Origin of the sequence: Legionella tunisiensis, from assembly GCF_000308315.1 — a bacterium.
GTDB classification, from domain to species: Bacteria; Pseudomonadota; Gammaproteobacteria; order Legionellales; family Legionellaceae; genus Tatlockia; species Tatlockia tunisiensis.
Genome location: NZ_CALJ01000058.1, coordinates 1 through 42276, shown reverse-complemented (window position 1 = coordinate 42276; position 42276 = coordinate 1). Strand labels below are relative to the sequence as shown.

Below are 42276 nucleotides of genomic sequence, written 5' to 3'. Positions count from 1 at the left end.
AATTAAACGTCGTATAACTTCGTATAATGTATGCTATACGAAGTTATTACGTTTGCTGAATGTTGCCGGGATCAGATTGAAAGTTGCTATCAATAGTAACCATCGTCCTTTCCAACCCTTCATTTGCTTGTAATGCTTTCTCAATACGGCTTGCTTCAAAAGAAAGATAATGTTGGATTAATGGAACACTCTGCCAAAAAATGCCTTCTTCTTTTATTTTCTTAAGGAAACAAATCGCGCTGCTTCAGATTTAGGGTGTTTAACAAGCGTTGCTTCAGAAGCTGAAACCCAAACATCCGCTTCGATCAAAAAGAAAACCCAATTACCTTCTTGACCTATTACGGTACTATATTCTTGTATACGACGCGGATCCCTTAACTCAAAACCTAGCGTTTTTCTTAATCCAAACCCAAGTGCATCAAGCTGTGGAGAATAAGGCTCTAGACAATGTTCTTTTGTACTAAGTATCTCGCCATTAGAACTAGTACATTCTGTCATTGCAAACTCACCTTGTTTATTTAAAACAAGCACGGACTGGTAATTAATACGATTCCTTGCCATTCTGTCTATAAGCGAATCAACAGAAAAAATAGTAGTGAACGTTCTGTTACGACTACCTCATTTACAGCAAATCCCAAAATATCACAAAGAGTCTTTGCAACCATTGTGGGCTCTCCAGGAGCATCAACTATTATTTGTAGCTGATTACTTTCCCCGACAATAAGCTTTATGGCATAAGGCTGCATAGTACGTTCATGGAACAGGCGTTTTGTTTTCGCTAGAGCAGCAATTCCCGTCGCGCCACAACCAGTTTTCGGATGTGGCAGCCCGAATTTAGTCGAGTAAGAGAAATTTTGTTGACCGATTAATATTGTTTCAACTTCGCGCTGCAAGAATCGATTTAAAAAGCTATTTACCGTATTTGCTGTATCTAACTTTACAGCAACACTATGATCCCCTTGAATATCTCTAGGAATATTGGGAAATAGTCCTTGAACAGCAATAGATGAAACCCCGTCCATACCCGTATCAAAATTAAACCGAAGAGAAGCTCTCTCCACATCATCCCATTTTACATTACAAGCTTCTGGATTAGTCGTTTCACAAATTATTCTGGTAATTTTATTAAGTCTTAATAGAGCTTGATCTTCTGCCAATAATTGCGCCATCGGCTGTTCACTTATCATGCTTAATTTTCCCTAATAAGCCTAAATGACTCTTAGGCAGACCTTTTCATTATGGGCAAAAAAATCTTACGCTATCTTGTGAGAATTTTTATGCCTTCTCCTAGACTGATTGGTATTCACTTTGTAATTCTATAGGCATTAATTGTTGTACCCGTTCATAAAGCTCAATAATTTCAATGCAGAAACTGTGTAAATCCTGCCCGTCCTCCCAGAGTTCATAATCAACTCCTTTACGAAAGGCTTGGTGGCGTGCCAAATATTTCAACAACTTTCTATCTTCATGAGATAACTCCAGTTCCATATTTGACTCAAGCAATTCCATTAAATTTTTGTGTTGATTATTTTTTTATGCTCATGGAGGAGATAAGCTTTGAATGTTAGTTCAAAAGCTGCATACATGAGTGTTGTAATTACCGTTAACGTATCGCAACTAGAATCTCCATGCATAGTCACTCTGGCATTACCAGGTAATAAATACTCAGCACAGTAAGCATGCTCAGTGGCAATTCTTATTAACTCCAAAGGCGAAAAAATCGTTTATCCATAAAATACCTAAAAATTAGAGGATTATAACTGGCTCTTTACTAATGCGCACCTTCTAATTTTGCAAGGCTTTCGCAATAGACTCCTTGTAAAATACGCAGGTTATGCTTGGGATCTAATGAATTATCACTGCAGGAAATCGTATTCGATACCCGGTTCTCTTGTTGCATGATCGTTTTGCTAGCTATAAAGGCTGTGTATAATTACAACCAATTGTAGTGGACTATGAGCAGTCCTTAATATGTTTTCTCCTTGTTATGATGCACTCTTTTCTCAATAGCTCTTTTAATATTGGTTCTATCCACTTGGCTAATCGTTTAATTCAAGGACCTTTGGCTGGTTTCAGTTGTGCCCCTTTTCGTGAATTATTTTATCAATTTACGCCCCCTGCCTATTGCACAACGGAAATGATTTCTGCCCATGATGTCCTGCATAAACACCAATTGAATTCACGTTATCTTTATCGCTCACCTCTTGAAAAAATACTCAGCTATCAAATAGCGGGCAATGATCCAGGAACGATGGCCGAGGCAGGTTCTTACCTCGCTAGCATGGGTGCTAATTTAATTGACATTAATTGTGGCTGTCCAAAAACAAAAATCCGCAAAAAGGGAGCCGGTAGTGCCTTACTCAATGAACCGCAACAACTGCTTAAGATAGTTTACAGTGTTCGTAAAATGATCAATCTTCCTTTAACAGTTAAACTTCGTATTCAAGGGAATGGTCATGATGCTGATTTGGCTAAGGCGATTGAACAGGCAGGGGCTGATGCGCTCATTATCCATGGCAGACGTTGGAATGATGATTACAGTGTTGACTGCAATTTTGCTCAAATTGCCGAAATTAAACGAGCTGTTTCTATTCCTGTTATCGCTAATGGCGATATTCATGATAAAACCAGTCTAACCAAAGCATTGATCAACAGCGGCTGTGATGCCTATATGATAGCACGTGCTGGAACTGGGAAACCTTGGCTCTATCAAAATCTGCTTGATGAAGTAACGATCCATCCTGATCCTGACATGATAAAAGTTCTTTTTATGCAACATTTGCATAAGCTAGCAAAATTGGAAAATGACTATAAAGCTGTCTTACAAAGCCGGGCTTTATTACGCTATTATTTTAAAGCTCAACTCAGTCCAACAGAATTGCAAACATTTTATAACCTTGAATACCTTGATGATATCGAAAGGGAATTAAAAAACTGCCGTTCTAGAAGTGTTTTACATTAGACTTCAAGCCATAAGTGCCAAGATGGTAGAAATGTGGCATTAAACAATGCTCCGCCCCCCATCCACATTAACGATTTGCCCTGTAATAAAAGGATTAGTCGCAAGAGCTAGTACCATTTGTGCAATATATTCAGGATCTCCATGACGCTTTAAAGGTGTCTTAGCGATAATTTGTTGCTGTGTTTCCATACTTAGCATGTTGTTATCTTCAGGCCAGGCTATAGCGCCTGGAGCAATGGCATTAACGCGTATTTGGGGAGCAAATTCTCGAGCCAAGGCTTTGGTTTGCATTAGCAAAGCAGCTTTACTTTGGCAATAAATAGCATAATCTTTAAGCGGTTTATCGGCATGGATATCAGTAATGTTAACAATGCATCCTTCTTGAGTTGTCAGATGAGGTCGGGCAGCAAGAGATAGCAAGAAAGGTACTTTAACATTGACAGTAAACAAACTATCCCACACGGTTTCATCGAAGGTAGTACAATCACTACGCACAAATAATGAGGCATTATTTACCAATAAATCGAAACGTCCTGCCCAGGCAATGACTGAGGTTATCAACTCGCTTGCGGCATTGGCTGCTGTTAATTCCTTTTGTAAAACATAAGCACTATCGGGACACTGCTGATTTAAATCGTGTGCCAATGCTTTAGCAATCGCCAGTGAATGATTACAATGGATAACGACCTTAAAACCAGCCTGGTGCAATTTTTTGATAATTGCAGCGCCTATTCGCCGTGCCGCACCGGTTACTAAAGCCACTTTAGCAGCTTGTTTGTTGGCTTGATTCAAGGTATGTTCCCCATTTTTATAATTTTTAAGCAATTATGAGCCTACTCACATCCATTCGCAGCCAGATTATACAACAAGGGGATATGCCCTTTGTTGAATTTATGCAGCAGGCGCTGTACGCACCCGATTTTGGCTATTATAGTGCAGGATTACAAAAATTTGGTGCTCAAGGTGACTTTGTTACCGCGCCAGAATTAACGCCTTTGTTTGGCCAAACCCTTGCCAATCAATGTAAACAAATATTGTCGGTAATGACTGATCCGCTTCTTTTTGAATTTGGTGCTGGCTCTGGCCGCCTGTGTATTGATCTCTTAAAGCAACTTGAACGTGATCAATGCTTGCCCCAGGCTTACCATATTCTGGAAGTCAGTAGTCATTTACGCCAACGACAACAGGAGTTAATACAACAGGAAATTCCCCATTTGTTGGAGCGAGTAACATGGCTCAATCGCTGGCCTGAGCAAGCTTTCGATGGGATAGTCATTGCTAATGAAGTACTTGATGCAATGCCTGTTCATCGTTTTTTAAAAACAAAAGATGGTGTACTGGAAAGTTTTGTCACTCTGAATGCACAACAAGAATTGACAGAAATTTTCAAGCCCTGCACAAATAAGCGATTGCTTGCCCATGTGGTGGCGACCTTACCTTCCGAAAATATGCCGTACCAGTCAGAAGCGAATCTATTCATTGATGATTGGATGCAACAATGTTACACCATGTTGACTAAAGGAGCCGTTCTTTTGCTGGATTACGGCTTTCCGCGCCATGAATATTATCATCCTGAGCGCAATCGTGGTACATTGATGTGCCATTATCGCCATCACGCCCACAGCAATCCATTGATTCATGTCGGCGAACAAGATATCACTGCCCATGTCGATTTTACCCACATCGCTGAAGCAGGCCATACAGCGGGCTTTCGCGTTGCCGGTTATACGAACCAAGCCTCTTTTTGCTCGCCAACGGTTTGTTAAGCTTATTGGATGAACTGGCTGAGGACCGTAATCGGATAAAGGCGCAACAGGCAGTGAAGCAGTTACTCCAACCTAGTGAAATGGGCGAACTATTCAAAGTGATTGCCTTGACTAAAAACATTGAATTGACTTTAACCGGTTTTCAATTGCACGATAAACGAGCGAGTTTATGATCATGAAAAAATATTTAACAACTGTTGAGCTACAAAAAGAATCGATGAAATTCTCAGCAGGACATACAACCATTTTTTCCGCAACTGAGCGCGAACCACTGCATGGTCATATGTACACAGTTTATCTCGCCCTAACCACTTGGGTAGAAGAAAATGGGATGACGTTTGACTACCGCTATTACAAGGAACGCATTTATAAATTATGCCGTTACTTAAATCAAACCTTCTTAATGCCACAATTTTCACCTTTCTTGCAATTCTCAGAAGATAATGAACATTACTATTTTACCTTTAATCACAAGAAAATACCGTTTTTAAAAGAAGATGTTACTCTTATGCCGCTAACCAATATTACGGTAGAAGAATTATCCCGTTGGTTCGTTGAAGAATTAATCAAGGATAAGACCGAATTGGATGGCCATCGCATAGAAAAAATTGTTGTTAAAGTTTTTTCAGCTCCCGGACAATCAGCTAGTCACGAGTGGCAGCGCAGCTAGATGGCGGCAACGATCTACAAGGTCTGCGTACCCCATACTAATCGGGATTATTTCGATTATCAGGCGACTACCCTTTCACCTTGCATTGGGGCTCGCGTATGGGTACCTTTTCGTCAAAAGACACGTTTAGGTGTGGTTGTCGGTCAAGGTCCTTCAGCAAAGACTTACGATTCAATTAAATCCATATTGTCAGTCATTGATGAGCAACCCCTGTTAAATGAAACAATGCTCACCTTATGTCAATGGGTAGCTAATTACTATCAAGCCCCTCTATCAGAAGTTATTCCACTGGCTTTACCCAAAAATACCGGTTGGGGCAAAACAGCCAATTACCCCTTGCTGATTATTATCAATTGGCCTTGCCAGCCGAAGAGGCTCATCCATTAATAGCGGACCGCGCACATAAACAGCACGCACTTATTGATTTTTTAAATAATCACACTACTCCTTTAAGTAAAAACTATTAGCACAAGAAGGATTTAATTCGACACAAATTGAGGCGCTTCTAGCAGTTAGGGCAATTATCCTCGTGCAAAAAATCAATTTGCCTTACTCAGGACAAGAAATAATTGATAGCCCGCTTGCCTTAAATGAAGAACAAGCGATTGCGGTACAAACCATTACTCAGCAATTGCATACCTACCATTGCTTTCTGTTACAAGGCGTAACCGGTAGTGGTAAAACAGAGGTCTACCTACAAGTAATTGCCAAGGTATTAGCCGAAAATCGTCAGGTACTGATTTTAGTACCTGAAATTGGATTAACACCACAGCTATTGGCGCGGTTTCAAGCACGATTCAAAGAGCCTATGGCAGTCCTCCATTCCAATCTAAACGAAAGCGAACGGCAATTCGCTTGGCAGCTGGCAAAAGATAACTTAGTCAAGTTGGTAATCGGTACGCGAACCGCTATTTTTACCCCTATGCCCGCTTTAGGTTTAATTATTGTCGATGAGGAGCATGATAGCTCTCTAAAACAAATGGAAGGAGTCCGTTACTCCGCTCGCGACACTGGGCTAATACGGGCTCATTTGGCCAATATTCCTATTATTCTAGGTTCCGCCACACCAAGTCTAGAAAGTATGCATAACTGTGCACAAAAAAATACTCTCTTTTGCGTTTAAATCACAAGGCACTCGACAGTTCTCCACTCCATTATCAACTAATCGATATTCGCAACAAACCCTTACAACACGGACTCGCTACTAGCACGCTCAATATAATTGCCGAGCATCTCAACCAAGGTAATCAAGTATTGGTTTTTATTAATCGACGGGGGTTTGCTCCTGTACTATTATGCCATCAATGTGGCTGGATGGCTGATTGTTCTGCCTGCGACAGTCATCTAACTCTACACCGTCAATCTGGACGCCTTATCTGCCACCATTGTGGAACAACAAAAGCGATTCCACACCATTGCCCCCATTGCCATAGTAAAGAATTACTACCCATCGGAGCCGGCACTCAACGCATTCATGAATATTTAGCCGAGCAATTTCCACGGACCAACCTTCTGCGCATCGATCGCGATGAGATACAAAAAAGATGCGTTGGATAAGCATCTTACAAGTATTCACAAAGGCGAGGCACAATTAATTGTGGGTACACAAATGCTTGCTAAAGGCCATCATTTCCCTCGCCTGACCTTGGTGGTCGTCCTGGACGCCGATGCTGGATTTTATAATCAGGATTTTCGCGCCATCGAACGCCTTGGCCAACTGCTAATCCAAGTCGCCGGACGCGCCGGTCGGGCTCAATACGCAGGTCAGGTACTTATCCAAACACATATACCGCAGCATCCCTTGCTCAATCTCCTTATCCAACAAGGCTACGAATCATTTGCTACCGCTTTATTGGCAGAGCGTCGCCAGGCTGAACTCCCCCCTTATCATTTTCTGGCAGTTATCCGGGCTCAGGATAAGCAGACAGGTAAAATATTAGAATTTCTGCATGCAATCAAAGAGCAATTATTTCATCACAAACTTAAAATTTTAGGCCCAGCACCCGCTCCCTTAGCTCGTAAAGCCGAGCAACATCGTATGCAATTACTGATTAAATCGCCTTCACGTAAACTTTTACAAGCCGCATTGACGGCGCTGAGAGAGTGGTTAACAATAAATAGATTAAGCAATAATATCCGCTGGAATGTGGATATCGACCCTGTGGATTTATCATGACTGACGCTAAAATAGCTGTACATCACAAAACGTTTGCTATTGAATGGGGTGATATGGATGCTTTAGGCCATGTTAATAATGGCCGCTATTTTGATTATTTTCAGCAAGCCCGCATTGAGTGGCTGGACAGCCTAAATCTGGATATGAAGCAGTCAATCGGCCCCGTCGTCATTCATGTCGCCTGCACTTTTCTAAAACCAATTGTTTATCCGGCAACCTTAACGATCAAAAGCAGTGTCCACAACCTTGGTCGTTCCAGTATTATGATGGATCATGATTTATACCAAGGTGAAACCTTGATGACCCAGGGGACGAGTAAAATAGTTTGGGTGGATTATCGCGCCAATAAATCTGTTCCTATACCTGATTCAATACGAAATTTATTTTAGCTATTTAAGGCTAAGAGTCTATGTTTATTAACTGCGAAACGACAGACTTTACTCATCTTTTATTTAGGACTATTCATGGCCAATATAGAGCAACCTCATCTGATCTCACACAAGGTGGCAGAGGAAACTCTCGCTATTGTAGTTGATAAAATCGCAACCCGAATTAAACAGGAAGGCGATAAACCTTATATTACTGTAACAGAACAACTTGACCTGCTTAACCAATTAGCGGAATTTGATTTTGGCCGTTTTTTATTACAAAACCAAGGGATTAATGGTTACTGGACTCATTACATGCTCTATCATCCCCAAATTGGGCGTAAAAGTGGTAAAAACAACTGTGGCCAACCATTTACGGAATTAGAAGCGTTTATTCTCGATCGTTCTCCTCTAATGCTTGCAACACAAGAGCGTTGTGAAATTTTCTTACAAAAAATCAGAAAGAAGTTCACAATGGGGCAAAACTTGCCTGCATCCCCTGTGGAATGATGGGTGAACTTTTATACCTCAATTTAGGGTCTGTAGATAATATTGAACTCGTCGGGATTGATTATGACTCTGCTACTTTAAAAGATGCCGCTGAATTGGCAGAAAAACGGGGATTAAGCCAGTTAGTGAAACTTTATCAACAAGATGCCTGGGAATTGGATGTTCACGATGAATTCGACCTAATTTCCAGTAATGGTTTAACTATTTATGAACCTGATGATGAAAAAGTTTTAGAATTGTTCCGGCTTTTTTACCAAGCTTTGAAATCAGGTGGAAAATTAGTGACTAGTTTTCTCACTCCACCCCCAACCCTTACCGAGCAATGTGAATGGGATTTATCAGTGATTAACCAAAAGGACTTATTGTTACAGAAAATTCTTTTCGCTGACATTATCGCTTCGAAGTTCCAGTGTTACCGTTCCACTGCTCTGACAAAAAACAGTTAACTAGCCTAGGTTATACCGATATTGAATTTCTCTATGATAAGGCAAAACTGTTTCCAACCGTTGTAGCTTATAAAAATTAGCCTGGTTTATGCAATAATGGCCATAAAGCGATGCAACAAACCGCTTCATGGTCAAGACAATTAACGCTCGTCGCAAACACTATAATAGCCATGACGGTAGGGATTACTGCGTGATCTAAAAACATAATTGCGGCAATGCTGGCCACGATCATCTACATAACGTTTATCTAAACGGAAAGCAAAATCGCCAAAATTCATGTCTTGCTGCCATTCCTGAGCTTGACGCGCTCTATCATTAGCTTCCATTTTATTTAAATATTTACTTAATTTACTGGCATGTCCCAGCGTTAAACACAATGCAGCGATCAGGAGAACAACTAGTTTCTTCACAATTACAGATCCAAATAAAAACCAAGAAGAATAATATTAAACCACATTATCGGCGAATAAACAAAATTGTCCGTGCCTAGCATGAAAGCAAGGCTAAGTGTCCAATAAAATCTATATTAGTATTCGTAAGAACCGCGGCCCGCCCCTTAAACAGCAATAGGGGCTTTGATTGCAGGGTGTGATTGATAATTGCGAAATTCAAAATCAGCGAACTGATAATCAAAAAGTGAAGGGGCTTTTTGTTTAATAATGAGTTGAGGTAACGGTAAAGGAGCTCGCTCTAACTGAATGCGTGCTTGCTCGAGATGATTTAAATACAAATGACAATCCCCACCAGTCCAAATAAACTCGCCTACGTTCAGACTGCATTGCTCTGCTACCATGTGAGTCAGTAAAGAATACGAAGCAATATTAAAAGGTACCCCTAAAAAACATCCGCCGAGCGCTGGTACAGTTGGCAAGAAAGGCGATTATCTGCAACATAAAATTGAAATAAGGCATGGCAAGGCATCAAAGCCATCTTGTCCAACTCACCAACATTCCAGGCACTCACAAGTAGGCGGCGAGAATCAGGATTCGTCTTGATTTGACTAACTACTTCCGTCAATTGATCGATAGAGCGACCATCTGGCGTAGGCCAAGAGCGCCATTGGTGACCATAAATAGGACCTAAATCCCCCTTGCTATCTGCCCACTCGTCCCAAATGGTTACACCGTTCTCATTCAGATAAGCAATATTGGTTTCACCACGTAAAAACCAGAGCAACTCATGAATAATACTGCGTGTGTGTAATTTTTTGTGGTTAGCAAAGGAAAACCGTCAGCAAGATTAAAACGCATCTGATAGCCAAACACAGAGAGGGTCCCTGTCCCGGTTCTATCAGCCTTTTTTGTCCCATGCTCTAAAATATGTTGGAGAAATTGCAAATATGTCTTCATCGTTTAGCCCACCGCAATAACCATAAACCTGCCACTAACATTGGGATAGAGAGTAATTGTCCCATTGTTAACCAATTAAAGGCAATAAAACCTATATGCGCATCAGGCTGACGAAAACACTCCGCAATTAAACGGCAGATAGCATAACCGATCAAAAAACATTGCTGATACACAACCCTTTGGTCTTGGCTTGGCAGCATACCACCAAAGAAAGATAAATAAAGCAATTCCTTCCAAACCAAACTCATACAATTGAGAAGGGTGACGAGGTTGTCCATCCGAATTCGGAAAAACTATAGCCCAAGGCACATCGGTAACGCGTCCCCACAGCTCTCCATTAATAAAATTACCAATTCGCCCAGCAGCAAGCCCCAGAGGGACTAAAGGGGCAAGAAAATCAGTTATTTCAACAAAAGGTTTTTTAATTTTACGAGCAAATAGCAGCATTGCTACAGCTACACCGAGTAAACCGCCATGAAAAGACATCCCCCCTTCCCATAATTTCAGTAGCTCCCAGGGCTTAGTAAATAAATGTTGCGTATTGTAAAACAACATATAACCCAGTCTACCGCCAATAATGACTCCCAAAGCAGCATAAAAATTAAATCGCCAATTTGCTCCGAAGTCCATTCCAAGTGGTAATGTTTCACTCGCCAATGGGCTAAAAGCCAAGCAATCAAGAACCCGGCCAAATACATCAAACCATACCAGTGTACCTTAATAGGACCCAAAGAAAATGCAACAGGATCAATAGCAGGAAAGGGCAGCATAAATACCTCTGAAAAAATCCTTTTAAATTAATAAATCGATAGCTGTTAAAAATAGAATAACAATAAACCCATATTTCAATTGTTCGATCGGCAAAATATAAGTTAATTTTGCCCCAATAGGAGCAAAAATACTGCTTGGAATAGCCACACACAATACCGCTGGCCAATAAACATACCCTGTTGTATAGGGAGGTAAGCCAATCTCATTCAAACCAGTCAGTATAAAAGTAATTGTACCAAGTACTGCAACAGTCAACGTACACAAAGCAGATACTGGCGTAATTTTTGGCATTTCTACCCCGCAATAGCTGAGATAGGGAATAATTACCGTACCGCCTCCTACCCCTAATAATCCAGATTTACACCCTATTAAGAAACTTATCAAATTGTTAATCCAAGGACGAGGAAATTGTTGTGGACGAACTATATGCATACCCGATAACATCTTGAACGCAACAAACAACAAAAATAATCCAAACAATATTTGCAGCCAATGCGTTGGCAATTGATCAGCAAGTATCGCACCACTGACTGCACCAATAACAATGCCCGGCCACAAACGATTATAAATACTCCACAAAATTCCGCCCTGACGATAGTGAGCGCGTACGGAAGACTGTGAAGTAAACAACATAATGGCCAAGGAAGTACCGGCGGCAATGTGCATAGTCAAATTAGAAGGGAAAGCGGGATTATGTTGAAAAATAAAAAGCAATGAGGGTACTACAATGATGCCCCCTCCTATGCCCATAATGCCCGACATGAGACCAGCAAAAGCACCTGCTAGAGCATATATACTGCCATTTGCAGCTATTTCCGATAAAATCACGACCGTCCTGCCCTGATTAAGCCACCCAAACCCTCGTCCTCCAACGCTTTTTGCAAATACAATCTAATTTCAGCTGGGTGTTCAAGCTCTAATACATCAGCCAGCACTTTTCGCGCTTGAGCCAGAGAAATATTACGAATTACCCATTTCACACGTGGCAAGCTTGTTGAATTCATACTTAAGGTATCAAACCCCATTGCTAGCAATAGGATCACAGCGAGGGGATCACTGGCCATCTCACCACAAATACTTACTTCAATACCCGAGGCATGACCACCTTCTACCACTTTCATTAAAGTACGTAGCATAGCCGGATGAAAACCATCATAAAGCCCTGCTACGCGCGCGTTATTGCGGTCAACGGCCAGTAAATATTGCGTTAAATCATTACTACCCACTGAGAGAAAATCAACCCGCCTTGCTAATTCTCGAGCAAGATAAACTGCCGCTGGAACCTCAACCATCACACCCAATTTTGGTCTTTCAATACGGCAACCCTCTTCTAACAATTCTTCATAGGCCTGTCCAACCAAATAGGCAGCCTCTTCTACCTCACTTAACGTAGTCACCATAGGTAACATAATGCGCAGATTATTTAGCTCCTCACTGGCACGCATCATTGCGCGTACCTGCATTAAGAAAACATCTGGATGATCGAGAGTGACACGTATGCCCCGCCAGCCCAAATAAGGATTATCTTCTTCTACTGGAAAATAAGGCAGTACTTTATCACCACCAATATCCAGCGTACGCATGGTCACAAATCGTGGCGCGAATGCCTTAAGAATCTGGCGATAAATAATGTATTGTTCATCTTCCGATGGGAAACGATCACGACTCATGAATGGGACTTCAGAACGATAAAGTCCAACCCCTTCTGCGCCTACACTCATTGATAATCCTGCATCCATGGCAAGTCCAGTATTCACTTGCAAGGATACCCGGTAATTATCCAGTGTTTCTGCCGGCTTATCCCGCAAACTCACCAAGCTTTGATTTAATTCTTGCTCTTCTTGCGCCAGCTTTTTAAATTCTGCCAGAACAGTTTTCGAGGGCGACACATAAACATGACCATAATACCCGTCAACAACAACAGCACGACGCGATAAATGTTCAATTTTAAGCCCACGAACTCCCATGACTGTCGGTACACCTAAAGCACGCGCTAGAATAGCAACGTGGGAATTATTCGCTCCTTTTGCAGATACAACACCAGCCAGATGCCCTTCCGGCACTTCAGCTAACGCTGCAGCAGTGATTTCCTCCCCAATCAGGATAGTCCGGCGTGGGTAGATTATTTCTTCCCGCTGTGACCACTGCAGTTCGGCAAGTACCCGTCGACCTAAATCACGAAAATCGGAGGCGCGTTCACGAAGATAGTCATCCTCCATACTTTCAAACAGTTGTACATGTTTTTTGATAACAGCGGACAAAGCTGCCTGTGCACTGAGATGCTCTTCACGGATAACATGTTCAACTTCAGCACCTAAACTATCCTTATCAAGGATGCGCAAATACACATCAAATAAAGCATGTTCATCCTCATCAACACTTGCCTTCATACGCTTGCTTAAGCGTTGCATATCCTCGCGAGCCATTTGTAATGCATGAAAGAAGGTCGTGATCTCCGCATCAAGATCTTCAACGGTGCGACGCGGAACTGCGTCAATATCAGCGGGAGGATAGACAATAACGGCTGTGCCAATACCGACACCAGGCACAGAACCTACCCCGGTTAAAGCCGTAGGGGCCAAATCAACTTTATCGGTTCCTAACGGTTTTGGCTGGGTTAATTGCGCTAACTCGCCAGTTGCTTCAGCATGAGCAATAATACCACCAAGCTGCGCTGCTAAAGTAATTAAAAAAGCTTCTTCAGCATCATCAAAACAACGTTGCTCTATTTGTTGTACAGTTAACACACCATACAATTTACGATGTTGAATGATCGGCACGCCTAGAAAAGCATTCAGATGCTCTTCGCCAAGAAGGCTATGTTGATAAAAATCGGGATGCGAGGGTGCATTTTCAATATTAATCGGTTCTTCGCGGCGCCCCACTAAGCCAATCAAGCCACTGTCTAATCCAACACGCACTCTTGATTCTGCTTGCCTGTTTAAACCTTCGGTAGCGATCAATACATATTCGGCGTGCTTATTATCAATAAGGAAAACGGAAACAGCATCAGCATTAACTGCTTTGCGCACTCGTTGCACCAGGATTGTCAATGCATCTGTTAATTGATTGGCTGTGGTTACATCCTGTACGATTCGTTTTAATATTTTTAGCATTTATCGACTATGATTACCTCGCTTACGGCGTGCACCAAATGGAGTGCGACGTTTCCTTAACAAGTGCTCCAATTCTTTCATGGCCTGAGCATAGACTTGTCTTTTGAAGAAAATAACCTGCTCTTGTGGTTCGTGATAATCAATCCAGCGCCAGCTATCAAACTCAGGCGAATCACTTAAATCCAGTCGAACCTTCTGCTCAGAAGCAACCAATCTTAACAAATACCATTTTTGCTTTTGGCCAATCACCAAAGGCTCTTTGCCATGACGAAGATATTGTTTAGGCAGACGGTATTTGAGCCAGCGTTTAGTTGAACCTAATACTTCAATATCTTCTCTATCCAAGCCTATTTCTTCTCGCAATTCACGATACATAGCCTCTAACGAGTTCTCACCTGTGGCAAGTCCCCCTTGCGGAAATTGCCAGGCATCATGACCATAGCGTCTACCCCAAAACACCCGGCCAGATCCATTGACCAGAATGATCCCAACATTCAGCCGATACCCGGCTCGATCGATAACCATGTTGCCACTGCTTACACTAAACCGTTAATACCTTGATTTTTCCACAAAGTACAAGAGCTTGGCAAATAAATCTGCGAGTATAAGATTCATTTCCAATGACTCTCACTCGCAGATGAAAGATAACTCGCTCTCATTCAATCCTTGTGGATGTAATTTCTACAAAGCTGTCATGAGCTTGTCAAGACTACAGCTAAAACAAGGAAACATTCCATAATGCTCCGGATGGCAGGTATAATTGCTAATAAACTCTCAGATTAGGTATGCGCCCCTTATGAAAAAACGCATTTTGATTCTTAATACCGGCGGAACAATCAGCTCGGTAAAAACCAACCATGGTTACGAACCGGCCACGGGATATGTGCAATCAGCCCTAGCTAAAATTCCTGCTTTAAATCATGCTGAAATGCCAGATTACACTATTAAGGAATATCAACCACTGCTTGACTCATCCAACATGACAGTGACTGATTGGAATCGCATTGCAACCGATATTGCCAATGAATATTCGACGTTTGACGGCTTTGTAATTTTCCATGGTACAGACACCATGGCTTACACAGCGTCTGCCTTATCGTTTATGCTGGAAAATCTGGGTAAACCGGTCATTGTTACTGGCTCACAAATTCCTTTATCTGAGGTTCGTAATGATGCGTTGGACAATGTAATTACCTCTTTGTGGCTTTGCGCGCATCAACCCATTAATGAAGTATGTATTTACTTCAATCAGCATTTGCTACGTGGTAACCGAGCACAAAAAATTAGCGCGCAACGCTTTAATGCCTTTGATTCACCCAATGCCCCACATTTAGCTACGATTGGAATCAGTATTCAATTACATCAAGAGCGCCTGCTCTCCGCACCGACCAACCCTTTTTGTTTGCAAACAATAAGTCCACAATTTATTGCCAACTTTCGATTATTCCCCGGTTTTGCCACTAAAGTATTGGAATTTATTTTACAGCAACCACTAAAAGGACTGGTCCTGGAAACCTATGGTGCAGGAAATGCGCAAAACAATGATCCGCAATTTTTGGCTCTTTTACAAAATGCCTGTGAACGAGGCATTATCATCGTCAATTGCAGTCAATGTCAGCATGGGCGAGTAGAAATGAACCAATATGCTACAGGGTATACTTTGAAGCAAGCAGGTCTTATCAGCGGCCATGACATGACGCCAGAAGCCGCCCATTGTAAATTGCTTTATTTATTCAGTAAAAATTTGAGTAATCAGGACGTCAAAGCATTGATGGAAACCAATTTATGCGGGGAACTAACTCCTTGAAATGCACTTTTATACCCCTATATTACTCAAAGCGTGTACCTACATAGTATGAGTCAATGATAGGCGGGTTAATCTCCGCTTCTACAGCCTCAGCGCACTCTTGCAAATAACCTGGACCCGGCTTAAAAGTAGGTAGCTCAATGCTAAATGAAGTAAAGAATATTACACTGACTGGGAGATTAATTTTCGGGCCAAAGCGGGCACATAAAGAGACATTATCTTCTTTCAACGTCTTTAAAGATAACCCTACACTCTTCTTTCTCGCCGCCGGATAATCGACAGGCTTTTTTCAATTACTTCAATTGGCATTTCTACATCTTCGATATCTTCATCACGCTGCTGCTCCTCCAGTATCTTCCTCACTCTTTCCGCCTCGCGACGATCAATTTCCTCATAGTGATTAAGCTCTCCTATATTTTCTTCACATTGTTTTAAATTGGCTATAAGAAGTTTTTCTTTTTCTTCTGCCAATTTGTAGCAAGAGGAAATTTGCGGATTTTGTAATAACTTGCTAAGAAGAGTCTTGTTGCCTGCATCCTCGACTTTCTGCGCCAGATACCTTATTGTTTGATAACGATAAGCATTCAACGGGGTATGATCATCGGGAATATCAAGAAGCTTTACACCTTCTTTCTCTGCGGCTTCAAGTTTTTTGTATATATCATCCAGTAAGGTGATCACCGCTTGCAGGGCAGGGCCCGACGTACCTTCATCATAACCCTTTTCACTACTTGCTAACTTCGCTGACTCTTTACATGCAGTAATGAGTCCTTTCAGAATTTCTAATGTAGCCTCATCATTCTCCCCATCACTAACAGCATGAAGTTCGGATAATAAATCATCGTCAAGATCTTGCTTCGTAGCAGATAACTCTTTGTCACGACCAAAAAAGCCTAAGCTTAAAAGACTAATTACCTGGTTAGTCAGACCTGAATCGGTGCTAACAGAATCATTCCTAATTTGCTTAATTCTTCTGGCGAGGATAATTTTTGCGACCTGAAGAAAAATGGTCATGGCACTACTCCTTTGCTCATATTTTTTTATCATATCTATTAATTATTCTATTCGCAACATACATACAAACTGTTTAATTCAGTAGCCATCCTGAATAATGTTGTTCCAAAAAAGGAAATCGTAGGTCTATGTCACTACAAATTATTATTTTAGCCGCCGGTCAAGGTAAGCGGATGTATTCCAGTACCCCAAAAGTATTGCACAAGATTGCTGGAAAACCGATGCTCGTACGTGTAGTAGAGACAGCAGAACAACTCAATCCAGATGCTATTCATGTCGTTTATGGTCATGGTGGTGAGCAAATAAAAGCAGCGCTTCTCAATCTCCCTGTCAATTGGGTATTACAAAACGAGCAACTTGGAACTGGGCATGCCGTGATGCAAGCGCTGCCTCATATTCCTTCGGATTCACAAGTGCTCATTCTTTCAGCAGATGTCCCTTTAATTGAGGCGGAAACGCTGCAAAACCTGATTGATAAACACCGCTCTGCTCCTGCACAAGCCAATTCCTTAAGCTTATTGCTGGCAAAATTTGCCAACCCAACTGGACTAGGCCGCATCGTCCGTAATGCGAAAGGAGATATTTCTGCCATCGTCGAAGAAAAAGATGCGACTGTAGAGCAAAAAAATACAGGAAATATACAGCGGCATTTGTTGTGTACAAGCGGCTGACTTAGCTCGCTGGTTACCACAGTTAGGCTGCAATAATGCCCAAGGCGAATATTATTTGACAGAAATCATTGCCATGGCAGTCAATGAGCAGCTAGTGATTACCTCTCTGCAAACACCAAACCTTGTGGAAATCCAGGGAGTCAATGATCGTTTACAATTACAGCAATTGGAGCGTGTTTGGCAACAGCGTCTTGCCAAACAGTTAATGCTTTCTGGTGTTTCCCTGGCTGATGCTAGCCGCCTTGATGTACGTGGAGAACTTCATTGCGGCCAGGATGTATTCATTGATGTTAACAACGTGTTTAGCGGCAAAGTGGTATTAGGAGATGGGTGCTATATAGGGCCCAATTGTGTCTTCCACAATGTTACTCTAGGTGCTCATTGCGAAATCCTTGCTAATTCTATTCTGGAAGATTGCCACCTTGGTGAAGCCTGTCATATCGGCCCCTTCGCGCGTTTAAGACCAGGTACAAAATTAGCCAATGATTGTAAAATCGGCAATTTTGTTGAAACAAAAAACGCAATTTTTGGCGAGGCCAGTAAAGCAAGCCACCTAAGCTATTTAGGTGATGTCACTCTTGGTAAAGAGGTTAATATTGGGGCAGGTACTATTACCTGTAACTATGATGGTGCTAATAAACACCAGACAATCATCGAGGATGGTGTTTTTGTCGGTTCTGATACTCAATTAGTTGCCCCCGTTACAGTAGGGGCAAATGCTACTATTGGTGCCGGTAGTACCATTCGCAAAAATGTGCCCGCCAATGAATTGACTTTAACTGAGAGTAAACAAAAGACGATCACTGGCTGGAAAAGACCTATCAAAAATCTTAATTAAGATTTCCAGCTTTTAGTAAACTTATCTTTTCTCCCAAGTTAGTTGGCGGACAAACAAGATGCATTTTCCATCTGTTTGTGAAATTGATTGTACAACCATAAAATCACCGGTAAACCAATCAAAGTTGCTACTAGTTTATAGAGCCAGTAGGTAATTGCCAGAGTAAAAATTTGCTCATGAGGGTAAATACCAGCATACAATAAACTGTAATTAACTAGACAAAATCAATGTAGTAGCACAAATATTCGCAGTGAGAATACGTGCATAACGATTTGTTACAAGCTTGGTTTTTTGCAGATACTCTAATAACGACGCATTGGTAAAAAATTAACAGCCAAAGCCAAACTTGCTGCAGGGATCTGTCGCGGCATCACTAAAGAATAGAAAGGATTCAGATTAAAAAATCGGGAGATGGTAGCGCAACCGTCCCCATTAACAAGAAATCGAAGATCAATTGCGTAATTAACAACATGATTATTAAACGAATATTTGCCTTATAACCATAAAGCTCGCCAATAAGGTTACTGACCATCATCGTGAGAGGAAATAACAATCCACTTGCTGTTAAAACCCAACCATTAGGAAAGGAAACTAGTCGATATTCACAAGCTAAACAGATCAATAGGATAGCAACCGAAAAACTGACCAAATAGTGATATAGAGGAAATGATAAATACTGTGGTAACGCTTCAGTAAGCTGTTTTGCTTTATCTAGCCTATCGAAAAGTAGCAAGCAAATAAGATAAATAACGCCTATTAGTAATAGAATAGTCAATGCGAGCATCGAAGAATCAAGATAAATTTGATTAAACCTATGAATGTGTGGATCAGAAAAAAGTAAAACGAAATCCAAACTAAAAAAAGAAAATCCTCCCAAAAGCGCCATTAAAAGGCGTTTCTTAGGTGAAGCAAATAGTTTACTGTTTCTTGCACAGCAAATCATATGTGGCAAATAAAAACTTAAGCCAAAAGCCAACGTTGATGCAAAGAATTTTTTGGGGATGTCTTCAAAAACAATCTGATAGGCGGGGTTATCATACATTGTTTCCGCTGCTGGCAAATTTACCAGCAAATAAATACCTATAGAAAACAAATACAGGGCAAGGAGCGATTGATTGAGTATATGGCGTTGTTGGACAATATTGCATTCTTTTAAAACCAATAAATAAATAAAAGCTACCAAAGGGCAAAGTACTGCACTTGCAGTAAAAATTAAGCCCTGGATAATAATGATCTTAAACGAGACATTGATCAACAAAATAAGACAAGTCATCATGCCCACAGTAAGGGGAAGATAGCTGCGTTTTTGTAGCACAGTTGAAAAAATCGTCATCATTCAGTCGAACTCATATTACAAATCCGAGACCAATTTTTACCCCAGACTGCACTCCAAATTGTGCAGCAATATATCATTGTTGCCTTTCTTTTGGCAAATTTTGCCAACCAAAATCATTGAGATAGAACGAAATGCCTTTTCCTAAATAAATCATTATTGTAACAATCAACATTGACTGAATCCTTCCTTGAAATCAGAATAGTAGTGATACAACACAAGGAATAACTTATGGATTCACATAAGAAAAAATCGTCAGCAAAAAAGGGAATGCTACCTGGTTCAGCTATCTATGTAGGTGAAAACCCGCCCATTAAAACCAAAATCTACATCCATATTTATGACAACCATAGCTATACGAGAATCGAAGGCTTATCCCTGACAATTATCCAGGATGCCCTAGCTGCGAATCAGTCTGTTTGGATAGATGTTTCGGGGCTTGCCGATAGTCCCAAAATTAGTGAGCTCTGCACCGAATTTGCCATTCACCCCTTGTTTGTTGAAGATATCTTAAATACTCATCAACGTGCCAAATTAGATGAAATCGATGGTGGTTTCTTTGTTGTTTTTAAATTATTGCATAGCGCTACACATCATCTAAGCTATAACGTTGAGCAGCTCAGTATGGTAGTAAAAAAATCTATTATTAACTTTTCGTGAATCCGATAATTATAATTTTCATCCGATTTATAATTGCCTGAGTGCAGAGCAATCTTTGGTAAGAGAACATGGCAGTGATTATCTTACGCATCTTTTAATGGACAATATAGTGGACAATTATTTCAATTTCGTTGAAGAGATTGAACAAAATTTGAGTAGCATGGAAGATCTGCTCCTGAAAGATCCTCAAGCGATTGACCTCTCGAGTTTATATACCATAAAAAGACATACCATGACTCTGCGAAAAGCGATCACACCGCTGCAGGATATTGTCCATTTATTATTGTCAGAGCATAACCGCTTTATCGATGCTAAGTACCGCCTTTATTATCGCGATTTACATGATCACTGTGTACGCCTTTTACAATCTATTGATTTACAAAGAGAAATGAGCAACTCCATTCTAGAAATTTATTTATCAACGCTCAATAATCGCATGAATGAAACCATGAAGATCCTCACCTTGTTTGCCAGTCTCTTTATTCCTTTGACTTTTATAGCAGGTATCTATGGTATGAATTTCGTCGACATGCCGGAGTTAAAATGGCGTTATTCTTATCCACTCATTCTTGGGCTAATGCTTCTGTTAACTATTCTCATGCTTTACTATTTTAAGAGAAAAAACTTTTTTGACCCAGATTAACGCTAGTTCGATATAAAATTCTGTTTTTATGTCGCCAAACGAACACTATCCGGTAAAATGCGTAGCATTATACGGGCTCCAGTATCAAATAGGGTACAGAACGGTGAGATTCTTTCTCTTAGGTCGAATAAGTGTTGGAAGAATCTGTTAAAAGTACATATTCTGCACTACCTCGTTTATTCTTAGTCACAATAACGCTTGTAGGATCTACTTTAAAAAACGAGGGCTTCCCTTTCCAATCACATCGCTTGCACTCGTTTTTGGATGATTTGAACGTTTTCGAATAACAGTCTGAGCCTCTGCTTTGGTAGATTTTTGGTGTCTAATAACTTTTTCTGGAGCAATTTGATACCGTTTATTAACCTTAGGCTCTGTGTTTGATGCAGGAAATTTCTGTATATCCTGGCTCTCATGACCTCGTAGAGAAGGTGAGCCATCCTCAACTGGGATGGGCGGAGGCGGCCCAACATGTAGCCCTTCCAATTTTTCACGATAGCTCCCCAAAGCCAGCATAAAATCTTCATTGCCCATCAGTTTTAGCAATAACGCCGTAAGAGGCTCGGGAACGCCAAAAAATGCCTTGGCTGCAGTAGAGGAAGCGCTAGGCAGTTGTCCTGCGAAGAAGATTAACCAGCTTTCACGCTTTGCCTCAAACGATTTAATTGCCTTTACTAACTTGTCACGTACACCATTCCAGTTAGGAGCAATGACAGGGTCATCAATGAAATACTGCATCGTTTGTAGTGAGTGTGGTAACAAAATAAACTTCACCTTGTCAGCCCAGGGATGAAGCCAAATAGTCTCACCCAATTTCCACACTTTTCCGATTTGCGTTAAAGAAATAGTAGGTAATCGCTCTTTGTTCACGATGCGGGGTAATACTACTCTTGAACCTGCAATCAAAATCTCAAAAAATACCCCGATCGCACGCCTGGTAGCCACTATCGGATCGCGAATACCATAAGTTGATTGGCGCACTGGTGGGGGTAACTTCATATGAGCAGTGATACTAAAAAAGGACGAGTAAGCCACTGCTAATGGCATCTTGATAGTAAAATTTAGGGATAGTAATTAGATATTTAGTCGTCAAGTATTCTATGAGGGAAACAGCCCCATTGGTAGTAAGGCTCTGCCCAATCCCAAGAGCCCAAACAAGTCTCGCGTATTCATTAAAATATTCTTCCTGGTGGCGATCACAAACCTCGGGAATAATCGTCGACAGAATATAACTTCCTTCGTTATAAGTCGATGCTACCGTGGTGAGCGTTTCTCCTATGCCAGGTATATAGCCCAACAGCTTTACCAGTTGTTTTGTGGTGGAATACTTAATAGTACTGCGAATGACTCCTTTTAAAAAACGCGCGTCAGTACAGGGCTCCTCAGTACAAATAACCATCTTTGGTTTATTAGAAGTTAGGTCATCGCCAGCCACAAGAAGTACCACCAGCGTACGCATCATCATTTGCGACCGATGCCTATTGGTATAAATCCAGACTCCCCAGTCTAAAAGTCCTAATGCCATGATGATGCTGGTATCTATACTCAGCCAGGGAGCATCTGATTCATCACCGAGATAGGTACGACCTCCTTGTTGAATCAGTGTATTGACATAAGAAGGGACAATGATGCGGGGTAAATCTTCAGCCATAATACGAGTTACATGACTGGCAACTTTACGAGTTTTTGGATCAACAACGGTTGAATAAAGCACCTTTGGTGCAACGCTGATTTCTTCAACCAAATGTTCTAAAATTTGATAAGAAGAATGAAGTGAACGTATGACGGTTTTCTTAACAAAGGTGTTATTCCACAGGGAATTACCCCACCCCTTGGCTGTGCTCCATGCATCCCAAAGCCCCATATTGCTCTCCGGCAATAGTCAAAATTTTATTCTAGGGGTAACGTTAAAAAATTACCAGAGTAGCCTATTTTTTTAGCGAGTAGCCTCAGAATACTCTGATTATGTGGTTTTATGCTCAAACTCACAAAGATCGCGAATAAGACAATCAGGGCAACGCGGTTTGCGAGCAACACAGACATAGCGGCCATGTAAAATAAGCCAATGGTGGGCATCGTGTATAAATTCTTTATCAATCTGCTTAAGTAAGGCTAATTCAACAGCCAAGGGCGTTTTTCCTGGTGCTATTCCAGTTCGATTAGCAACCCGAAAAATATGAGTGTCTACTGCCATCGTTGGTTGACCAAACGCTGTATTGAGCACCACATTAGCTGTTTTACGCCCCACACCTGGCAATGCTTCTAAAGCGTCACGACTGTCTGGTACTTGGCCATTGTATTTTTCAATAAGGTGTTGGCAAGTCTTTATCACATTTTGCGCTTTACTATTAAATAAACCAATGGTTTTTATATAAGTCTTTAATTGCTCCTCTCCCAGAGCCAATATTGCTTTGGGCGTATTAGCAATAGGAAAGAGTTTAGCCGTTGCCTTATTAACACTCACATCGGTTGCTTGCGCGGAAAGCATAACAGCGATGAGCAATTCAAACGACGAGTTGTAATGCAATTCTGTTGTAGGATATGGATTTTGAGCACGAAAACGTTCAAAAATAGCACGGCGCTTTGCTTTATTCATGTCTTTTTTGCCTGCACTCTTGCTAGTGCCTGCTTGATATAATCCTGTTTGGCTTGGATATCCTGCCTGGCATCGCTGGTTTTAACTGCCAATTGGCGCTTTTCACGATAAACCTGCTGTTTCTCCTGCTCCTCTCTTAGCAGGCGTGCTTGTTTGGCGTGAAATCGTTGACGAACTACTGTCTTATCGTAGCCGGATTCTGGTAAATTCACTAGTTCAATACAGTCTACCGGGCAGGGGGCCACACAAAGCCCACAGCCTGTACATTCATGGGCAATCACAGCATGCATCAACTTAGCACTACCAATAATCGCATCGACAGGACAAGCTTGAATGCATTTGGTACAACCAATGCATTCAGCCTCACGAATAACAGCTAAAGAAGGCGGACGAGTATTTGCTTCGACTGTTGCCAGGTAGGCTTCTGTATTCACGCCTAGCAACTCACCAAGCGCTTGCATTGTTGTCACCCCGCCAGGTGGGCAGCGATCTATAGGAGCAATGCCTTGGGCTAATGCTTCAGCATAAGGTAAACAGCCCGAATAACCACACTCACCACATTGAGTCTGTGGTAATAACTCGTCAATTGCCTTAACAGAAACCATTATTTTATCTTCATCCCAGGTTGCGCTCCTGCATCCGGTTGTAAAAGAAAAATATCTTTCCCATCACCCGCTGCCAATACCATCCCTTCGGATACCCCAAAACGCATGGTTCGTGGAGCTAAATTAGCAACTACTACAGTCAAACGGCCTACGAGATCATCCGGTGCATAAGCGCTTTTAATTCCAGCAAATACTTGCCGCTTTCCATCGCCAATATCCAATTGTAACCGCAATAATTTATCCGCTCCCTCTACAGCCTCAGCAGACACAATTCGAGCTACCCGTAAATCAACCTTGGTAAAATCTTCAATGCTGATTGTATTCACTGTCACTTTATCCTGTTTTTCTTGAACATCAGTTGTACTCACTAAGGACTCCTTGGTTTGTAATAGCATGGCATCGATTTTCTCTTTTTCTACTCGCACCATGAGAGGTCTAAATGTATTAATCTTGTGGCCAAGGAGCGGTCTATCGATATTATCCCAGCTAAACGCTTCGCAATTTAGAAATTGTTCGCTCGCTTCCGCCATCATTGGTAATACTGGTTTTAAATAAGTCATCAACAAACGAAATAGATTCAAACCCATGGTGCAAATTGCCTGGACATCAGTCAAACGTTCATTGTCCTTGGCAAGTACCCAGGGCTTGTTCGTATCGATATATTGATTAACTCGATCAGCACATTCCATGATTTGTCTGATAGCACGCGCATAATCACGCTGAACAAAGGCATCAACAATCTCCGTCCGTTGAGCCAACAGTTGCTGATAAAGAGCCGGTTCGGCTAATTCGGTTGCCAATTGGTTATCAAAACGCTTATTAATAAAACCAGCGCAGCGACTGGCAATATTAACCACTTTACCTACCAAATCTGCATTCACCCGGTTAATAAAATCATCAAAATTCAAATCCAAATCATCCACTCGGCTATTTAGTTTTGCAGCAAAATAATAACGTAAATAGTCTGGATGCAAATGAGCAAGGTACGTGCGAGCTTCAACAAAAGTACCGCGTGATTTTGACATTTTCTGGCCATTCACGGTTAGAAAACCATGTGTGAAAATTGCGGTGGGCAACCGATATCCACTCGCTGCTAATAAAGCCGGCCAAAACAAAGCATGGAAATAAACAATATCTTTACCTACGAAGTGGTACAACTCCGTTGTAGAATTTTTATCCCAAAATTCAACAAAGGACAAATTATTTTCATCACAGTATTTCTTAAAACTGGCCATATAACCTATAGGTGCATCTAACCAGACATAGAAATACTTATCACTGACGCCAGGAATTTGAAAACCAAAATAAGGCGCGTCACGCGAAATATCCCACTGCTTTAAGCCAGCAGCAAACCATTCATCCAATTTGTTGGCTACTTCTGTTTTGCAAATGCCCATTGCGTGTCCATTCCTTCAATAATTGTTCATACCGTGGCAAATCAAAGAAATAATGCTCCGACTCTTTTTCAATTGGTTTTGCACCGGAAATAGCAGAGACAGGATCAATAAGCTCGGTTGGTGCGTAGGTTGCCCCACAAGATTCACAATTATCACCGTATTGATCGGCGGCACCACATTTGGGACAAGTCCCTTTCACATAACGATCGGGCAAAAACATTGCCTTCACTGGATCGTAAGCTTGGCGAATGGTTTTTTAACAATAGCACCAGCTGCTTGTAATCGTTCATAAATATGAGCAGCCAAAACACGGTTTTCCTGGGAATGAGTCGTGTGGTAACAATCGTAATTAATAGAAAACGCTTTAAAATCCTGTTCATGACTCTGCTTCATTTGAGTAGTCAGTTCTTCTGGCGTAATTCCTAATTGTTCGGCTTTCAGCATAATGGGCGTACCATGGGCATCATCACCACAAACGCTGATACACTGGTGACCTAGCATTTTATGAGTACGCACCCAAATATCGGTCTGAATATGTTCGACCAAATGTCCAAGATGTAAATGCCCATTCGCATAAGGGAGTGCGCTGGTCACCAGCATTTTGCGGACTGTTGTCATAAAGTGATTGCTCGCAACAATAAAAATGGCAAATTATAACGCATACGCCGTCGGAATGCTCCATTTATACGTTACAATAGAGACTAATATTATGGTTGCCCGATAAAAAAGGATAATAAATCCTCATGAATAACCCTCGTCTTATTATTGGTATTAGCGGCTCATCCGGTATTATTTACGGCATTCGTTTATTGGAAGTATTAAAAAATTTTCCTATCGAAACTCATCTAGTCGTGAGTAAAGCCGCTCAACTAACTCGTGCTTACGAAACCAATTTGACCATGGAAGAACTTAAAGATTTGGCTGATATTTACCATCCTGCTACTGATATCGGTGCGTCTATCGCGAGTGGATCCTATAAAACAAAAGGCATGATTATCGCTCCCTGCTCTATGAAAACACTTGGCGAAATTGCTCATGGTATTACAGGGACTTTGCTTACCCGCGCGGCCGACGTCGTTCTTAAAGAGCGCCGTCGTTTGGTTTTAATGCCAAGAGAAACCCCCTTGCATCTGGGACATCTGCAAAACATGGTCACCGTCACACAAATGGGCGGAATTATTTGCCCACCTGTCCCTGCCTTTTATACTCAACCACAAACGATTGATGATTTGATTAACCATAGTGTCGGCAGAATTTTAGATTTGTTCGATATTGATAGCGGCTTAGTTAAGCGTTGGCAAGAATAATCGCTAGCAACTAGCAAAATGTCTCTAGGTTCTTTCTTGCCTACGCAATTAAAAACAGTTATTTTGGTGTTGAGAGCCTTGTTCTGTATCTGGATAAATGTGGCCATCAATTTTGATGCCTCGGGTTGGCGAAGCAAGTGGCGAACAATGATTAATACCATCACCATAATCTTCACCGTCAATAATAGAAGTTATACTATCGCCGCCAGCTCGTCTTTTTTCCAAACCACTCATCTGCATATTAAGATGACTACTAGCTATAGAAAGCTCTTTTGATTCAGGCTGCAACAAATGATCCAAACCATTATAAATACTAACGACTGTATTAAAAAGAATACTGGCAACCAGATTAATACTAAAAACAAGAGCCGTTATGGTAAGGACGGCGGCTGGGAGAGGCATAGGTCCTATAAATGCTAAGGGTGTGGTATCAAATAAAGTAAACCCAGCAATTGCCAGAATGACTGATGGGTAAAGAAACGCAACCATAGCAATTGCAATAGAGAATGCTGTCGCAATAAGAAGGGCGAAAGTCACCGCCCAATGTTCACTTAATAATTTCCGTAATAGACCTCTATTCTCATTTTCATAATGGTCTCCCAAACTAATAGGGGGAGGTCGGAAAAATGATCTATCGCATTATAGATTGCAACAACTATATTAAAGAATGTACTAAGAATCAGATTTATGCTAAAACCAGGGTAGACAATATAGTCATGGCAGCGGGCAGTGACATTGACCCTATAAATGCTAAGGGCATAGCATCGGCTACGGTGAATCCCGCTACTGCCAGTATAATTCCAGGATGAAGAAAAATTATTGTTCCCGTCGCAAGTGCAAACGATGTTGCAATAAAAAGAGCTGATGCCGCAGCCCAATGCCTCCTTGAAAACTCCAAAACAGTCATGTTTTTCTCCTTGTTTTAGTAACCGAGGCGAATCATAGCAGGCGGTTAACTGAAAACGAACTGAAAATGTACAACATGTTGTAACATAACCGTAAAACAATTCGTGTTAATATCCATATACTCGCTCGAGATCAAAAATAATTTAATTTAATATCGAACTCACGTCAGGAGTACTTAAAGATACAACGTTGGATCAGCAATTCCAGCAGCCTTAAAGCCTTGTCGGCGATAGGTACAGCTATCACAACGCCCACAGGCATGACCACTTTCAGTGGCTTGATAACAAGATACGGTCAATGCATAATCCACGCCTAAATGCTTGCCCGCTAAAATAGTTTCCGCCTTACTTAAATACTGTAAGGGTGTATGCAATTTAACAAATTCACCTTCTACTCCCGCCTTGGTTGCTAAATTAGCCATGTGCTCAAAAGCGGCAATAAACTCCGGACGACAATCTGGATAACCTGAATAATCAATTGCGCTGACACCAATGAAAATATCGCGAGCAGCAATGACTTCTGCAAAACCAAGTGCAATGGATAAAAATACCGTGTTACGCGCAGGGACATACGTGACAGGAATAAGACCATCTCCTTTATAATCAGGTACCGACACCGTTTCATCGGTTAAGGCCGAACCACCAAATTGGTCGAGATCAAGCGTCACCACCCGATGTTCTACTACCTGCAAATGAGCAGCAACCCGTCGGGCCGCCGATAATTCCACAGAATGCCTTTGGCCATAAGCAAAGCTAAGTGCATAACAAGCAAACCCTTGCGCTTTTGCCATTGCTAAGCAGGTCGTAGAATCAAGACCTCCTGATAATAAAACAACTGCTTTTTTCATTTTTTACCCACTTACAAAAGGAGTAATTTTACACCGTTGATTATTTAACTGCCAACCGTCTTTATTTTTAGTGACAATTATAATCATCTTGGATACAATTGCAGCTCAAATCTCTTTTTTTAACAAAATCACGGCTGATTTCATAATTAAGTTATCAATTGTGTAAATTTATTCTTACCTGCTTGTTGCTCAAATAAGAGCTATGTTATAAAAAGAGCATTTTGCGCTATTTCAGTAGTATTCCCTGTATTGAGGCTATTTAATTTATTGAGGTTATCGTTTATGCCTGCTAACGTTCCATTTATAAAAACTTCATTTGCTATGCTGACATCTGAGGAACGTGAATCTATCCTGAATTTGTATACTAATCACCTTAACCCTAATACAAAAATAAAACTATCTCCTGCTGAGCTATCTAAGAACAGGCCTTTTTTCCCCGCCTTACTGGCTTATTACAGTAAAGAACTAACACCAGTAAAGAATGCTTTTTTAACTGAAGAGCAACAAGAATTTCGTCGCGAGGAATTACTTTTTACCTTTTACCTTCTTTACTCGCAATATCAACTTGATGAACTTGAAGGTGAAAGACAAGCTTTGCCTATACTGCAGGAAAAAATAACTCTTTGTAGCGATCTTATTCAAGACTTGGATAATGCACCATCAATTAATAAACCCATAACACCTGAAAAAATGCTAGCAAGAGAGATCGCTACTTCAAATAAAGCCATGCGCTTGTTAGGCCTGACTATTATTGCAAGATGGTTAGTGGATAGGATGTACGAAATGTATAACACGGATGGCAAAACCTTGCTCCTTAACGAATGGATGACTGCTGTCAATGTTAAGCGCCTTTACTGGATCTGGGGTGGTGGTTTGCTTGCATCAGTGCTCGATTTATTATCCGAAGATTTCTTTAATAAAACGCAGGCGCAGGAACGTTTAGGTATACCATCTCCTTATACTGGGAATATGAGTTGGATGCTCTATTATGCTCGTGGCGGCATAAGTCTTTTGATGTTATTAAAACATACTTATTCTAATCCATGGATGAGCGCTGATGAGGAGAAAATTACCAAGCAAGAACGCTTCATGACTCAGTGGGATCAACGAAAATTTGCTCTGCTTAACGATTTTATCTGGGCCACTGCTAACCTGGTTTGTTTTTCTGGCTCAAAGGCAGCGGTATGGCCGGTTACTACGGTAATGTATTAACTGCTGCGTTATTGCTAATGGATGTGACACTCACTGCGATCAAATTCCACGAAGAATGGACTAAACACAATAAAGAAATATCTGCCTATGATCGTGATATGACAATTTTGCAAGACGGCATCGACAAAATTGAAGAGCAATTACGGAAACCGCTTGAGAACAGCGAAAAATTAACACTGGAAAAAGAACGAAACGCATTACAAACGCGAAAAGATCAAATTGCCAAAATGAAAGCCAATTGTGAATTTAACTGGAAATTTACTAAGTATGGCTTCATCAATGATCTGCTTTATGCTATCGCACTACTTCTGGCTTTCACTGTAAATTGTAGTTTCTTTTTACTTCCTGGTACGATATTGGCCCCAACTGCTTTAACTCTGGCAGCAGTGGGTGCATTTCTCTGCTTTGCCCTAACGACAGCAACTACTGCAGTCAGTGGTCTTTTGGAGTTAAATAAAACCAACCAATCTCAGGAACAAAATTCGAACGGAATGCAAAGCTGCTCTGATTAAATTAGGTAGCGAGACTGATGAAAATCTGCAAAAACAGCTTTATTTAACGATACAAAGCTTTATTAATAATACGAAGTACCACGAGCAAATGGTCACTTATCAGCGAAAACAGCTATATCGTTCAGTATTGATTGATACCTTTTTACCATTGCTTGTTTTTCCTCCCTGTTCTTGCCAAAAAGTAGAAGTCTGGCTGTATTGGCAGTCGGTTTGGTCCTGGGAGAAGAATCGAACCGAATTATTGAAAACTCTGCCCCTAATAACGCTGAACTATCTAAGTTTGAAAATGAAAAATTCAAAGCCTTTACATCCTCAGTCAAGGAAGCTTATTTACAAGATACCAAATTAACTGAATTTTCTGCGAGCTTATTAGGTGAGCCGAAAAAATCATCTTTCTTCAAAAGCGTTAGTCGATATACGACAGCCTCTCGGGATATTGAGATATCTTTAGTCACCAAGAACAATTAGAACGCAAACCTAGCCTGAGAAGGTTGGGTATACTGACAAAAAAGTGTATAATTGCGGCTTTGTTGCGCAATAATTTCCCTAATATGAATCTTGAAAAACATTACGACGTCATTGTTGTTGGTGGTGGCCATGCTGGTACAGAAGCAGCACTCGCAGCAGCCCGCCTAGGCGCTCAAACCCTGCTGCTTACCCATAATATGGATATGCTTGGGCAAATGTCTTGCAATCCCGCAATCGGCGGTATTGGTAAAGGCCATCTGGTGAAAGAAATTGACGCACTAGATGGTGCTATGGCTTTAGCTGCCGATAAAGCAGGTATCCAGTTTCGTATTCTCAATGCGTCTAAAGGACCCGCAGTAAGAGCCACTCGCGCGCAAGCGGATCGCGTCCTTTACCGGCAGGCGATTCGCCAACAATTACAAAATCAGGTTAATTTAACCCTGTTTCAACAAGCAGTTGATGATTTGCTGGTTGAAGGGGAACAAGTCAAAGGTGTTGTTACCCAGATGGGTTTAGTTTTGCGGGCTCATGCTGTCGTTTTGACTGTTGGTACCTTTTTAGGTGGCAAAATTCATGTGGGCATGAGTCAATATGCTGGTGGGCGCGCTGGTGATCCACCCGCCATTGCTTTAGCAAAACGCTTACGCGAACTGGAATTGCCTGTCGGTCGTTTGAAAACTGGAACACCTCCTCGTATTGATGGGCGATCGCTGGATTATACGCAAATGTCAGTTCAACCTGGCGATACACCAGTACCCGTATTTTCCTATCTGGGTACTACGGCACTGCATCCACAGCAACTCCCCTGCTACATAACACATACAACTGCCGCTACCCATGAAATTATTCAAGCCAATTTGCATCAATCACCCATGTATGCTGGTGTTATTGAGGGAATTGGTCCTCGCTATTGTCCTTCGATTGAAGACAAAGTAGTGCGCTTTGCCGATAAAACATCTCATCAAATTTTTGTTGAGCCTGAGGGATTAACGACAGACGAAATTTATCCCAATGGCATATCAACTAGTTTACCTTTCGAAGTACAAGTTCAATTTGTCCGTACTATCAAAGGATTTGAAAACGCTCATATTACTCGACCAGGGTATGCCATTGAATACGATTATTTCGACCCACGCGGTCTAACACCTTATCTACAAACCAAACCGCTTTCTAATCTCTTTTTTGCTGGCCAAATCAATGGCACTACTGGCTATGAAGAAGCGGCAGCACAGGGTTTAATTGCCGGCATGAATGCGGCCCTGCAAACACAAGAAAAACCTTTGTGGTGCCCCCGTCGCGATGAAGCCTATATGGGTGTTCTCATCGATGATTTGATTACCTGTGGAACGCAAGAGCCCTATCGTATGTTTACCTCAAGAGCAGAATATCGTCTGCTTTTGCGTGAGGATAATGCCGATCTTCGTCTGACAGAAAAAGGCCGAGAGCTAGGGTTAGTCGGCGACGAGCGCTGGCAAGCTTTTTGTCAAAAGCGGGAAGCCATCGAGCAAGCACAAACGCAACTGAAAGAGACTTGGATCCGCGTTGCGCACAACGAAGATTTTGCCACTATGATCGAAAATCCGCTGCAACAAGATTGCCGTGCCGCCGATCTGCTCAAACGTCCGGAAATCAACTACAAGGATTTGCAGGCTGTTGCTCATTTGGGTTTACCGGAGTTAGCCAATGACGTTGCCGAACAAGTGGAAATTCAAAGTAAATACGCAGGTTATATAGAACGGCAACTCTTGGACATTGAGCGCTTACGCAAGCATGAGAATACCCAGTTACCGGACCATCTTGACTATACTGCTGTTCCTGGCTTGTCGACCGAAGTTATTCAGAAATTAAGCCGTATCAAACCAAGAACTATGGCGCAGGCAGGACGTATTTCTGGTGTCACACCAGCAGCCTTGTCTTTGTTGTTAATTTATCTTAAAAAGCATCGAGAGCCGGCATGAGTGACCCGTCAGAGCTGGCTTTAATTCTCAATAAAGGCCTAGAACAACTTGGTGTAACAACAGCGACTGCACCGCTGTTGCGCTATTTATCGTTACTGCATAAATGGAATCGAAGTTATAATTTAACCGCTATTAGAGATATGGATATTATGGTTACTCGTCACCTGCTCGACAGCTTGGCTATCGCACCATGGATTCGTGGCAAGCGTTTGCTGGATGTAGGTAGCGGAGCCGGGCTACCTGGTCTCCCACTAGCATTGATACAACCAACCTTACAAGTCGTTTTACTAGACAGTAATGGCAAAAAAATACGATTTCTGCAAGAAGTAAAACGTGCTCTGGCAATAGATAATATTGAAATCGTACAAACTCGCGTAGAAAACTACCACCCATCACTCGGTTTTGATACAGTAACAAGTCGGGCCTTCAGCGATCTGGCGCAAATGTTAAAATGGACTAACCATCTTGTTGAGGCAAATGGTATCTGGCTTGCCATGAAAGGACGCTATCCTGAAACCGAGCTAGCGAGCATCAACCTACCCTATCAAGTCCAGTCCTATACTGTACCCGGTCTAGATGGTAAGCGTTGCTGCGTCATTATTGAAAATGCAATCAAGGAATAACCATGGCAAAAGTCATAGCCATTGCCAATCAAAAGGGGGGCGTGGGAAAAACCACGACAGCAATTAATCTAGCAACCTCGATCGCTGCGAATCGCCGGCAGGTTTTACTGATTGATTTGGATCCCCAGGGTAATGCAACGATGGGTTCGGGCGTTGATAAAAGCACTTTGGTACATACTTCGAATGATGTTTTGCTACGTGATTGTCTCGCCGAGCAAGCTTGTTTAACCACAGGCTGTGGTTTTGATTTAATACCTGCCAATGGTGATTTGACTGTTGCCGAAGTTAGCCTGATGGAAAGAAATCATCGTGAAACCTTCCTATTTAAGGCATTACAATCCATACAAAGCGCCTATGACTTTATCCTAATAGACTGCCCCCCGGCATTAAATACGCTCACTATCAATGCATTAGTGGCCGCCGATTCAGTGTTAATTCCGATGCAATGTGAATATTATGCGCTCGAAGGTTTAGCTGCCTTGGTGTCAACTATTGAACAAATTAAGGCCTCGGTAAACCCACGGCTGCACATTGAAGGCGTTCTACGTACTATGTATGATGCACGTAATCGCTTGTGCTCCGACGTATCAAAACAATTGTTAGAACATTTTCATAATAAAGTGTACAGAACGGTAGTTCCGCGAAACGTACGTCTTGCTGAAGCACCCAGTCATGGTTTACCAGCGTTGCACTACGACAAATCATCACCAGGCGCAGCCGCTTATATGGTATTAGCTGCTGAAGTTATTAGTAAGCAGACCGTAGCCGTTTAATCGAGGTAATTATGACAACAAAACGCAGTAGTTTAGGACGTAATTTATCTGCCTTATTAGGTAATTCTACGGTGAGTTTGCTTAATGAAAAAACAACAACCGAGCGCTTAAGTCTGGCCATAGATAGTTTACAACCTGGTAAATATCAACCGCGCGCAGAAATTGAAGAAGCTCCTTTGGCCGAGTTGACTGCATCAATCAAGCAGCAAGGCTTGCTACAACCATTAGTAGTTCGTGAAATTGCCACTGGACGGTATGAAATCATCGCAGGCGAACGGCGATGGCGTGCCTGCCAATTAATCGGGTTGACTGAAGTGCCTGTTGTCTTACGTCAAGTAGATGATGAAACTGCCATGGCTATGGCTTTAGTAGAAAATTTGCAACGCGAAGATCTAAATGCTATGGATCAAGCTCGCGCCATGCATCGCCTCACGGATGAATTTGATTTAACTCACCAACAAGTTGCCGAACTATTAGGTAAATCCCGAACAGCTGTTAGTAACTATCTACGCTTATTGAGTTTGAATACGGAAGTAAAACAATTTTTGGAGCATGGCGATTTGGATATGGGACATGCCCGCGCCTTACTAATGCTCAGTGATGAACAGCAAAGCCAAGTAGCCCAATTAGTAGTTGCTAAAAATTTATCTGTCAGGGAAACAGAAAAACTCGTCACTCGTGTTAAGAATGGTAAACCTGAAACGAGTGTGAAAGGAGAAATTACGCCTCTAATCCAGGAGCAAGTTGAGGCACTGACTCAGCAGTTGAAAACCAAAGTTAAAATCAAACCAGGCAAAGCAGGTAAAGGAACCCTAATCATCCATTATGATACCTTGCCAAATTTACAAGCTGTTATTAAACAATTAATAAATTAATTGCTCAAGTTTTTATCTTCTCTGCCGACATTAAGTCATATAGCGGAGAAGTGCTATGCAAATCCAGCCCATGCAACCAGTTGCCGTTAAATTAAAATGCGGACACGCCCAGGCATCCTGTTGGTTAGTTGAGCTCAGGGAAGAGGAGATGCAATTGACCAGCACTGATTACCTTGATAAGGAAAGTCCAGTCGTTTTTAACGCTGACTTTTTTCGTGGTGAAGCAATCATTACTAATATCAACTTTCATCGTTATCGCTTTACTTACACCCTAACAATTAACTCTATTCAATTTCAACCCGGCCTACTAATTAATACAAAGTTGTAATGAGCCTCATTCTTCACGAACAGGTGTATGGGTTTTAGAGCAAATTCAATTATCCATGTCGACCATACAGAATAATATTTTTACTATCTGCTTGAACTATACTTATTTTAAGTCGTGCATAAGTGATGTATTGCTATGGCTCCTGTTTACAGCATTCATCCTAGTGGAAAATTCTATAACTGGAAAACTGCCTTTGGGTTCGACCACCGTAAAGACGATGTTAGAGAATTAGTAATCAAGGAAAAATACCAGAAGCGATATCAAAAATTTAAAGAGGAAATACTAACCGCTTTACCTGGGCATATTGAGTATGATAATGAGCTAATGCGCATTGATATTGTTGGCTTTTCTCCAGACGATTACCACTTACTAGCAATATTCGATAAACTGCAAAAACAATTTCCCTGGCTGCATGAACTTTCTCATTATCAAACACTTGCTTCTCGACACTTGCAAGCCATGCAAAAAAAAGAGCTCGAAGCAAAATCATTATCTTTTTTCAGTACTGATGATAGTACTAACAATAACACTAGTAACTGTGCTACTAAATCACGCTCTAAAGTAATGCATTTTAGCGAGCTCTGGAAAAATAACCTTGTGATATCAGAAGCTCACGAATACATCTGCTCAAAAAAATTCATTATTAAAAACCTCCACCATTTCAAAGCTGAAGGATACGACACTCTCTTTTTAGAGCATATTTTTAATGACACCATGCAAATTGAACTGGATAATTATATGCAAAGCCCCCCTGACGCTGATATGTCTCCTTTATTGCAAGACTATTTGAATACCTTAGATAGAGGACATCTCTTTAACTCCCAACAACAATTTTTAAGAAAAAATGGCATTAACCCCGCAGAGGTAAAATACACTTTCACTAACTTGGTTATTGCTGTAAAAAAGGCGGGTATTCGCATTGTAGGATTGAATACCAGTTTATCTTATGCAATGCAGAAAGTAGGCATTGACTCAGTGCAAGAAGACACCCCTCAGCGAATTAGAGTATTTAACTTCAAAGCGAATAGCATCGTCGAGCAAGAGTTAATAGCTGGTAGAACCAAGAAATGGCTGGCCCTTATGGGAAACACTCATGCCGAGCAATTTGAGGGTTATCCTGGAGTATCTCAGCTTCAAGGTGCGCAAACTATCATTATGATTGACAATTTTCACCAGTTCTTAGGGAGCCCCTCATAGAAAAAGATGTACGCATACCCGTAGGGAAAGATAATCACGTTTGCGGTGCTTTTTTAATTGAAGCCCACCCCGATTTTGACCTTAGCGTTTCCTATTTAGCAAGCCTAAAACCAACGGCAACACTCAAAAAAACTGGTCCAAAGCTAGCGTAGGGTCGTAATCAAGGGCCCACTACTAGCTTCGCCTATGGCTTTGACTAACCAGCTCTCGTTTAGAGCCAGTAAACAAAAATAAACAGGAATAGCCAAACCACATCAACAAAGTGCCAGTACCAGGCAGCGGCCTCAAACGCAAAATGGCGCTCCGGCGTAAAATGACCACGAATGCAACGCATTAGAATAACAATCAGCATGATTGTCCCGATGGTAACATGCAAACCGTGAAATCCTGTCAGCATAAAGAAAGTCGTACCATAAATTCCGGCATCGAGCGTTAGATTCATTTCTGTATAGGCTTCATGGTATTCATAAGATTGTAGCGTTAGGAAAAGGACACCCAGTGCAATAGTACAGATCATACCTACGATGAGTTGTTTGCGTTTATTTAGTTTCAAAGCCCAATGAGCCCAAGTTATCGTGGCACCCGATGTCAATAAAATAAGTGTGTTTATAGCAGCCAAACCCCAAGCACCCATTGCCTCGTTAGCGCCGACAAAGATTTGATTGTTCGGATTAGTCAGCAAGGGCCAAGTCGCCTGAAAATCAGACCAAAGTGTGATATGGGTAATGGGATGGATATCTCCACCCAAGAGAGGGACTGACCAATAGCGCGTGAAAAAGAGAGCCCCAAAGAAAGCGCCAAAGAAGCAAACTTCGGAAAAATAAACCAGCTCATTCCCCAACGAAATGAACGGTCAACCTGTAAATCGTATAAGCCCTTTTCATTCTCGTAAATAACTTGGCCAAACCAGCCAAACATCATAAACACTAAAATCCCTAGGCCAAGAGTAAAAATATAAGGACCGTACCAATCGTGATGCAGCCAAGAGGCAGCGCCAACCAGGGTTGTCGTCAAACCAATTGAGCCCACTAATGGCCAATGACTGGGTTTAGGTACGTAATATGTGCCATGTGCTCCCATTGTATATTTTTCTCCTGTCTATCTATATTGCTAGTGCAACTGCACTTACAATGCTTAGTTAACGTAAATCCGCTATTAAAACGAACTGGACTATAGATACTGGATCCCATATAAATGCTGCGCATTTTACGGGATAACGTTCGTTTAGCGATATAAAAAATAAGCTCTGTTTTTATATCGAACTCATGTTAGTTGAGCACTTTATTAGTTACATCGAACAAAGTATAGGACAGAGTAACTGTCTTAACATTCGCCGGTAAATCTGTATCCAGATGAAATAATAAAGGCATATCCATCGCTTCATGCCCATTCAAGGTTTGTTGCGTAAAACAAAAACATTCCGTCTTTTTTAGGTATTTAGCTGCAATTCCTGGCGTGACGCTGGGAATTGCTTGCACTGTCATGCGATGGTTTGTCTTATTTTCTGCATAAAAAGCAAGTTTGGCAATTTCGCCTGGGTGCACTCTTAACTTCTGGACCTTAGGATAAAATGCCCAGGGCACAGAGCTATTATTTGTCGCTACGAATTCCACAACGACCTCTCTTTCATGCGCGATTTTTGCCCGCTTTTCATCATAAGCAACTGCTTCGGTATTTGTTTTTCCATTGATTCCCAACACTTTACATAAACTATTGTAAATGGGCACTAATGCAAAACCAAAAGCAAACATGCCGATAACAACCACTGCAAGGCTAATTACCAATTTTGCATGACCTTTCTCAGCCATTAAATTTCACCACCTTTACTTCTTTCTCATCAAATTTCAGGCGGCGTAGTAAAGCTGTGGTATGGTGGGGGGGAGGGTAGAGTCCATTCCAGGCCATGCGCACCATCCCAAACCCGAGCATCTACTTTCTTACCACCGCGCACTGTTCTTATCACGTTGTATAAAAATAGTAACTGTGAAAAGCCAAAAATAAACGCACCAATTGTGGAAATCATATTGAAATTAGCAAATTGTAATGCGTAATCGGGAATTCGTCTTGGCATACCAGCCAATCCTAAGAAATGCATAGGGAAGAATGCAATATTCACTGAAATGACAGACAGCCAGAAATGCCATTTACCCAAACGCTCACTATACATATGTCCAGTCCACTTTGGTAACCAATAATAGGTTGCCCCTAGCAGAGCGAATATGACCCCTGGTACCAAAACGTAGTGGAAATGACCAACCACAAAATAAGTATCCTGGTATTGGAAATCAGCTGGTACCAAGGCTAACATCAAACCGGTAAAACCACCGATGGTAAAGAGAAAAACAAAGGCAATGGCAAAAAGCATCGGGGTTTCAAAAGTCATTGACCCTTTGAACATCGTGCTTACCCAGTTGAAAACTTTAATACCAGTCGGCACCGCAATCAGCATTGTCGTATACATAAAAAACAATTCCGCGCCTAACGGAACACCAGTGGTAAACATATGATGTACCCAGACAACGAACGATAGTATCGCAATACTAGCAGTCGCATAAACCATGAAATGGTAACCAAAAAGCGGTTTACGGCTAAAAGTAGGGATAATTTCTGAAATAACACCAAAAGCAGGGAGAACAAGAACATAAACTTCTGGATGACCAAAAAACCAGAATATGTGTTGGAATAGAATGGGATCTCCACCGCCAGCCGCTTCGAAAAAGCTGGTGCCAAAATGCCTATCGGCAAGCATCATTGTTACAGCGCCTGCTAATACCGGCATAATAGCAATTAACAAGAAAGCGGTAATTAACCATGTCCATACGAACATTGGCATTTTCATTAAAGTCATGCCAGGAGCACGCATGTTCAGAATTGTAGCGATAATATTGATTGAACCCATAATGGATGAAAGTCCCATCATATGAATGGAGAAAATCATAAAATCGGTACTCGGCGGCGCGTACTTGGTCGACAATGGCGCATACATAGTCCACCCAAAGTTAGGACCACCGCCGGCATGAAACATCGTTGATCCCAGGAGTGCAAAAGCAAAGGGTAATATCCAGAAACTCCAGTTATTCAGACGGGGCAAAGCCATGTCAGGCGCACCTATCATCATAGGAATTTGCCAGTTAGCCATCCCGGTAAAGGCAGGCATAACCACCCCAAAAAGCATGATCAGGCCATGGAGTGTAGTCATTTGATTAAAAAAGTTAGGGTCGACAAATCGATGTCCTGGCTGAAAAAGTTCGGCACGTATGATTAACGCCATGGATCCAGCAATAAAAAACTGATCAAAGCCAACCAAAGATAAAGGGAACCAATGTCTTTGTGGTTTGTCGTAAACAGCCATCGCTTTACAAAACCGCTTATTCCTTTACCTTGCTCTGGACCATGATGTTCTTCATGACCAATATCATGCGTTAGTATATCACTCATCGCAAACCTCCAGCTTGAGCCTTCTTCACCATTTTAGGTTGTTGATTATCGCCCTGACGTACTTTTGCTACATCTGCAGGCTGAATTTCATCGTTAGTATTATTTCCCCAAGCATTACGCTCATAAGTAATAATTGCAGCAATTTCAGCATCGCTTAACTGATCTTTATACGCTTGCATAGCAGAGCCGGGTACGCCATGCAGAACCAGTTCAATATGACGTGAAATCGGCTTTCCTACGGAGACTGAGCTGCCTTTAAGCGCGGGATACATCGGTGCTATCCCTTTACCATCCGCTTGGTGGCAGGCCGCGCAAATGAGATCGTATTTTTGTTTACCCAGACTCATCAGTTCTGCACGAGTCATTTTCGATTGGTCTGCAGGTTGAGCAACGGTAGCAGCATACTCGTCCTTGACTTTAACCTGCTCAGCAACCCATTTGTTGAATTCTTCATCACTCACTGCTTGTACAACAATAGGCATAAAACCATGGTTAATACCGCATAATTCCGCACATTGACCACGATAAACCCCGGGGTTTTCTATTCTGGCCCACGCTTCATGCATGAATCCTGGCATAGCATCGCGTTTTACGCCAAGTTCAGGAACCCACCAGGAATGAATCACATCGTTGGAAGTCACTAGAAAACGAATTTTTCTATTAACGGGTAAAACCAGAGGTTTATCCACCTCCAACAAATACCATTGTCCTTTCTTCTCTTTATTCTGGATTTGCTCGTAAGGAGTCGACAAATTACTGAAATAGCTAATACCTTGATCAAGATATTGATATTGCCACTTCCATTGGTAACCAACAATTTTGACAGTGACATCCGATTCAGCGGTATCATCCATCCTCATCAGGACTTTAGTAGCAGGAATAGCAAGACCAACAAGAATCAGAAAAGGAATTATCGACCAAACGATTTCCAAACGAGTATTGTCATGGAAAGTAGCCGCTACATAACCTTTCGATTTACGGTGGTGGATTAGCGAGTAAATCATGACCCCAAACACCACGATACCAATGATGCCACAAATTACCATAGCAATCATATGTAAATCGTACATGTCATTACTTAAAGGAGTCACTCCTTTATACATATTCAGCTGCCATTTATCCGCTGCAGCCATTGCGGTCTGGCTTATGACCAGTCCCATCAAGGCGGCAAGCACCTTGCTTACCTTAAACCTGTTTAGCATCCCCGTCCTCACCTCTTTAAAATAGCCAGGTGTTATTCCTGGCCAATAATTAAATAAATTAATAATCAAATCAGAAGCGATGCTTCAATTACCACAGGGAATAGTTCCCTTCAGTTTTTGATTGACTCACCATATATTTAATTGCCTCAATCACTTCACCGGTTGTGCAATGTTTACACCCACCATTTTTCGGATGAGACTCACCCTTAATAGTATTCTCGATTAGGACATCCATATTTTGGGCAATTAATGGCTTCCATATCTCTTTATCACCAATTTTTGGTGCACCTTGCTTGCCCGCATCATGACACATACTGCAGTTTTCGTTATAAATTTCTTTACCATTCGAAGGATATTTTTTGCTCCGCCTGCCGCTAAATCACGCCACTGTGAACGTGAAAGTGACTTGTTAAGAATATAATCCACTGCGGCCAAAAGATCGTTATCAGAACAAGTTACACAGGCTCCTTTGACAGGCATGCTGTTATAACCGTGAATAGCATGACGATAAAGCCCGGTTAACCCACTGTTTTTTAAGCGCATATACCAGTTTGAACTATCACCAATCACTGGAGCGCTCATATCACCTTTTTGGTGGCAGATAATGCAAGAATTTACATATACCTGCTTCCCTCGCTTCAGAGTTGGCTGGCTTTCAGATGGGGCAACCCCCAAATACTCTTCACTCACAACCGTCTTTAGATAGGTAGCGATTGCTAATCTATCTTCTTCAGTCAAGTAAGTTAAACTATTATGGTTAACTTCTGCCATAGGTCCTGCAACCGGACCTGCCCTATTAATAAGTTGGCCTTGAGCAAAAACATCTGCCACTTCATAATGACTTGCTGAATGCAAACCATATTTTGTAATATTAGGGGCCCAATAACCATCAATAAAACTGCCTGTCAGATAAAAGCGGTTTTTTGGTGCTCCAA

At 41.6% G+C, this 42276-nt stretch carries 40 protein-coding genes and 9 pseudogenes; 23 read left to right on the top strand and 26 right to left on the bottom strand.

Translation table 11 applies throughout. The features are described from left to right. Positions 1-213: 213 nt before the first annotated feature. The 3 genes from BN58_RS04540 to BN58_RS32805 form a co-directional block, all read right to left on the bottom strand. Positions 214-561: a hypothetical protein gene (locus BN58_RS04540; RefSeq protein WP_156812356.1), complete on the bottom strand. Its 348-nt coding sequence runs from the start codon at positions 559-561 to the stop codon at positions 214-216. 5 nt (positions 562-566) lie between these two features. After that, on the bottom strand, positions 567-1187 hold the full coding sequence (locus BN58_RS04535) for a hypothetical protein (protein WP_019215833.1): 621 nt from the start codon (positions 1185-1187) through the stop codon (positions 567-569). Between the two features lie 100 nt (positions 1188-1287). After that, positions 1288-1509, bottom strand: a complete 222-nt coding sequence (locus tag BN58_RS32805) for a hypothetical protein (protein ID WP_232220340.1) — start codon at positions 1507-1509, stop codon at positions 1288-1290. Between the two features lie 481 nt (positions 1510-1990). Here BN58_RS32805 and BN58_RS04520 point away from each other — a divergent pair, with 481 nt between their 5' ends. After that, positions 1991-2962: a tRNA dihydrouridine synthase gene (locus BN58_RS04520; RefSeq protein WP_026069258.1), complete on the top strand. Its 972-nt coding sequence runs from the start codon at positions 1991-1993 to the stop codon at positions 2960-2962. 39 nt (positions 2963-3001) lie between these two features. Here BN58_RS04520 and BN58_RS04515 read toward each other — a convergent pair whose 3' ends face one another. Next, positions 3002-3754 carry a pteridine reductase gene (locus BN58_RS04515; RefSeq protein WP_026069257.1) on the bottom strand — a complete coding sequence of 251 codons (753 nt, stop codon included), beginning with the start codon at positions 3752-3754 and terminating at the stop codon, positions 3002-3004. A gap of 35 nt (positions 3755-3789) precedes the next feature. Here BN58_RS04515 and BN58_RS22065 point away from each other — a divergent pair. The 9 genes and pseudogenes from BN58_RS22065 to BN58_RS32770 all read left to right on the top strand — a co-directional run bounded on the left by BN58_RS22065 (position 3790) and on the right by BN58_RS32770 (position 8898). Next, positions 3790-4901, top strand: a pseudogene (locus tag BN58_RS22065) (class I SAM-dependent methyltransferase). Between the two features lie 2 nt (positions 4902-4903). Further along, positions 4904-5398: a 6-pyruvoyl trahydropterin synthase family protein gene (locus tag BN58_RS04505; protein WP_026069256.1), complete on the top strand. Its 495-nt coding sequence runs from the start codon at positions 4904-4906 to the stop codon at positions 5396-5398. Further along, a complete protein-coding gene (locus tag BN58_RS38220) occupies positions 5399-5785 on the top strand; it encodes a primosomal protein N' family DNA-binding protein (protein ID WP_026069255.1) in 387 nt (128 codons plus the stop codon). 142 nt (positions 5786-5927) lie between these two features. After that, entirely contained in the window at positions 5928-6521 is a 594-nt protein-coding gene (locus BN58_RS38215) for a DEAD/DEAH box helicase (protein ID WP_026069254.1), read from the top strand. Further along, positions 6512-6955, top strand: a complete 444-nt coding sequence (locus BN58_RS38210; RefSeq protein WP_026069253.1) for a hypothetical protein — start codon at positions 6512-6514, stop codon at positions 6953-6955. Before BN58_RS38215 ends, BN58_RS38210 begins: the two co-directional genes overlap by 10 nt. After that, positions 6927-7574, top strand: coding sequence for a helicase-related protein (locus BN58_RS38205; RefSeq protein ID WP_026069252.1), 648 nt, complete (start codon positions 6927-6929; stop codon positions 7572-7574). The genes BN58_RS38210 and BN58_RS38205 overlap by 29 nt, the downstream gene beginning before the upstream one ends. Beyond that, positions 7571-7963: an acyl-CoA thioesterase gene (locus tag BN58_RS04480; protein WP_019215828.1), complete on the top strand. Its 393-nt coding sequence runs from the start codon at positions 7571-7573 to the stop codon at positions 7961-7963. The genes BN58_RS38205 and BN58_RS04480 overlap by 4 nt, the downstream gene beginning before the upstream one ends. 75 nt (positions 7964-8038) lie before the next feature. Next, positions 8039-8452 carry a hypothetical protein gene (locus BN58_RS32775; protein ID WP_232220337.1) on the top strand — a complete coding sequence of 138 codons (414 nt, stop codon included), beginning with the start codon at positions 8039-8041 and terminating at the stop codon, positions 8450-8452. Further along, on the top strand, positions 8449-8898 hold the full coding sequence (locus BN58_RS32770; protein WP_232220336.1) for an SAM-dependent methyltransferase: 450 nt from the start codon (positions 8449-8451) through the stop codon (positions 8896-8898). The genes BN58_RS32775 and BN58_RS32770 overlap by 4 nt, the downstream gene beginning before the upstream one ends. A 140-nt stretch (positions 8899-9038) precedes the next feature. On the opposite strand, the gene BN58_RS04470 is transcribed toward BN58_RS32770, so the two are convergent. The 6 genes and pseudogenes from BN58_RS04470 to BN58_RS04445 all read right to left on the bottom strand — a co-directional run bounded on the left by BN58_RS04470 (position 9039) and on the right by BN58_RS04445 (position 14659). After that, complete coding sequence (locus tag BN58_RS04470; protein WP_019215827.1) at positions 9039-9308, bottom strand: hypothetical protein; 270 nt, start codon at positions 9306-9308, stop codon at positions 9039-9041. Positions 9309-9454: 146 nt separating this feature from the next. Next, positions 9455-10247: pseudogene (thyA, locus tag BN58_RS22050) on the bottom strand (thymidylate synthase). Beyond that, positions 10244-11017: pseudogene (gene lgt, locus BN58_RS22045) on the bottom strand (prolipoprotein diacylglyceryl transferase). The pseudogenes thyA and lgt overlap by 4 nt, the downstream one beginning before the upstream one ends. Positions 11018-11039: 22 nt before the next feature. Further along, positions 11040-11846 carry a sulfite exporter TauE/SafE family protein gene (locus BN58_RS04455; RefSeq protein WP_019215826.1) on the bottom strand — a complete coding sequence of 269 codons (807 nt, stop codon included), beginning with the start codon at positions 11844-11846 and terminating at the stop codon, positions 11040-11042. Next, positions 11843-14134 carry a phosphoenolpyruvate--protein phosphotransferase gene (gene ptsP / locus BN58_RS04450; RefSeq protein WP_019215825.1) on the bottom strand — a complete coding sequence of 764 codons (2292 nt, stop codon included), beginning with the start codon at positions 14132-14134 and terminating at the stop codon, positions 11843-11845. Before ptsP ends, BN58_RS04455 begins: the two co-directional genes overlap by 4 nt. Next, positions 14135-14659 carry an RNA pyrophosphohydrolase gene (locus BN58_RS04445; protein WP_019215824.1) on the bottom strand — a complete coding sequence of 175 codons (525 nt, stop codon included), beginning with the start codon at positions 14657-14659 and terminating at the stop codon, positions 14135-14137. A gap of 271 nt (positions 14660-14930) precedes the next feature. On the opposite strand from BN58_RS04445, the gene ansA reads away from it, so the two are divergent. Further along, positions 14931-15941: an asparaginase gene (ansA, locus tag BN58_RS04440; protein WP_019215823.1), complete on the top strand. Its 1011-nt coding sequence runs from the start codon at positions 14931-14933 to the stop codon at positions 15939-15941. 246 nt (positions 15942-16187) lie between these two features. Here the strand turns inward: ansA and BN58_RS04430 are convergent, their stop codons facing one another. After that, complete coding sequence (locus tag BN58_RS04430) at positions 16188-16955, bottom strand: VOC family protein (RefSeq protein ID WP_019215821.1); 768 nt, start codon at positions 16953-16955, stop codon at positions 16188-16190. A 128-nt stretch (positions 16956-17083) separates the two neighbouring features. Here BN58_RS04430 and glmU point away from each other — a divergent pair. Further along, positions 17084-18464, top strand: a pseudogene (gene glmU / locus BN58_RS22040) (bifunctional UDP-N-acetylglucosamine diphosphorylase/glucosamine-1-phosphate N-acetyltransferase GlmU). A gap of 38 nt (positions 18465-18502) precedes the next feature. Here glmU and BN58_RS32765 read toward each other — a convergent pair. Beyond that, entirely contained in the window at positions 18503-18664 is a 162-nt protein-coding gene (locus BN58_RS32765) for a hypothetical protein (protein ID WP_232220335.1), read from the bottom strand. Positions 18665-18855: 191 nt separating this feature from the next. Further along, the gene (locus BN58_RS22035; protein ID WP_232220334.1) at positions 18856-19800 is read right to left on the bottom strand and encodes a VUT family protein; all 945 of its coding nucleotides are present in this window, start codon (positions 19798-19800) and stop codon (positions 18856-18858) included. A 228-nt stretch (positions 19801-20028) separates the two neighbouring features. Between BN58_RS22035 and corA the strand changes: the two are divergent. Next, a pseudogene (gene corA / locus BN58_RS37495) lies at positions 20029-21100 on the top strand (magnesium/cobalt transporter CorA). A 207-nt stretch (positions 21101-21307) separates the two neighbouring features. Here corA and BN58_RS04405 read toward each other — a convergent pair. The 5 genes and pseudogenes from BN58_RS04405 to metG all read right to left on the bottom strand — a co-directional run bounded on the left by BN58_RS04405 (position 21308) and on the right by metG (position 26313). Continuing rightward, the gene (locus BN58_RS04405; RefSeq protein WP_019215817.1) at positions 21308-22096 is read right to left on the bottom strand and encodes a hypothetical protein; all 789 of its coding nucleotides are present in this window, start codon (positions 22094-22096) and stop codon (positions 21308-21310) included. A gap of 13 nt (positions 22097-22109) precedes the next feature. Next, a complete protein-coding gene (locus BN58_RS04400; protein ID WP_019215816.1) occupies positions 22110-22961 on the bottom strand; it encodes a hypothetical protein in 852 nt (283 codons plus the stop codon). Between the two features lie 99 nt (positions 22962-23060). Further along, the gene (nth, locus tag BN58_RS04395) at positions 23061-23693 is read right to left on the bottom strand and encodes an endonuclease III (RefSeq protein ID WP_019215815.1); all 633 of its coding nucleotides are present in this window, start codon (positions 23691-23693) and stop codon (positions 23061-23063) included. Next, positions 23690-24298, bottom strand: a complete 609-nt coding sequence (locus tag BN58_RS04390) for an RnfABCDGE type electron transport complex subunit B (protein WP_019215814.1) — start codon at positions 24296-24298, stop codon at positions 23690-23692. Before BN58_RS04390 ends, nth begins: the two co-directional genes overlap by 4 nt. Further along, a pseudogene (gene metG, locus BN58_RS22025) lies at positions 24298-26313 on the bottom strand (methionine--tRNA ligase). Before metG ends, BN58_RS04390 begins: the two are co-directional and overlap by 1 nt. A 125-nt stretch (positions 26314-26438) precedes the next feature. On the opposite strand from metG, the gene BN58_RS04380 reads away from it, so the two are divergent. Further along, complete coding sequence (locus BN58_RS04380; RefSeq protein ID WP_019215810.1) at positions 26439-27002, top strand: UbiX family flavin prenyltransferase; 564 nt, start codon at positions 26439-26441, stop codon at positions 27000-27002. Positions 27003-27050: 48 nt separating this feature from the next. Here the strand turns inward: BN58_RS04380 and BN58_RS04375 are convergent, their stop codons facing one another. The 3 genes from BN58_RS04375 to queC form a co-directional block, all read right to left on the bottom strand. Next, positions 27051-27605 carry a hypothetical protein gene (locus BN58_RS04375; protein WP_019215809.1) on the bottom strand — a complete coding sequence of 185 codons (555 nt, stop codon included), beginning with the start codon at positions 27603-27605 and terminating at the stop codon, positions 27051-27053. Between the two features lie 82 nt (positions 27606-27687). After that, positions 27688-27909 (bottom strand): hypothetical protein, encoded by a 222-nt coding sequence (locus tag BN58_RS04370; protein ID WP_019215808.1) that lies wholly within the window; start codon positions 27907-27909, stop codon positions 27688-27690. Positions 27910-28083: 174 nt separating this feature from the next. Further along, positions 28084-28755, bottom strand: coding sequence for a 7-cyano-7-deazaguanine synthase QueC (gene queC, locus BN58_RS04365; RefSeq protein ID WP_019215807.1), 672 nt, complete (start codon positions 28753-28755; stop codon positions 28084-28086). 321 nt (positions 28756-29076) lie between these two features. Between queC and BN58_RS04360 the strand changes: the two genes are divergently transcribed. The 9 genes from BN58_RS04360 (at position 29077) to BN58_RS04320 (ending at position 36701) form a co-directional block, all read left to right on the top strand. Next, positions 29077-29967: a hypothetical protein gene (locus BN58_RS04360; protein ID WP_156812355.1), complete on the top strand. Its 891-nt coding sequence runs from the start codon at positions 29077-29079 to the stop codon at positions 29965-29967. Further along, positions 29940-30479 (top strand): hypothetical protein, encoded by a 540-nt coding sequence (locus BN58_RS04355; protein ID WP_026069250.1) that lies wholly within the window; start codon positions 29940-29942, stop codon positions 30477-30479. Before BN58_RS04360 ends, BN58_RS04355 begins: the two co-directional genes overlap by 28 nt. Positions 30480-30650: 171 nt before the next feature. Next, positions 30651-30947, top strand: coding sequence for a hypothetical protein (locus BN58_RS04350; protein WP_156812354.1), 297 nt, complete (start codon positions 30651-30653; stop codon positions 30945-30947). An 83-nt stretch (positions 30948-31030) separates the two neighbouring features. Beyond that, positions 31031-32905: a tRNA uridine-5-carboxymethylaminomethyl(34) synthesis enzyme MnmG gene (mnmG, locus tag BN58_RS04345; protein WP_026069249.1), complete on the top strand. Its 1875-nt coding sequence runs from the start codon at positions 31031-31033 to the stop codon at positions 32903-32905. After that, positions 32902-33528 carry a 16S rRNA (guanine(527)-N(7))-methyltransferase RsmG gene (rsmG, locus tag BN58_RS04340; RefSeq protein ID WP_019215804.1) on the top strand — a complete coding sequence of 209 codons (627 nt, stop codon included), beginning with the start codon at positions 32902-32904 and terminating at the stop codon, positions 33526-33528. The genes mnmG and rsmG overlap by 4 nt, the downstream gene beginning before the upstream one ends. Before the next feature lie 2 nt (positions 33529-33530). Beyond that, on the top strand, positions 33531-34301 hold the full coding sequence (locus tag BN58_RS04335) for a ParA family protein (RefSeq protein ID WP_019215803.1): 771 nt from the start codon (positions 33531-33533) through the stop codon (positions 34299-34301). 11 nt (positions 34302-34312) lie between these two features. Beyond that, complete coding sequence (locus BN58_RS04330; protein WP_019215802.1) at positions 34313-35176, top strand: ParB/RepB/Spo0J family partition protein; 864 nt, start codon at positions 34313-34315, stop codon at positions 35174-35176. Between the two features lie 55 nt (positions 35177-35231). Then, positions 35232-35504 (top strand): hypothetical protein, encoded by a 273-nt coding sequence (locus BN58_RS04325; RefSeq protein WP_019215801.1) that lies wholly within the window; start codon positions 35232-35234, stop codon positions 35502-35504. 135 nt (positions 35505-35639) lie between these two features. Continuing rightward, positions 35640-36701, top strand: coding sequence for a membrane-targeted effector domain-containing toxin (locus BN58_RS04320; RefSeq protein ID WP_019215800.1), 1062 nt, complete (start codon positions 35640-35642; stop codon positions 36699-36701). 211 nt (positions 36702-36912) lie between these two features. On the opposite strand, the pseudogene BN58_RS22020 reads toward BN58_RS04320, so the two are convergent. The 5 genes and pseudogenes from BN58_RS22020 to BN58_RS22010 form a co-directional block, all read right to left on the bottom strand. Continuing rightward, a pseudogene (locus BN58_RS22020) lies at positions 36913-37781 on the bottom strand (cytochrome c oxidase subunit 3). A gap of 188 nt (positions 37782-37969) precedes the next feature. Further along, on the bottom strand, positions 37970-38509 hold the full coding sequence (locus BN58_RS04310; protein ID WP_019215799.1) for a cytochrome c oxidase assembly protein: 540 nt from the start codon (positions 38507-38509) through the stop codon (positions 37970-37972). A gap of 29 nt (positions 38510-38538) precedes the next feature. After that, positions 38539-40139 (bottom strand): annotated as a pseudogene (gene ctaD / locus BN58_RS22015) (cytochrome c oxidase subunit I). Beyond that, a complete protein-coding gene (coxB, locus tag BN58_RS04300; RefSeq protein ID WP_026069248.1) occupies positions 40136-41341 on the bottom strand; it encodes a cytochrome c oxidase subunit II in 1206 nt (401 codons plus the stop codon). Before coxB ends, ctaD begins: the two are co-directional and overlap by 4 nt. A gap of 88 nt (positions 41342-41429) precedes the next feature. After that, positions 41430-42276 (bottom strand): annotated as a pseudogene (locus BN58_RS22010) (c-type cytochrome); the annotation flags it as partial.

Coding starts and splice junctions, on each gene's coding strand:
- BN58_RS04540 (WP_156812356.1), bottom strand. CDS start 561: ATGGCAAGGAATCGTATTAATTACCAGTCCGTGCTTGTTTTAAATAAA.
- BN58_RS04535 (WP_019215833.1), bottom strand. CDS start 1,187: ATGATAAGTGAACAGCCGATGGCGCAATTATTGGCAGAAGATCAAGCT.
- BN58_RS32805 (WP_232220340.1), bottom strand. CDS start 1,509: ATGGAATTGCTTGAGTCAAATATGGAACTGGAGTTATCTCATGAAGAT.
- BN58_RS04520 (WP_026069258.1), top strand. CDS start 1,991: ATGCACTCTTTTCTCAATAGCTCTTTTAATATTGGTTCTATCCACTTG.
- BN58_RS04505 (WP_026069256.1), top strand. CDS start 4,904: ATGAAAAAATATTTAACAACTGTTGAGCTACAAAAAGAATCGATGAAA.
- BN58_RS38220 (WP_026069255.1), top strand. CDS start 5,399: ATGGCGGCAACGATCTACAAGGTCTGCGTACCCCATACTAATCGGGAT.
- BN58_RS38205 (WP_026069252.1), top strand. CDS start 6,927: ATGAGATACAAAAAAGATGCGTTGGATAAGCATCTTACAAGTATTCAC.
- BN58_RS04480 (WP_019215828.1), top strand. CDS start 7,571: ATGACTGACGCTAAAATAGCTGTACATCACAAAACGTTTGCTATTGAA.
- BN58_RS32775 (WP_232220337.1), top strand. CDS start 8,039: ATGGCCAATATAGAGCAACCTCATCTGATCTCACACAAGGTGGCAGAG.
- BN58_RS32770 (WP_232220336.1), top strand. CDS start 8,449: ATGATGGGTGAACTTTTATACCTCAATTTAGGGTCTGTAGATAATATT.
- ptsP (WP_019215825.1), bottom strand. CDS start 14,134: ATGCTAAAAATATTAAAACGAATCGTACAGGATGTAACCACAGCCAAT.
- BN58_RS04445 (WP_019215824.1), bottom strand. CDS start 14,659: ATGGTTATCGATCGAGCCGGGTATCGGCTGAATGTTGGGATCATTCTG.
- ansA (WP_019215823.1), top strand. CDS start 14,931: ATGAAAAAACGCATTTTGATTCTTAATACCGGCGGAACAATCAGCTCG.
- BN58_RS04430 (WP_019215821.1), bottom strand. CDS start 16,955: ATGACCATTTTTCTTCAGGTCGCAAAAATTATCCTCGCCAGAAGAATT.
- BN58_RS22035 (WP_232220334.1), bottom strand. CDS start 19,800: ATGATGACGATTTTTTCAACTGTGCTACAAAAACGCAGCTATCTTCCC.
- BN58_RS04405 (WP_019215817.1), bottom strand. CDS start 22,096: ATGAAGTTACCCCCACCAGTGCGCCAATCAACTTATGGTATTCGCGAT.
- BN58_RS04400 (WP_019215816.1), bottom strand. CDS start 22,961: ATGGGGCTTTGGGATGCATGGAGCACAGCCAAGGGGTGGGGTAATTCC.
- nth (WP_019215815.1), bottom strand. CDS start 23,693: ATGAATAAAGCAAAGCGCCGTGCTATTTTTGAACGTTTTCGTGCTCAA.
- BN58_RS04390 (WP_019215814.1), bottom strand. CDS start 24,298: ATGGTTTCTGTTAAGGCAATTGACGAGTTATTACCACAGACTCAATGT.
- BN58_RS04380 (WP_019215810.1), top strand. CDS start 26,439: ATGAATAACCCTCGTCTTATTATTGGTATTAGCGGCTCATCCGGTATT.
- BN58_RS04370 (WP_019215808.1), bottom strand. CDS start 27,909: ATGACTGTTTTGGAGTTTTCAAGGAGGCATTGGGCTGCGGCATCAGCT.
- queC (WP_019215807.1), bottom strand. CDS start 28,755: ATGAAAAAAGCAGTTGTTTTATTATCAGGAGGTCTTGATTCTACGACC.
- BN58_RS04360 (WP_156812355.1), top strand. CDS start 29,077: ATGCTGACATCTGAGGAACGTGAATCTATCCTGAATTTGTATACTAAT.
- BN58_RS04355 (WP_026069250.1), top strand. CDS start 29,940: ATGGCCGGTTACTACGGTAATGTATTAACTGCTGCGTTATTGCTAATG.
- mnmG (WP_026069249.1), top strand. CDS start 31,031: ATGAATCTTGAAAAACATTACGACGTCATTGTTGTTGGTGGTGGCCAT.
- rsmG (WP_019215804.1), top strand. CDS start 32,902: ATGAGTGACCCGTCAGAGCTGGCTTTAATTCTCAATAAAGGCCTAGAA.
- BN58_RS04335 (WP_019215803.1), top strand. CDS start 33,531: ATGGCAAAAGTCATAGCCATTGCCAATCAAAAGGGGGGCGTGGGAAAA.
- BN58_RS04330 (WP_019215802.1), top strand. CDS start 34,313: ATGACAACAAAACGCAGTAGTTTAGGACGTAATTTATCTGCCTTATTA.
- BN58_RS04325 (WP_019215801.1), top strand. CDS start 35,232: ATGCAAATCCAGCCCATGCAACCAGTTGCCGTTAAATTAAAATGCGGA.
- BN58_RS04320 (WP_019215800.1), top strand. CDS start 35,640: ATGGCTCCTGTTTACAGCATTCATCCTAGTGGAAAATTCTATAACTGG.
- BN58_RS04310 (WP_019215799.1), bottom strand. CDS start 38,509: ATGGCTGAGAAAGGTCATGCAAAATTGGTAATTAGCCTTGCAGTGGTT.
- coxB (WP_026069248.1), bottom strand. CDS start 41,341: ATGCTAAACAGGTTTAAGGTAAGCAAGGTGCTTGCCGCCTTGATGGGA.